General features: G+C 70.9%; 44 protein-coding genes and 1 pseudogene (1 of these 45 running past the window's edge). 19 read left to right on the top strand and 26 right to left on the bottom strand.

Features of this window, described 5'->3' with window-relative positions:
- From ACWGKQ_RS36170 to ACWGKQ_RS36120, 11 genes are all read left to right on the top strand, one after another.
- A protein-coding gene (locus ACWGKQ_RS36170; protein ID WP_453296268.1) for an SDR family NAD(P)-dependent oxidoreductase crosses the window boundary here: on the top strand, positions 1 to 541 show its 3' portion. It extends 227 nt beyond the left edge of the window; 541 of the gene's 768 nt are visible here — the last part of the coding sequence; its start codon lies beyond the left edge, outside the window; its stop codon occupies positions 539 to 541.
- A gap of 42 nt (positions 542 to 583) precedes the next feature.
- On the top strand, positions 584 to 1,375 hold the full coding sequence (locus tag ACWGKQ_RS36165) for a FadR/GntR family transcriptional regulator (RefSeq protein ID WP_453296267.1): 792 nt from the start codon (positions 584 to 586) through the stop codon (positions 1,373 to 1,375).
- A gap of 125 nt (positions 1,376 to 1,500) precedes the next feature.
- Positions 1,501 to 2,301: an enoyl-CoA hydratase/isomerase family protein gene (locus ACWGKQ_RS36160; protein WP_453296266.1), complete on the top strand. Its 801-nt coding sequence runs from the start codon at positions 1,501 to 1,503 to the stop codon at positions 2,299 to 2,301.
- Positions 2,302 to 2,303: 2 nt separating this feature from the next.
- Positions 2,304 to 3,272, top strand: a complete 969-nt coding sequence (locus ACWGKQ_RS36155; RefSeq protein WP_453296265.1) for an acyl-CoA dehydrogenase family protein — start codon at positions 2,304 to 2,306, stop codon at positions 3,270 to 3,272.
- Positions 3,269 to 4,417, top strand: a complete 1,149-nt coding sequence (locus ACWGKQ_RS36150; protein ID WP_453296264.1) for an acyl-CoA dehydrogenase family protein — start codon at positions 3,269 to 3,271, stop codon at positions 4,415 to 4,417. Before ACWGKQ_RS36155 ends, ACWGKQ_RS36150 begins: the two co-directional genes overlap by 4 nt.
- Before the next feature lie 13 nt (positions 4,418 to 4,430).
- Positions 4,431 to 6,014, top strand: coding sequence for a FadD3 family acyl-CoA ligase (locus ACWGKQ_RS36145; protein WP_453296263.1), 1,584 nt, complete (start codon positions 4,431 to 4,433; stop codon positions 6,012 to 6,014).
- A gap of 1 nt (position 6,015) precedes the next feature.
- Entirely contained in the window at positions 6,016 to 7,200 is a 1,185-nt protein-coding gene (locus ACWGKQ_RS36140) for a CaiB/BaiF CoA transferase family protein (protein WP_453296262.1), read from the top strand.
- Positions 7,197 to 7,997, top strand: coding sequence for an enoyl-CoA hydratase/isomerase family protein (locus ACWGKQ_RS36135; RefSeq protein WP_453296261.1), 801 nt, complete (start codon positions 7,197 to 7,199; stop codon positions 7,995 to 7,997). Before ACWGKQ_RS36140 ends, ACWGKQ_RS36135 begins: the two co-directional genes overlap by 4 nt.
- A complete protein-coding gene (locus ACWGKQ_RS36130; RefSeq protein WP_453296260.1) occupies positions 7,994 to 9,130 on the top strand; it encodes a thiolase family protein in 1,137 nt (378 codons plus the stop codon). The genes ACWGKQ_RS36135 and ACWGKQ_RS36130 overlap by 4 nt, the downstream gene beginning before the upstream one ends.
- 16 nt (positions 9,131 to 9,146) lie before the next feature.
- The gene (locus tag ACWGKQ_RS36125) at positions 9,147 to 10,295 is read left to right on the top strand and encodes an acyl-CoA dehydrogenase family protein (protein WP_453296259.1); all 1,149 of its coding nucleotides are present in this window, start codon (positions 9,147 to 9,149) and stop codon (positions 10,293 to 10,295) included.
- A 3-nt stretch (positions 10,296 to 10,298) separates the two neighbouring features.
- Complete coding sequence (locus ACWGKQ_RS36120; protein WP_453296258.1) at positions 10,299 to 11,075, top strand: SDR family NAD(P)-dependent oxidoreductase; 777 nt, start codon at positions 10,299 to 10,301, stop codon at positions 11,073 to 11,075.
- Positions 11,076 to 11,086: 11 nt separating this feature from the next.
- Here ACWGKQ_RS36120 and ACWGKQ_RS36115 read toward each other — a convergent pair whose 3' ends face one another.
- Entirely contained in the window at positions 11,087 to 12,352 is a 1,266-nt protein-coding gene (locus tag ACWGKQ_RS36115; RefSeq protein ID WP_453296257.1) for an amidohydrolase family protein, read from the bottom strand.
- Positions 12,346 to 13,365 carry a CoA transferase gene (locus ACWGKQ_RS36110; RefSeq protein ID WP_453296256.1) on the bottom strand — a complete coding sequence of 340 codons (1,020 nt, stop codon included), beginning with the start codon at positions 13,363 to 13,365 and terminating at the stop codon, positions 12,346 to 12,348. Before ACWGKQ_RS36110 ends, ACWGKQ_RS36115 begins: the two co-directional genes overlap by 7 nt.
- Positions 13,366 to 13,415: 50 nt before the next feature.
- On the opposite strand from ACWGKQ_RS36110, the gene ACWGKQ_RS36105 reads away from it, so the two are divergent.
- Complete coding sequence (locus tag ACWGKQ_RS36105; protein ID WP_453296255.1) at positions 13,416 to 14,369, top strand: enoyl-CoA hydratase/isomerase family protein; 954 nt, start codon at positions 13,416 to 13,418, stop codon at positions 14,367 to 14,369.
- 45 nt (positions 14,370 to 14,414) lie between these two features.
- Here ACWGKQ_RS36105 and ACWGKQ_RS36100 read toward each other — a convergent pair whose 3' ends face one another.
- From ACWGKQ_RS36100 to ACWGKQ_RS36075, 6 genes are all read right to left on the bottom strand, one after another.
- Entirely contained in the window at positions 14,415 to 16,220 is a 1,806-nt protein-coding gene (locus tag ACWGKQ_RS36100) for an RICIN domain-containing protein (RefSeq protein ID WP_453296254.1), read from the bottom strand.
- A gap of 53 nt (positions 16,221 to 16,273) precedes the next feature.
- The gene (locus ACWGKQ_RS36095) at positions 16,274 to 18,433 is read right to left on the bottom strand and encodes a beta-galactosidase (protein ID WP_453296253.1); all 2,160 of its coding nucleotides are present in this window, start codon (positions 18,431 to 18,433) and stop codon (positions 16,274 to 16,276) included.
- Between the two features lie 56 nt (positions 18,434 to 18,489).
- Positions 18,490 to 19,455 (bottom strand): carbohydrate ABC transporter permease, encoded by a 966-nt coding sequence (locus tag ACWGKQ_RS36090; RefSeq protein WP_453296252.1) that lies wholly within the window; start codon positions 19,453 to 19,455, stop codon positions 18,490 to 18,492.
- The gene (locus ACWGKQ_RS36085) at positions 19,452 to 20,390 is read right to left on the bottom strand and encodes a carbohydrate ABC transporter permease (protein WP_453296251.1); all 939 of its coding nucleotides are present in this window, start codon (positions 20,388 to 20,390) and stop codon (positions 19,452 to 19,454) included. The genes ACWGKQ_RS36090 and ACWGKQ_RS36085 overlap by 4 nt, the downstream gene beginning before the upstream one ends.
- Before the next feature lie 85 nt (positions 20,391 to 20,475).
- Positions 20,476 to 21,867: an extracellular solute-binding protein gene (locus tag ACWGKQ_RS36080; protein ID WP_453296250.1), complete on the bottom strand. Its 1,392-nt coding sequence runs from the start codon at positions 21,865 to 21,867 to the stop codon at positions 20,476 to 20,478.
- Positions 21,868 to 22,227: 360 nt separating this feature from the next.
- A complete protein-coding gene (locus tag ACWGKQ_RS36075; protein ID WP_453296249.1) occupies positions 22,228 to 23,367 on the bottom strand; it encodes a LacI family DNA-binding transcriptional regulator in 1,140 nt (379 codons plus the stop codon).
- Between the two features lie 350 nt (positions 23,368 to 23,717).
- Between ACWGKQ_RS36075 and ACWGKQ_RS36070 the strand changes: the two genes are divergently transcribed.
- From ACWGKQ_RS36070 to araD, 4 genes are all read left to right on the top strand, one after another.
- On the top strand, positions 23,718 to 24,968 hold the full coding sequence (locus tag ACWGKQ_RS36070) for an FAD-binding protein (RefSeq protein ID WP_453296248.1): 1,251 nt from the start codon (positions 23,718 to 23,720) through the stop codon (positions 24,966 to 24,968).
- A 193-nt stretch (positions 24,969 to 25,161) separates the two neighbouring features.
- A complete protein-coding gene (araB, locus tag ACWGKQ_RS36065; protein WP_453296284.1) occupies positions 25,162 to 26,841 on the top strand; it encodes a ribulokinase in 1,680 nt (559 codons plus the stop codon).
- A 55-nt stretch (positions 26,842 to 26,896) separates the two neighbouring features.
- A complete protein-coding gene (gene araA, locus ACWGKQ_RS36060) occupies positions 26,897 to 28,414 on the top strand; it encodes an L-arabinose isomerase (protein ID WP_453296247.1) in 1,518 nt (505 codons plus the stop codon).
- 56 nt (positions 28,415 to 28,470) lie between these two features.
- Positions 28,471 to 29,211, top strand: coding sequence for an L-ribulose-5-phosphate 4-epimerase AraD (gene araD, locus ACWGKQ_RS36055; RefSeq protein ID WP_453296246.1), 741 nt, complete (start codon positions 28,471 to 28,473; stop codon positions 29,209 to 29,211).
- 52 nt (positions 29,212 to 29,263) lie between these two features.
- Here araD and ACWGKQ_RS36050 read toward each other — a convergent pair whose 3' ends face one another.
- Entirely contained in the window at positions 29,264 to 30,541 is a 1,278-nt protein-coding gene (locus ACWGKQ_RS36050) for a hypothetical protein (RefSeq protein WP_453296245.1), read from the bottom strand.
- A 672-nt stretch (positions 30,542 to 31,213) separates the two neighbouring features.
- Here ACWGKQ_RS36050 and ACWGKQ_RS36045 point away from each other — a divergent pair.
- Positions 31,214 to 33,391, top strand: coding sequence for an RICIN domain-containing protein (locus tag ACWGKQ_RS36045; RefSeq protein ID WP_453296283.1), 2,178 nt, complete (start codon positions 31,214 to 31,216; stop codon positions 33,389 to 33,391).
- Positions 33,392 to 33,490: 99 nt separating this feature from the next.
- On the top strand, positions 33,491 to 34,534 hold the full coding sequence (locus tag ACWGKQ_RS36040; RefSeq protein WP_453296244.1) for a LacI family DNA-binding transcriptional regulator: 1,044 nt from the start codon (positions 33,491 to 33,493) through the stop codon (positions 34,532 to 34,534).
- On the opposite strand, the gene ACWGKQ_RS36035 is transcribed toward ACWGKQ_RS36040, so the two are convergent.
- The 17 genes and pseudogenes from ACWGKQ_RS36035 to ACWGKQ_RS35955 all read right to left on the bottom strand — a co-directional run bounded on the left by ACWGKQ_RS36035 (position 34,497) and on the right by ACWGKQ_RS35955 (position 55,284).
- Complete coding sequence (locus ACWGKQ_RS36035; protein ID WP_453296243.1) at positions 34,497 to 36,845, bottom strand: glycoside hydrolase family 3 N-terminal domain-containing protein; 2,349 nt, start codon at positions 36,843 to 36,845, stop codon at positions 34,497 to 34,499. The genes ACWGKQ_RS36040 and ACWGKQ_RS36035 overlap by 38 nt on opposite strands.
- Positions 36,846 to 36,930: 85 nt before the next feature.
- The gene (locus tag ACWGKQ_RS36030) at positions 36,931 to 37,761 is read right to left on the bottom strand and encodes a carbohydrate ABC transporter permease (protein WP_453296242.1); all 831 of its coding nucleotides are present in this window, start codon (positions 37,759 to 37,761) and stop codon (positions 36,931 to 36,933) included.
- The gene (locus ACWGKQ_RS36025) at positions 37,758 to 38,609 is read right to left on the bottom strand and encodes a carbohydrate ABC transporter permease (RefSeq protein WP_453296282.1); all 852 of its coding nucleotides are present in this window, start codon (positions 38,607 to 38,609) and stop codon (positions 37,758 to 37,760) included. The genes ACWGKQ_RS36030 and ACWGKQ_RS36025 overlap by 4 nt, the downstream gene beginning before the upstream one ends.
- Before the next feature lie 98 nt (positions 38,610 to 38,707).
- On the bottom strand, positions 38,708 to 39,997 hold the full coding sequence (locus ACWGKQ_RS36020; protein ID WP_453296241.1) for an extracellular solute-binding protein: 1,290 nt from the start codon (positions 39,995 to 39,997) through the stop codon (positions 38,708 to 38,710).
- Between the two features lie 322 nt (positions 39,998 to 40,319).
- Complete coding sequence (locus ACWGKQ_RS36015) at positions 40,320 to 41,456, bottom strand: sugar ABC transporter substrate-binding protein (protein WP_453296240.1); 1,137 nt, start codon at positions 41,454 to 41,456, stop codon at positions 40,320 to 40,322.
- A 175-nt stretch (positions 41,457 to 41,631) separates the two neighbouring features.
- Positions 41,632 to 42,633 (bottom strand): Gfo/Idh/MocA family protein, encoded by a 1,002-nt coding sequence (locus ACWGKQ_RS36010; protein WP_453296239.1) that lies wholly within the window; start codon positions 42,631 to 42,633, stop codon positions 41,632 to 41,634.
- 15 nt (positions 42,634 to 42,648) lie between these two features.
- Positions 42,649 to 43,425: an SDR family oxidoreductase gene (locus tag ACWGKQ_RS36005; protein ID WP_453296238.1), complete on the bottom strand. Its 777-nt coding sequence runs from the start codon at positions 43,423 to 43,425 to the stop codon at positions 42,649 to 42,651.
- Entirely contained in the window at positions 43,422 to 44,381 is a 960-nt protein-coding gene (locus ACWGKQ_RS36000) for an NAD(P)-dependent oxidoreductase (RefSeq protein ID WP_453296237.1), read from the bottom strand. Before ACWGKQ_RS36000 ends, ACWGKQ_RS36005 begins: the two co-directional genes overlap by 4 nt.
- Positions 44,374 to 45,633 carry a Gfo/Idh/MocA family protein gene (locus tag ACWGKQ_RS35995; protein ID WP_453296236.1) on the bottom strand — a complete coding sequence of 420 codons (1,260 nt, stop codon included), beginning with the start codon at positions 45,631 to 45,633 and terminating at the stop codon, positions 44,374 to 44,376. The genes ACWGKQ_RS36000 and ACWGKQ_RS35995 overlap by 8 nt, the downstream gene beginning before the upstream one ends.
- A 25-nt stretch (positions 45,634 to 45,658) precedes the next feature.
- A complete protein-coding gene (locus ACWGKQ_RS35990) occupies positions 45,659 to 46,468 on the bottom strand; it encodes an HpcH/HpaI aldolase family protein (protein ID WP_453296235.1) in 810 nt (269 codons plus the stop codon).
- A complete protein-coding gene (gene iolD / locus ACWGKQ_RS35985; protein WP_453296234.1) occupies positions 46,465 to 48,432 on the bottom strand; it encodes a 3D-(3,5/4)-trihydroxycyclohexane-1,2-dione acylhydrolase (decyclizing) in 1,968 nt (655 codons plus the stop codon). The genes ACWGKQ_RS35990 and iolD overlap by 4 nt, the downstream gene beginning before the upstream one ends.
- 55 nt (positions 48,433 to 48,487) lie before the next feature.
- Entirely contained in the window at positions 48,488 to 49,921 is a 1,434-nt protein-coding gene (locus tag ACWGKQ_RS35980; RefSeq protein WP_453296233.1) for an aldehyde dehydrogenase family protein, read from the bottom strand.
- Positions 49,922 to 49,964: 43 nt separating this feature from the next.
- The gene (locus ACWGKQ_RS35975; RefSeq protein WP_453296232.1) at positions 49,965 to 50,969 is read right to left on the bottom strand and encodes a sugar phosphate isomerase/epimerase family protein; all 1,005 of its coding nucleotides are present in this window, start codon (positions 50,967 to 50,969) and stop codon (positions 49,965 to 49,967) included.
- A 50-nt stretch (positions 50,970 to 51,019) separates the two neighbouring features.
- Positions 51,020 to 52,084 (bottom strand): annotated as a pseudogene (locus ACWGKQ_RS35970) (LacI family DNA-binding transcriptional regulator); the annotation flags it as partial.
- Positions 52,085 to 52,124: 40 nt separating this feature from the next.
- On the bottom strand, positions 52,125 to 53,384 hold the full coding sequence (locus ACWGKQ_RS35965; protein ID WP_453296231.1) for a sugar ABC transporter permease: 1,260 nt from the start codon (positions 53,382 to 53,384) through the stop codon (positions 52,125 to 52,127).
- On the bottom strand, positions 53,381 to 54,163 hold the full coding sequence (locus ACWGKQ_RS35960) for an ATP-binding cassette domain-containing protein (RefSeq protein ID WP_453296230.1): 783 nt from the start codon (positions 54,161 to 54,163) through the stop codon (positions 53,381 to 53,383). Before ACWGKQ_RS35960 ends, ACWGKQ_RS35965 begins: the two co-directional genes overlap by 4 nt.
- Entirely contained in the window at positions 54,160 to 55,284 is a 1,125-nt protein-coding gene (locus tag ACWGKQ_RS35955) for an ABC transporter substrate-binding protein (protein WP_453296229.1), read from the bottom strand. Before ACWGKQ_RS35955 ends, ACWGKQ_RS35960 begins: the two co-directional genes overlap by 4 nt.
- Positions 55,285 to 56,230: 946 nt before the next feature.
- Here ACWGKQ_RS35955 and ACWGKQ_RS35950 point away from each other — a divergent pair.
- Positions 56,231 to 57,631: an alpha/beta hydrolase-fold protein gene (locus ACWGKQ_RS35950; protein ID WP_453296228.1), complete on the top strand. Its 1,401-nt coding sequence runs from the start codon at positions 56,231 to 56,233 to the stop codon at positions 57,629 to 57,631.
- Positions 57,632 to 57,671 lie beyond the last annotated feature (40 nt).

Raw genomic sequence — 57,671 nt, 5'->3', positions numbered from 1 at the left:
CGACGCGGCGGTGTCCCGGGCCGCCGCGCTCGCCGACGGCACCCTGCACATCCTCGTCAACAACGCGGGGATCACCGCGCCCGCCATGTTCGCGAACCTGGAGGAGGACGCCTTCCGGCGGCTCCTGGACATCCACGTCCTGGGCAGCTTCCACTGTGCGCAGGCCGCGCTGCCCTTCCTGCCCGACGACGGACGCGGCCGCATCATCAACGTCACCTCGTCGGCCGGGATCGTCGGCACCCTCGGACAGGTCAACTACTCCGCCGCCAAGGCCGGCATCATCGGCCTCACCAAGTCCCTGGCCCGCGAACTGGCCCGCAGGCGCATCCTGGTGAACGCCCTCGCGCCACTGGCCGCGACCCCGATGACGGAGACCATCCGGACGAACGAGAAGTTCGCCGCCCAGATGCTGGCCCGGATCCCGCTCGGGCGCTGGGCGGAGCCCGAGGAGGTCGCGGGGGCGTTCGTCTTCCTCGCCTCCGACGCGGCCTCCTTCATCACCGGGCAGGTACTGCCGGTCGACGGGGGGATGGTCATGTGACAGCCCCGGACGTCCCTGTGTTGAATGGTTCAGCCTAAACGGATGTACGACGAGAGGCCTGAACCCGTGCCCAGCGCCGAGCCCTCCCCCCGCACCCCGCGCTTCGACACGCTGACCGTGCCGAAGGCGTCGGACGTGCTGGCCGCGGAGGTCCGCGAGCGGATCCTGTCCGGGGAGATCGGGGAGGGCACGGCACTGCCCCCGGAGCGCCAGCTGGTCGAGCAGACCGGGCTGAGCCGGGCCACCGTACGCGAGGCGCTGCGGATCCTGGAGGTCGAACGACTCCTTGAGATCAGGCCGGGGCGCGGCGGCGGGGCCTTCGTGCACCGGCCGGGGCGCGAGTCCCTGGCGAACACCGTGCGGCTGGTGATCCGTGGGCAGCAGATCCGGCTGGCGGCGCTGCACGAGACCCGGGAGGCGATCGAGCCGACCTGCGCCGCGCTGGCCGCGCGGCGGCGCACCGAGCAGGACCTGGCCGAACTGGACGCCGCAAACGCGGAGTTGACGGAGGCCGGTGACGACGCCCAGCGGTTCCTGCGGGCGAACGTGCGCTGGCACAACGCGGTGGCGCGGGCGGGCGACAACGAGCTGCTCATCGGGGTCATGAGCGCGCTCTCGCAGTCGATCCACGCGGCCACCGACCTGGAGCGGTTCACGGCGGCCGACATCCGTGAGGTCACCGCGCGGGCGCACGCCCGGATCACCGACGCGATCCGGGCCGGCGACGAGGCCGCGGCGATGCGGCGGATGTCCCGGCACGTGTGCGGTTTCGCCCGAGCGGCGGCGGAGGTGGACGTGCGCGAGCACGTGGAGCTGGCCGACCCCGAAAACTGACCTACCCCGAAGGCTGACGGACACCGCACCGGTCAGGGGTGCGACCACAGCATGCGAGAATTCCATTCTCATTTTCGCGCAACACCATTGACAGTTACGGCCTGACCTTTAATAGCATCGCTGCCATGAGCGAGGTGAGTCCCGTACTGACCGTGACCGCCGACGGCGACGTCCGCATCGTCACCCTGAACCGTCCGGAACGTCTCAACGGTGTGTCCGAGGAACTCCACCGCAGGCTGTCCGAGGTGTGGCGCGAGCTCGCCGACGACACCAAGGCGCGGGCCGTCGTACTCACCGGCGCGGGCCGGGCGTTCAGCGCGGGCGGCGACTTCGACCATCTGCGCCGCCACCATGACGATCCCGAGCTGCGCGAACGGTCGATCCGGCTCGACCGGACCATCCAGACGGAGCTGATCCGCTTCCCGCTGCCCGTCGTCGCGGCCGTCAACGGCCCTGCGGTGGGGCTGGGTTGCTCACTGGCGCTCGGCTGCGATCTCGTCCTGATGGCCGAGGACGCCTACCTCGCCGACCCGCACGTCTCGGTCGGTCTGGTGGCGGGCGACGGCGGGGTCACCCTGTGGCCGCTGCTGACGAGCCTGCTCCGGGTGAAGGAGTACCTGTTCACCGGGGACCGTATCCCGGCCGCCACCGCGGTCGGACTCGGGCTCGCCAACCGGGTCGTGCCGACCGCCGACCTGATGCCCGAGGCGCTCGCGCTGGCGCACCGGCTCGCCGCGCAGCCCGCGGAGGCGCTGCGCGCGACGAAGGCGGCGCTGGCCGCGGTGGTCGAGCAGGTCTCGCGTGGCGGCATGGAGGCGGCGCTCCTCGCGGAGCGGTCCACGATGACCAGCCCGGACCACATCCGCATCATCGACGACCTCGCCTCCCGGGCCCGCCGCCGCCCGGCCGCACGCGAGGAGGACTGAACGTGGAGTCCGAGGAGTTCACGCTGGTCCGCGACATGGTCCGCGCCTTCGCGACCCGGCACGCCGTCGCCTCGGCCGACGACATCACGCCCAAGTCCCGCGCGACGGCGCAGCAGGCGCTGGACGGACTGGGACTCGCCGAACTCCGCCGCACCACCCCGCCCGCCGCCACCGCCCAGGAGTGCGCCCTGCTCGCCGAGGAGCACGGCCGCCTGCCACTGACCACCTCGCTGCTCGGCACCGTCCTGCTGGCTCCGGAGCTGCTGCGGCTCCTCGGTACGGACGGGCACGGCACGCGGCTCACCGTCGCCCTCGCCCCCGACCTTCGTCTCCCCGGCCCACAGCAACCGGCCGATCTCCGCGCCTGGGACTGCGACGGAGCCGAAGCAGCGCTGTGTGCAGACGCCGAAGGGACCGTGACCCGCACCGAACTCGGCTCGCCGGCACCGACCGCCGACCTGCTGCGCAGTGTGCGGCAGGCCTCCGCCGTGGGCCAGCCCCTCGGCCGGCTCGCCACGCAGGACCGGCAACGCTGGCAGGCGTACGCGCTGGTGGTGGTCGCGAGCGAACTCGTCGGCGCGGCACGCTCGTTCGTCGAGTCGAGCGTGGACTACGCGCGCGAACGCCGGCAGTACGGCCGCCGCATCGGCTCCTTCCAGGCCGTCCAGCATCTGCTGGCCGACGCGACCGTCCTGGTCGAGGCCTGCACCAGCGCCACCCGGTACGCCGCCTGGTGCCTGGACCACGAGCCGCCGGACCGCGCGCTCGCGGCGGCCCGCGCGGCCAAGGCGGAGGTGAACACCTCGGCCGTCGAGGCGGTGTACGCCGGGATGCAGGTGTTCGGCGGTATCGCCCAGACCTGGGAGCACCCGGCCCATCTGTACCTCCGCAGGGTTCTCGTGGGCGCCACCGTGCTGGCGACCACCGCCGACCTGCTGCCCGCCCTGGCCGCACCGGAGGCGACCCGATGACCGACGGCCCCCTCGACTTCGGCGACCCGGCGGATCTGGAGCGGCTGCGGCGGGACTTCCGCGCCTGGCTGGCCGGCCACCCGCTGCCCGAGCGGCGGCCGGACGAGCCGGTCCCCGCGTTCCTGCACCGCTGGCACCGCATCCTGCACTCCGGCGGCTGGGTCGGCCTCGACGTGCCGGAGGAGTACGGCGGCCGTGGCCTGACTCCGCTCCACCAGGTCGCCGTCAGCGACGAGTTGGGGGAACGCGGCGCCCCCGGGGTGCCCCGGATCGGCTATCTCGCCCACGCCCTCCTGGAGTTCGGCGACGAGGAGCAGCGCCGCCGGCTGCTGCCGCGCATGCTCTCCGGCGACGACGTCTGGTGCCAGGGCTTCAGCGAGCCGGGCGCGGGATCGGACCTGGCCGGTATGAGCACCCGCGCACAGCGGCAGCCAGACGGCGGGTACCTCGTCAACGGCCAGAAACTGTGGACGAGTTACGCCCAGTACTCCGACCTCTGCCTGCTCCTGGCCCGCACCGACCGCACCGCGCCCGCGCACACCTCGATCTCGGCGTTCGTCCTGCCTCTGGACCGGCCCGGCGTGACCGTACGTCCGCTGCGCGCGGCCAGCGGCGACGAGGAGTTCTGCGAGCTGTTCCTCGACGACGTACGCATCGAGGAGTCCGAGCGGATCGGCGCGGAGGGTGACGGCTGGCCGTTGGCGATGACCACGGTGTCGTACGAACGCAACGCGCTCGACACCGGGCATCTGTCGAAGTACGGGCTGCTCGTCGACCGCCTGCGCCGCACCGCGCACGAGCGTCGCGAGAGCCTGCCGGACGGCCTCCTCGCGCAGATCGGCCGGTGCGTGGTCGACTACCGGGTCCTCGTCGCCCATGCCCGGCGCCGGACCGCGCAGCGGCTCGCCGGTCAGGTCGCCGGGCCGGAGTCGTCCGTCGACAAGCTGTTGATGACCCGCGCCGAGCAACGGCTTTACGAGACCGCCCTGTTGGTGTTCCCGGACGAACTGCACACGGAGGGCGGCGAGGTCTTCGCCGACTATCTCTACTCCCGGGCCGCGTCCGTCTACGGCGGGACGTCCCAGATCCAGCGCAACATCATCGCCAAGCGGCTGTTGCGCCTGCCGGCCGACGACCGCGCCTGAACGGAGCCCGCCGATGCGACACGACCAGGAGTTCCGCAGCATCCCGAACGTGATCAGGGTCGCCGCGCGGCGGTTCGGCGACGCCCCGGCCCTCGTCGACGGCGCGGTGCGCCTGTCCTTCCGGGAGCTGGAGGAGCGGATGGTCCAGGCGGTGCGCGCGGCGCTCGCGCTCGGCATCGGGCCCGGGGACCGGGTGGGGCTGTGCGCACCGAACTGCGCGGAGTGGATCGTCGCGGCCGTCGGCATCCAGGGCGCGGGAGGTGTGGTCGTCCCCCTGAACACCCGTTTCAAGGCTCAGGAGATCTCCTACATCCTGCGCAAGTCCGGCGCCAGGGCGCTCTTCGCGGCCGCCTCGTTCCTCGGCACCGACTACATCGCCGACCTGCGGCGGGCCGATCCCGAGCTGCCCGCCCTGGCCACCGCCGTAACGCTCCTCGGGCCGTCGGCGGACGCCACCCTGGGCTGGCAGGACTTCCTCGACACGGGAGCCGCGACCGCGCCCTCGGCCGCGCACGCCGCCCTCGACCGGCTCGCCCCGGACGACCTGTCCGACGTGATGTTCACCTCCGGCACCACCGGCCATCCGAAGGGCGTGACGCTCACCCACGGGCAGTCCCTGCGGGCGTACGGCTGGATGTCCACGGAGTACACCTTCGACGCGTCCGACACCTTCCTGGTCATCCCGCCGTTCTTCCACTGCTTCGGCTACAAGGCGGGCTGGCTCGCCTCCCTGATGCACGGAGTGACGGTGATCCCGATGGCCGTCTTCGACGCGGGACGGGCCCTGCGGATCATCGCCGACCAGCGGGTCAGCATCCTCCTCGGCCCGCCCACCATCTTCCACGACCTCCTCGACCACCCCGACCGGCCGTCGTACGACCTGTCGTCGCTGCGGGTGTCCATGACGGGCGGCAGCACGATCCCCGAGGCGCTGATCCGCGCCATGAAGAAGGAGCTGACCTTCGACATCGTGCTGAGCGCCTACGGGTTGACCGAGTCGAGCGCGCTGGTGACCAGTACCCGTGTCGGTGACCCGGAGGAGACGGTGGCCCGCACCACCGGGCGGCCCGTACCCGACGTCGAGGTCCGTATCGCCGACGCCACCGGGCAGGACGTCGGGGCGGGCGGGGACGGGGAGATCCTGGTACGCGGTTACAACGTCACCCGCGGCTACTGGGAGGACCCGGAGGCCACCGCCGCGACGATCGACCCCGCGGGCTGGCTGCACACCGGTGACATCGGCCGTCTCGACGCGGACGGCAACCTGGCCGTGGTCGACCGCAAGAAGGAGATGTTCATCGTCGGCGGCTTCAACGCCTACCCCGCCGAGATCGAGAAGCTGCTGCTCGGCTGCGAGGCGATCGCGCAGGTCGCGGTGGTCGGTGTCCCCGACGAACGGCTCGGCGAGGTCGGCTGCGCGTTCGTCGTGCCGAGGCCCGGCGCGGACCCGACCGAGCGCGAGGTCATCGCCTGGGCCAGGGAGCACATGGCCAACTTCAAGGTCCCCCGCCGGGTCCGCTTCGTGGCCGGACTCCCGCGCAACGCGAGCCAGAAGGTCCTCAAGCACGAGCTGCGTGCCCTTCTCGGAGAGCACTGAGATGGGCGGACCGCTGACCGGCGTCACGGTCGTGACCCTGGAGCAGGCCGTCTCGGCCCCCATGTGCACCCGCACGCTCGGCGACTTCGGTGCCCGGGTCATCAAGGTGGAGAACCCGAAGGGCGGTGACTTCGCCCGCCACTACGACGACGTGGTGGGCGGGCTGGCGGCGCACTTCGTGTGGGCCAACCGGGGCAAGGAGTCGGTGGCCCTGAACCTGAAGTCGCAGGCCGGTCTGGCGGTCCTGCACCGGCTGCTGGAGCGCGCCGACGTGCTCGTCTCCAACCTCACCCCGGGCACCACGGCGAAGCTCGGCCTGTCCCCCGTCGACCTGGAGGTGCGGCACCCCGCGCTGATCGCCGTCGAGATCGACGGGTACGGCCCCGGCGGCCCGCTCTCCCACAAGCGCGCTTACGACATGCTGGTCCAGGCGGAGTCGGGAGCCTGTTCGGTGACCGGTCGCCCCGGCGCCCCGGCGAAACCGGGCCCGCCCGTGGCGGACGTGTGCAGCGGGCTGTACGCGGCGCTGTCGGTACTGGCGCTCCTGTACGGCAGGGGCCGGGGCGGTCCGGCGCCGTCTGTGGCGGTCAGCATGTTCGACACCATGGCCGAGCTGATGGGGTATCCGCTCACATACACCCTGCACTCGGGGATCGAGCAGCAGCCGCTCGGCATGAGCTCGCCCGCCGTCGCGCCCTACGGCGCCTACCTCACCGCCGACCGGCAGACCGTCGTCCTGGGCACCACCAACGACGCCGAATGGCAGCGCCTGGCAAGGGAGTTGATCGCCCGCCCGGACCTGGCGGCCGACGAGCGGTTCCGCACGAACGCCGGCCGGGTCGAGCACCGTGCGCCGCTGGACGCCGCGATCGGTGCCTGGTGCGCGCGGCACGACCTGGCGTACGTCCAGGACCGCGCGGACGCAGCCGGGATCGGCAACGCCCGCTACAACACGCCGAAGGACGTCCTGGCCCACGAGCAGCTGGCCGCCCGCGGCCGCTGGCGGGAGATCGGCACGCCGTCGGGTCCGGTGCCCGCGCTGCTGCCACCGCCCGTCATCGCCGGGTACGACCCCCCGATGGGCGCCGTACCCGCGCTGGGCGAGCACACGGCCGCCGTACTGGCCGAACTGGGCTTCAAGGCGCGGGAGATCGACGTGCTGCGCGCGCAGGGAGCGGTGCGGTGAGCGTGCTGCTGACCGGCGACGCCGGTGGTGTGCGCACGCTGACCCTCAACCGGCCGCACCGCCGCAACGCCATCGACGCCGAGCTGTGGGAGGCGCTGGCGGCGGCCCTGAGGGAGGCCGGCGACGACACCGCCGTACGGGCGCTCGTCCTCACCGGGGCGGGCGGCGCGTTCTGCTCCGGCGCCGACATCTCGCGACCGGTGGTCGACCGGCACCCCCTGCACCGGATGCGAACGCTCACCGAAGTGACCCTGCTGCTGCACGAGTTGCCCTTCCCCACCATCGCCAAGGTGACGGGTGTGGCGGTGGGCGCGGGCTGGAACCTGGCGCTCGGCTGCGACCTGGTGGTGGCCACGCCCGAGGCACGTTTCTCGCAGATCTTCGCGCGCCGCGGCCTGTCGCTCGACTGCGGCGGCTCGTGGCTGCTGCCGAAGCTCGTCGGCCTCCAGCAGGCCAAGCGGCTCGCCCTGCTGGCGGAGACGATCGACGCCGCGGAGGCGCGGGCGCTGAACCTGGTGACCTGGGTCGTGGCCGCCGACAAGGTGGACGCCTTCGTCGACGACCTGACCGCACGGCTGGCGGCCGGCGCGCCGGTCGCGCTCGCGCAGACCAAGGCGCTGCTCGACGAGAACGCCGACCGCACCCTGCGGGACGCACTCGCGAACGAAGCACGGGCGCAGGCGGTCAACTTCGCCACCGCGGACGTCCGGGAGGCGTTCACCGCGTTCGCCGACAAGCGCGAACCGCTGTTCACCGGCCGCTGGGCGGTGCCGAGACGAACGGAGAGCGACACATGACGCGGGAAGCGGTGATCGCGGCGGCGGTCCGTACGGCCGTCGGCAGACGGAACGGCGGCCTGGCCGGCGTCCACCCGGCCGACCTGTCCGGGGCCGTGCTGAACGCGCTGGCCGAACGGACCGGTGTCGATCCGGCGGTCGTCGACGACGTGATCTGGGGCTGTGTGTCCCAGGTCGGCGACCAGTCGAGCAACATCGGCCGCTATGCGGTGCTGACCGCCGGCTGGCCCGAGAGCATCCCGGGGACGACGGTCAACCGGGCCTGCGGATCGAGTCAGCAGGCCCTGGAGTTCGCCGTCCAGGCGGTCCTGTCGGGACAGCAGGACGTGGTGGTGGCGGGTGGCGTCGAGGTGATGAGCCGGGTGCCGCTGGGTTCGGCGAGGGCGTCGGGAATGCCGTACGGCCCCCAAGTCCTCGCCCGATACGAGGACTTCTCCTTCAACCAGGGCATCTCCGCGGAGCGGATCGCGCAGAAGTGGGGCTTCACGCGGGAGCGGCTAGACGGGTACGCGGCGCTCTCGCACGAGCGGGCGGCAGCCGCGCAGGACGGCGGGGCCTTCGACGAGCAGATCGTGTCCGTGAGCGGGGTCGCGGCCGACGAGGGCATCCGACGGGGCACCAACGTGGCGACGTTGGCGCGGCTCAAGCCCTCCTTCCAGGAGGACGGCGTCATCCACGCCGGGAACGCCTCGCAGATCTCCGACGGCGCGGCAGCGCTGCTGATCACCACCCCGGAGCGGGCCCGTGAGCTGGGTCTGATCCCTCTCGTGCGGTACCGGGCGGGCGCGGTCGTCGGCTCCGATCCGGTGCTGATGCTGACCGGGCCGATCCCGGCGACCGAGAAGGTGCTGCGGAAGGCGGGGGTGGCACTGCCGGAGGTCGGGGTCTTCGAGGTGAACGAGGCCTTCGCGCCCGTCCCGCTGGCCTGGCTCGCCGAGACCGGAGCGGACCCGGAGCGCCTCAACCCGCTCGGCGGCGCGATCGCCCTCGGCCATCCGCTCGGCGCCTCGGGTGCGGTGCTGATGACACGCATGATCCACCACATGCGCGCCCACGGGATCCGCTACGGCCTCCAGACCATGTGCGAGGGCGGCGGCACGGCCAACGCCACCCTCGTCGAACTCGCGGAATGACGGGGGGGCTGTCGGCATGCGACGGGATGTCTTCACCGACGACCACGAGGCGTTTCGGGGGCTGGTGCGGGAGGTCGTGGCGAAGGAGGTGGTGCCGCACTACGGCGAGTGGGAGAAGGCGGGGCGGATCCCGCGCGACTTCTTCGCGACGCTCGGCTCACTGGGCATGCTGGGCATGGCGATCCCGGAGCGGTACGGCGGGGGCGGACAGCCCGACTACCGTTACAACGTCGTCCTCCAGGAGGAGGCGGCCACCGCCCTGGTCACCCTGGGCACCGTCCGCACCCAACTGGACGTCGTGCTCCCCTACTTCCTCGCCTACACGAACGAGGAGCAGCGGGAGCGCTGGTTCCCCGGTCTGGCGTCCGGGCGGCTGCTCACCGCGATCGCGATGACCGAACCGGGCACGGGCTCCGACCTCGCAGGCATCCGCACGACCGCCGTGCGCGACGGCGACGCCTACGTCCTCAACGGTGCCAAGACCTTCATCACCGGCGGGCTGCTGGCCGACCTGGTGATCGTGGTGGCGCGTACGACGACCGATCCGGACGATCGCCGGGCGGGGCTCACGCTGCTCGTCGTGGAGGACGGCATGGCCGGGTTCGGGCGTGGCCGAGTCCTTGACAAGATGGGCATCAAGGTGCAGGACACGGTCGAGCTCGCCTTCGCGGACGTACGGGTGCCGGTCGCCAACCGGCTCGGCGAGGAGGGCGCGGCCTTCGGCTATCTGGGCCACAATCTCCCGCAGGAGCGGATGACGGTCGCCGTCGGTTCGGTGGCGCAGGCGCGGGCCGCGCTCGATACGACCGTCGCCTACGTCAAGGAACGCAGGGTGTTCGGCTCGCCGGTCGCCGCCTTCCAGAACACGAAGTTCGAACTCGCCGCCGTCGCCACCGACATCGAGGCAGCCCAGGCCCTGCTGGACCGGGCCGTCCTGGACCTGGTCGACGGCCGGCTCTCCGGCGCCGACGCGGCGAAGGTCAAGCTGTTCTGCACCGAGATGCAGGCACGTGCCGTGGACCGATGTCTTCAACTCTTCGGCGGATACGGCTACATGCTGGAGTATCCGATCGCCCGACTGTACGCGGACGCCCGCATCACGCGGATCTACGCGGGGACGAGCGAGGTCATGAAGGTCATCATCGCCAAGTCACTGGGGTTGTGAGCCATGTCCGTGGAGGACTTCGCCGGCCGGCCCGGCACCGCGTTCGTCGCGGGCGGCACCGGCGGCATCGGCGCGGCGGTCGTTCGGACGCTGGCGGAGCACGGCAGCGATGTCACGTTCACCTACCGGGGCAGTCATGAGGCCGCGGCGGCCCTTGTGGACGACGCGAAGCCGCATGATCGGCAAGTCCGGTCCGTCCAGCTCGACTTGACCGACGAGACGGCGACGGCCCGAGCCGTCACCGAGGCCGCCGAGACGTCCGGCGGGCTGCACACACTCGTGTACGCCGCCGGGCCGCACGTGCCCATGACCCATCTCAGTCGGGTCACCCCCGCCCGCTACCGTGCCCAGCTGGAGGCCGACGCGGTGGCGTTCTTCAACCTCGTCCATCCGACGCTGCCGTTGCTGAGGGCGAGCGGGGGCAGCGTCGTCGCCGTCACCACCGTCGCCACCCGCCGCTTCCCGGTCCGCGACGGGCTGTCCTCGGGGGCCAAGGGCGCGGTCGAGGCCGTCGCCCGTGCCCTGGCCGCCGAGGAGGGCCGGTACGGGGTCCGGGTCAACTGCGTGGCTCCCGGCATGCTCGACGACGGCATCGCCGCCCGGCTGATCGGCAGCGGCGAACTCGACGCGGAAGCCCTCGCGATCACCCGGCGCAACATTCCCCTGCGCCGGTTCGGGCATGGTCAGGACATCGCGGAAGCGGTCTGTTTCCTCGCCTCGGACCGGGCCGCGTTCATCACCGGGCAGGCCCTGGCCGTGGACGGCGGCTACAGCGTCTGAGCCGACGTGCGTCAAGGAGCGATCGCCCGGCCGCCGACGTAGGTAGCCCGGACGAGATCGGCGGACAGCACGTCCAGCGCCTCGTGCAGCGGCACGTGGAGCAGGCACAGGTCGGCCGGGCTTCCGACCGCCAACCGCCGTGGCCGGGCGGGCTGTTCGGGAGCGCCGAGAAAGAGCCCCAGGGCCGCCCGGGCTGTGACGGCCTCCCCGTCCTCCCGTGCGACGGCCGCCCGCATGACCGCCCACGGGTCGGAGGTGCCGTACGGTGCGTCGGTTCCGGCGGCCGACCGGATGCCGGCCTCGGCCAGGCTGCGGCAGCGGTAGAGGTGGGGCCGGTCGTCCGGGGAGACATCGGTGGCGTACTCACGGCCTCGCTCGACGGGGAAGTGCGGCTGCGTCACCACGGTCACGGCGAGCCGCCGCAGCCACGGCAGGACCTCGTCCGGGATCACCGCGCCGTGCTCGATGCGGTCTCCTTCGACCAGTCCGGTCTCCTCCAGGGCGAGCAAGGTCACCAGCAACTGCACCCGGGTGACGCAGTGCACGGCGACCGGGCGGGGCCGCACTCCGGCGACGGTGGCCGCGAGGCCGGTGGGCGTGGGCAGGCTCTGGTCGTCGAGCATGATCTTGACCGGTGCCGTCGCGTCCACTCCCATGATGACCACCCGCTGCGGCAGTACCGCAAGGGTCCGCACGATGCTGGGCGCCGGGCGCGGATCGGCGTTGGTGAAGCCCGTGACACCGCACCGTGCCGCACGGAGTCCCAGCCCGGCCAGGTCCAGCCGGACCGCTGGAACCAGGCGGCGCAGCCGCTCGTCCGACCGCCACAGCCGACCGTCACGGTCCGCGCCGTCGCCAAGGCCGGCCGACCGCAGTGCGGCGCTGTTCAGGAACCACATGGCGCCGCTGCGGTGCTGCACCCGTACCGGCCGGTCGGGCACGATCACGTCCAGGGTCCACCGGTCGAGTTCTCCGGCCACGCTCTCGTGGTAGCCGACGGCCCGCACCCATGCGCCTGGTGGACCCTGGCGCAGCGCCTCGGCGAGTCCGGCGGGTCCGCGTACGTCGCGGGGTCCGACCCGTACGGAGGCGGTCGCCGCCGCCAGCGCGGTGAGGTGGACGTGATGGTCGTGCAGTCCGGGCAGCAACGCCCCGCCGCGCCCGTGCACGTCCGCCGGCCCTGCGAGGCGGGGGCCGAGCTCCGCGATCCGGCCGTCGGGTCCGATCCGTACGTCCACCAGGCCGTGTCCCTCGACCTCCACTGCCCTGATCAGCACCGTGCCGCCCGGCTCGCCGCGAGGGCGCCTGCACAGGCGGCCATGGACACGCCTACCAGCTCGCCGCCGCCGCGCTTCAGGGAACGCACGGCCGCGTGGGCGGCGTACAGTCCGGTGACCGGATCGGCGAGCGCGTCACCGAGGAACACCGGGGCTCCGTGCTCGTCGAGGCCGGTCAGGCCGCCGGCCACGGCCGCGTCGTCGCCGAAGGCGACACGGTCGTCGTCGCGCCCGTACCCGGTGATGCCGACCCACACCCTGCCCGGGCGGGCGGCCAGGAACTCCTCGGCGCGTACGCCCAGTCGCCGCAGGGCGCGCGGCCGGGAGGCCTCGATGACCACGTCGGCCTCGGCGACCGCGGCGGCCAGGGCACCGGACGCGAAGTCCAGCACCAGGCTCTCGTGGCCGTCGTGCAGCCAGTCGTAGAAGGCGGGCTGCCCGAAGCGCGCCCCGTCCGGCCGCTGCGTGCTCTCCACCTTCACGACCCGTGCGCCAGCCAGCCCCAGCAGCCGGGCGCAGAGCGGCCCGGCCCACAGCGCGGACAGGTCGACGACTCGCAGCCCGTCGAGGTCACGCGGCTCGCGTGCGCCGAGGCGTTCCACGCGTACCGGCCCACGATCGCCCATGGCCTCCGCGTGCACCGCGGCCGGGATGCCGAGCGACTGGGCGGCGCGGGCCGCCCGGGTGGCCGACGACCGCAGCACGGCGGTGCGCAGATTGGTGCCGGGCACGCCGTCGAGGAGCGCGAGCAGCGCGGGCAGGGAGGCCTCGTCGTCCGGCCGGGCCAGGTTGATCGCCACCCAGCCGTCCTCGGCGGCCATGAGGTGGCAGGAGCCGCCCGCCGACACTTTCCCGGGGCGTTGGAACGAGGCCGACCTGGCGCGGCGGAACAGGACGTCGGGCAGGTCGACCGGAACGCCCGTGAGCCGGGTGAAGTCGTCCACGACCTCGAACAGCGGCCCGAGACAGGGTTCGACGTCGGCCACCCATTGATCGAGAAGCATGTTCTCCATGAAGCGAACGCCCTTCTCCTCCAGGAGAGGCCAGATTACACTTCCGGATCGTGGAGTCGCCTTTCACCTGCGTCGACCTGGACCGCGCCCCGCCGTCACCGGCCGGGCCGGACCATGTACGGGTCGCCGTCGCGGCCCGGCCAAGTGAGACGAACGAGGAGTTCGACGTCCTGCTCACGGCCGCCCCCGATCCCCCGCGCCCATGGGTGGGCTGTCCCGATCCGTACGCCACCGCACGGCTCCTGCACACCACCGTGACCCGCCATCCGGCAGCCAGCCTGAGCCTCGTGCAGGTACTCCGGATGGGCCGCGCGCTCTCCGGGGCCGACCGTCTCGTTCTCGAATCCCTCGCCTACTCCACGCTCCAGGCGGGCCGGGACTTCCGCAGCTGGCTGGCCTCGGCCCGCCCCCGCGCCTCGCGCCCCGCCGCCGAGCCCGTTCGGGTGCGCCGCGACGGTGCCCGCATGACGCTCACCCTGGACCGCCCATGGGTGCGCAACGCCTTCGACGCGGCCACCCGGGACGCCCTGTGCGAGGCGCTGGAGGTCGCCGTGCTGGACCCGACGGTCACCCGCGTCGACCTGTACGGCAACGGGCCCGCCTTCTGCAGCGGCGGTGACCTCTCGGAGTTCGGCACATCGCGCGACCCGGCCGAAGCGCACCGCGTACGCGTTCACCGCAGCCCCGCCGCACTGCTCCAGCGGTGCGCCCACAAGGTGACAGCGCATGTGCACGGCTCCTGCGTCGGCGCGGGCATCGAGCTGGCCGCCTTCGCGGGATCGGTCACGGCCGCCGCCGGTACGACCTTCCGGCTTCCCGAGATCGGGATGGGACTGATCCCGGGCGCCGGCGGCACTGTCAGCCTTCCGGCCCGCATCGGCCGCGAACGAGCGGCGTACCTGGCCCTGTCGGGTGCCGCGACAGACGTGGAGACGGCACTGAGGTGGGGACTGATCGACGTGAACCTCGCCACCGAGTCCGTCCATCCCCCGAAGGACCGGTGACGAGGTTCGTGCCGACTGTCCTCTCGCGTCGGCGGCGGCTCCTGGCTACCGGACGAGTTCCCAGTCCTGGGAGCCGTCCGTGGTCGCCGTCTGCAGGGTGAGCTGTCCTCCGGCGGTTGCTCCGGTCAGGTACAGGCTCGTGTTCTTGACCGCCTGGAGCTTGTAGAGGCCGTCGCTGGTCTTGACGAGGTTCCAGCTGCCGGTGGAGCTGTTGTCGACCCACTGGCCGATCTTCTGTCCGGCCGTCGCGCTGCCGGTCCAGATCGCCGCCGCGCGGCCACCCGACTTGTTGAGCAGCGTGGTTCCGCCGCCCGGCTCGGTCACCACGTGCCAGAACTGGGTGTCGGGGTTGGCCGCCGAACCCGCGTCCTCCAGCCGGACGTCGGGCACGTCGCCGTTGCCGAGGTTGGCGTCGTTGGTCTTGTTCCCGGTGCCTATGACCTGGTCGGTCTTGCGGTTGAACAGCTGGTAGTAGGCGCCGGCCGAGTTACCGAGGTCCGTCTCGGCGTACGCGATCGTCGAGGTCCCCTGGTTGTTGAGGATCACGAGGCGGCCCGTGTCGTCGACGTACTGGAGGTTGCGGCTGTAGCCGGCCTTCGAGGTGGTCTGGTACTCCTTCCAGGTGCCGTCGCTGCGTCCGGTCTGGTTGACCCAGACGCTTGCGCTGCCTGCCGCGTTGTAGACCAGGCGGCCGCCGGGCAGCCGGATGAGGACCGGGCTGCCGCCGGTCGCCAGGGTGTGGGAGCCGGTGTCGACCGGCAGGGAGTTGACGCCGGTTCCGGTGGCCGACCCCTTGAAGAACTCCAGCGGGTTGCTCGCGATCTGGTAGCGCGTGTTGGCGCCGCCGCCCCAGTACTCGTAGGTGATCATCCATTTGCCGTCGGTGGTGCGGACCACGTTCGTCATGCCGGGCCGGCCGCCGCCGATCTCCGACTTGCCGCTTCCCATGTCCTGGGTCAGCCCTGCGATGTCGACGACCGGGTCGCTCCACTGTGCCGCGTGGCCGTCCCAGGTCCGGTGCACGAGGATCTGACCCTGCGAGTCCGTGGCGGTGTCGTTGGCGGGGTCGAGGGTGGCGACGCCGGTGGTCGGGTCGAAGCCGGTGTAGTCGTTCTCGTCGGAGTAGTAGCAGACGAGCTTGCCCTTGTAGACCATCAGGTACGGCTCCCAGACGGGGTCCACCTGGTGGTTGGTGTTCGCCGAGGAGAAGTTCTGCCCGACCGCACCGGCGCTGCCGCCCTGCCAGCCGCCGGTGGCGACGACGTTCTCGACCTTCCAGGTGGCCCCGTTGTCCACGCTGGAGTACAGGGCGATCGCCACGTCCTTGCGGTCACCGTCGTTGGTGGGCGTCCAGGTCGGGTCGGCCGCCTTGTGCTCCTTGTAGTAGTAGTCGTCGCCCGACACGACGCTCGCCAGCAGCAGGGTGCCCTGCTTCAGGTCGCCCACGTCCTGCGGCAGGACGTACAGGTACGGGTTGGTCCAGTTGCTGGTGTACTTCGCGTACTTGGCGTCGCTGGACAGATAGGCCGGTGCCTTCACCTCGGACAGCGACTGCCAGGTCGTACCGTCGTCGTCGCTCTTGTAGACGGGAAGCGTCTGCCCGTCGGCGCTGCCCGAGGCCGGGACCGTGGACTTCTCGAACGACGCGACCAGCCGGCCGTTCGGCAGTTCCGCCGACTTCGGGTAGATCGCGCAGTTCCCGCGGCCCTTGAGGCACGCCTCGCTGCCGAGCTGGTAGATGGTCCCGCCCGTCGGGGCGTACGCCTGGGCGCCGCCGGACGCCGGGATCGCCAGCAGTGCCGCGGCCGCGACGGCGGCTCCCAGCAGTCTTCTCAGTCTCTTTCTCTGCACAGCCTCTCCTTTGAGGTTGGTGGTCCTCGGGGTGACACCGACGGGCCTTCGTCCTAGACCCTCGCTCCGTCGGAATCGGCGGCGACGAGCACCTTCACGTCCCAGGCGCCCAGCTCAAGCGCTGTGCCCGCGGGGACGGGAGTGCCGTCGAGAACATCGGTCAGCTCGACGGGGGCCGCGACCCGCGCCGGCTCCCAGCTCCAGTTGTGGATCACGTGCACCCTGCGGCCGTCCGAGGCCGTGCCCGTGGTGGCGGTGACGGACGCCGGAAGGTCCTGCCATCCGCTGCGCGCGGTGGGCGCCAGCCAGTCGGCGAGGGCCCGGGCGAGACCGCGCCCCGGAGCGGTGCCGACGCAGGTGATGCGCCCCTCGCCGTGACGGCGGGTGGTGATCGCCGGCCACCTGCCGAAGTGGGGGTGGTCGTAGTGGGCGAGTACCTCGGCATCGTGGACGGTCAGGCCGTCCGCCCAGTGGGTGGCCGTCGCGTCCGCGGGGAGGTCGAGCGGGCCGTCAGGGGTGGCGGTGACGGTGATCCCGGCGGGCAGGTTGCTGAACTCGTCGTACGTAACGCCCGCGCCGGCGGCGAGACCACCGGGGGCCGGCTCCAGCCGGGCCCGCGCCTCGTGGTCGGCGTAGGCCGTCCGCGGGCCGAGGACCAGATGGCCGCCGGCGTGGGCGTAGGCGGCCAGCCAGTCCACGGTGGTGTCGTGGGCGAGGTACAGGGCGGGCACCACCAGGACCGGGTGACGCCGGGCCGCCTCGGCGGGGGCCATGCCCTCCCGGTCGCCGTCCGGGTCGTGGAGCTGCCGGACGTGCACGATGCGGACCTGACGGCCGGCATCGAAGGCACCCCGGTAGAACGGGTCGAAGATGCGGTGGTAGGAGGCCGGGTCCGGGTCGCCGTCGGGGGTCGCCAGGGGCGGGTACTTCTGCATCAGCCACTTGCTCGGCGTCGAGTAGACCATCGTGATGTCGGCGTCCGGCTCCAGCCCCGCGACGAGCGGTCCTGCCTTCTCGAACTCCGCGCCCAACGTGGCGATCTCGGCGTACGTGCGGCCCGGGCGGCCGCTGTGCGGGAGGACGCCGCCCCAGTAGGTCTCGGCACCGAAGCGCAGGGTCTGCCACTGCCAGTACTCGATCATCCGGGCGCCGCGCGCCACATGGGCCCAGGCGGCCTGGCGCCACTGGCCGTCGAATCCGGGGCGGTTGTCCCAGGGGAAGCCGATGGAGTTCGCGTTGGTCTCGGTGACCAGGAACGGCTCCTGGCGTGAGGAGAACATCCAGTCCGCGGTCTGGTACATCGACCAGACTCCGGTGGTCTTCCAGACCTGTTCGTGCTCGTCGGGCGTGGGGTCGGGGAGCAGCAGGCCGTCCTGCATGTCGTAGTACGGGTTGCCGGAGGCGATGTCGAGGCGGTCCGACAGCTGGTCGTCCTCCACACCGCCTCGCGTGTAGGAGATGCAGGTGGTGACGAACTGCTCCGGGCGGGCGTACTCGCGCACGATGTCGGCCTGCCAGCCGATGAACTCGGTGACCTGCCGGGCCTGGAACTCCCGCCAGGCGACGTCGTACTGCGGCTGCTCGTTGCCGTCCGGGGTCCACAGGTCGGCCCACGTGGACAGGCGGTGCGACCAGTAGACCAGGCCCCACTCGCGGTTGAGGGTCTCGACGTCCCGGTACTTGTGGCGCAGGTGGTCGACGAACCGCTCGAACACGCCCCGGTTGTGCAGCAGGTGCAGCCCCGGCTCGTTGTCCACCTGCCATCCGATGACCGCGGGGTGGTCTTGGTACCGCTCGGCGATCTTCCGGATCACCCGCTCGGCGTGGAACCGGAACGCCGGGTGGGTGATGTCCACCTCCTGGCGGGCGCCCCAGCCGATCCGCTCGCCCGTGCGCCGCTCGCCGGTGATCTCCGGGTACTGCCGGGCCAGCCACGGCGGCACGGCATAGGTCGGCGTACCGAGGATCACGGAGATGCCGCGTTCATGGGCTCCGTCGAGCACGGGTTGCAGCCAGTCGAGGTCGAACCGTCCGTTCTCCGGCTCCCAGGTCGACCAGACCGACTCTCCGACGCGGATGACGGTGAAGTGCGCGTCGGCCATCAGGTCGAGATCGGTCTTGAGCTGGTCGTCGGGCTGCGTGCCGCCGTAGGCCGGCGTGTACTCGTGGTAGTAGGCAGCGCCGAACAGGACACGGGCGGGCAGGACCGCCATGAAGGGACCTCCAAGAGGGGGGATGGGAGAAGGAGCAGGGGTGTGGTCGCCGGCGCTTACTGTTTGACACCGCCGGCGGCCAGGCCGCTCTGCCAGTACCGCTGGAGCATCAGGAAGGCCACGACGAGGGGGATGACCGAGATCAACGAGCCGGTCACGACGAGCGCGAGCATGTCGCTGCTGGCGCCGGCCCCGCCGTTCTGGGCCTGGGCCGCCCAGGAGGAGAGCCCGACCGTGACGGGGTACAGCTTCGGGTCGTTGAGCATGATCAGCGGCAGGAAGTAGTTGTTCCAGGTCGCCACCAGCGTGAAGAGGACGACCGTCACCAGACCCGGTGCCAGCAGCCGCAGCGCGATCCGGACGAAGATCCGCAGCTCGCCGGCGCCGTCGATCCGGGCGGCTTCCAGAAGGCTGTCGGGTACGGCGTCCTGGGCGTAGATGCGCATCAGGTAGAGGCCGAACGGGCTGACGAGCGAGGGCAGGACGATCGCCCAGGGGGTGTTGACCAGTCCCACCTTCGCGAAGAGCAGGTAGGTCGGGATCGCCAGTGCCGTGGTCGGGATCATGATGGCGCCGAGGACCAGGTTGAAGGCCGTGCCGTTGCCCCGGAACCGGTACTTGGCGAAGCCGTATCCGGCCGCGGTGGCCAGCAGTGCGGCGCCGAGCGCGCTGCCGACCGAGTACAGGACCGTGTTGAGCAGCCAGTGCAGGAAGACGCCGTCGTCGTAGGTCAGGGTCTGCCTGATGTTCGCCAGCAGTCGCGGGCTGTGCGAGAACCACAGGCCGAAGCTGTTGAACAGGTCCTGGGTGCTCTTGGTCGAGGCGACCGCGAGCCAGAACAGCGGCAGCAGGAAGTAGGCGAGTACGGCCAGCATGACGATCGTCAGCGGGGTGCTGCGGCGCCGGACCGGGGAGCGGCGCCCGCGCGGGACCCTGGCCGTCCGACGGGACGCGGTGGCCCCGGAGGCGGTCGTGGCCGAGGCCGCGGGGGCCCGGGTCGAGGACTGGGAGACGACCGTCACGACGTCCTCCTGCGGTTCGCGGTGATCAGCACGGCGTAGGAGAAGACCACGATGACCAGGCCGAGGAGGAAGGAGACCGCGGCCGCGTAGTTCACCTGCTGTCCGGTGAAGGCGAGGGTGTAGGCGTAGAGGTTGGCGGTGTACGAGCTGTCGATCACGTCGGGGGCGATGGTGTGCAGCAGTTTCGGTTCGTTGAACAGCTGGAAGCTGCCGATCACCGAGAACAGCAGGGTCAGCAGGAGCGCCGGCCGGAGCGCGGGCAGCTTGACCGACCAGGCGATGCGCCAGGCGCCGGCGCCGTCCACGGCGGCCGCCTCGTACAGCTCACCCGGGATGGTCCGCAGGGCGGCATAGAGAATGATCATGTTGTAGCCGACGAACTCCCAGGTCACCACGTTCGCCAGGCTGCCCAGCATCCAGGTGTCGCTGAGGAAGTGCGGGACCGGCACATCGAGTTTCCGGCCCAGTTGTGCGAAGGGGCCGAAGTCGGGTCCGTAGAGGTAGCCCCACATGAGGCTCGCCACGACGCTCGGTACCGCGTACGGGACGAAGATGCCGAGCCGGATGACCTTGGCGAGCCGCAGCAGGCCGCTGTCGAGCGCGAGCGCGAAGAGCAGCGCCAGCAGCAGCATCACGGGGACCTGGACCGCGAAGAACTCCGCGACCCGCAGGAGGCCCTCCCTCAGGAGCGGGTCCTTCAGGGCGGTCACGTAGTTGTCCAGCCCGACGAACGTCGTCCCGCCGATGAGCCGTTCCTGGAACAGGCTGAGATAGGCGGCGTAGCCGAGCGGGGTCAGGAACAGCAGCACGAACAGCACCATGAACGGTGCGATGAACAACGGGCCTGCCGCACCGTGGCGCAGGCCACCAAGCCGGCGGCGCTGCGGCCCTGCTCGGCGCGGGTCCTCGGTGGAGGCCGCGGTCATGGCGGTCATCAACGGGCCTTTCTGGATGTGGGGAGGGCCGGCCGCGGGTCCCGGGGCTCGGGCGGCGAGCGCCGGGGCCGGGACCCGCCGGCGGTCAGGCGGACTTGACGGTGAAGCCCTGGCCCTTGGCGTAGGCGGTGAGCCGCTGCTGCCAGGCGTCGAGGGCGGCGCCGCTGTCGGTCTTGTCGGCGAGGGACTTTCCGACGGTCTCGGTCCAGTCGGTGGCGGCCTGGTCGAGGAACGGCGGCCACTGGAAGTCGTCGCTGACCGTCGCGCTGATGTCGGCGAAGACCTGGTTCACCTTCTGGCCGCCGTAGAAGGACGGCGTGGCGCCGGTGAAGGACGGGTCGGCGAGCAGGGCCTTGGTCGCGGGGAAGAACGACTGCTCGGTGGCGAACATCTTCGCGCTCGCGGAGTCGCTGTTGAGGAACTGGGCGAACTGCGCGGCGGCGACGGGGTTCTTGGTCGAGCGGATGACCGCGCTGGTCGAGCCGCCCCAGTTCCCGGACACGGGGTTCGACGCGTCCCACTGCGGCAGCGGGGCGGCCCGCCACCTGCCCGCCGTGGCCTTGGCGGAACCGGAGAGGAACGCCGGGCCCCACGCGGCGGTGATCCAGGTGGCGTACTTGCCCTTGTTGAGTCCGGCGTACCAGCCGTCCGTGAAGTCCGGGTCGGTGCTGATGACGCCTTCCTTCGCGAGACCGCCCCAGTAGGTGCCGAGCTTCTTGGAGATCGCGTCGTTCACGTCGATGGTGATGTCGCTCTTGCCGGAAAGGGCGTAGGGGTGGGCGCCCGCCTGCCACAGCAGGCCGTGCCAGGCGGCGGCCTCGTTCGCCGCGAGGTTGGTCAGGTAGACGTCCGGGTCGGCCTTGTGCAGCTTGCGCGCGGCGGCGGCGAACTCGTCCCAGGTCGTCGGCGGCTTGATGCCGTGCTTGTGGAAGATGTCCTGCCGGTACAGCATGCCGAGCGGGCCGGTGTCCTGCGGGATCGCCCAGATCTCGCCGCCGGAGCCGCTGACCTGCGCCCAGGTCCAGTCCACGAACTTGCTCTTCAGGCCGGCGGCGCCGTAGGGGCTCAGGTCCAGCAGGCTGTCCGTGATGGTGAACGTGGGGATCGCCTGGTACTCCACCTGTGCGAGGTCCGGGGCGCCCTTCCCGGCCTTGATCGCCGTACGCAGCTTCGTGTAGTGCTCCACGCCCTGACCGGCGTTGACGACCTTGACCTTGATGGCCGGGTACTTCTGCTCGAAGAGGGCGACCTCCTTCTCGATGTTCGGGACCCAGGTCCAGAAGACGAGCTCGGTCGGCGTCTTCATCGCCTTGTCGATGTCGGCCTGGGAGAGCGGCTTGGCGGAGCTGCCGCCGCTGCCCCCGCTGCCGTTGCCGCCGCTGCAGGCGGACAGCGCGACGCTGAAGGTCGCCGCCCCCACGGCGGCGAGGAATCCGCGACGGCTCGGGGAGGAGGACGTGACGATGGATCTGGGCATGGTGAACTCCCGCCGGTAGGGCGAAGGTGAGGGCATGCCTGCGGCGGCATACCGGGCAAGGGAACGCGAGGAGGTGACGACCGGGACTTCGGGTGCGGTGCGTGGAAGGGCACGTCGTCATCGGCTGCTCCCGGCTCGTGGTGCGGATGGCGGACCACGAGGGGGAGGGCGGTCGGAGCAGGCGCCGGTGCAGCGACCCGCTCGGCGAGATGGAGATGGTGCGGTGCCCGAGTCCCCGCGGGCGGCTGAGCCGGCATGGCAGGGAGGGGCAGACCGGGCAGCGGCCTGTGCGGCGGCTGCGTGTGCGTCACAGGTCCGGCCCGGGACCGTGGTCAGGGCCGACGGGGGGGCTGAAGTCGATCAGGAACGGTCGGATGGACCTCCATTCGGCGGCGCGGCCTTCGCGCCACGACGGGGAGGCGTGGCGGGGCGCCGTGCTCCGCCCGGATCCGTACGGGACGGAGCGGGCGCGGTCGACGCGCGCAGGACGAGCTCGACGGGCGGATCGTTGGCCGGGGGCAGGTCGGCTTCGGGCTTCTCGATCGCGTGGACGAGAAGTCTCAGCCCTTCCTGGGCCACGGCGTCGAACGGCTGGCGCACGGTGGTCAGGGGCGGGGTCACGAACGCGGCCACCGGGATGTCGTCGAATCCGACGACGCTGACGTCGTCCGGCACGGTGCGGCCGGCCTCCGTCAGTGCGCGCATGAGGCCGATGGCCATGTCGTCGTTGGCGGCGAACACCGCGGTCACGCCGGGGTCGGCGGCCAGTTCCCGGCCGGCCGCGTAGCCGGATGCCGCGGACCAGTCGCCCTCGACGACCGCCGGCTCGTCGCAGCCTCGGGCCTCCAGTGCCTCACGCCATCCCCGCAGGCGGTCGCGGGCGGCATACCAGCGCTGCGGACCCGCGAGGTGGTGGACGGTCCGGTGTCCGAGGTCGAGGAGGTGCTCGGTGGCGGCCCGGGCCAGCAGGTCGGCGCCGACGCCGGCGGCCACGGTGCCGGGGGCCGTCGTGGCCACGGGCGCACCCAGGACCAGCACCGGTACTCGCACGTCGGCGGGGACCGCTCCCCCGTCCCCCTCCTCGTCGATCGGCTCGGAGATGACGATGCCGTCCACGCCCTGTTTGAGGAGCGAGTCGATGGCTCCGCCGACGCCCCCCGGATCGCCTTCCAGGGTGTTGACCACACGGAGCGCGTAACCGGTGTCCCGGGCGGCCCGCTCGATGCCGATGAGAAGTGACGCGGGTCCGTACAGTGCCGTCCCGAGCGTCACCACGCCGATGGAGCGGGTCCGGCCGGAGGCCAGCGCCCGGGCCGCGTGGTTCAGCCGGTAGCCGAGTTCGTCGGCCGCGTCGAGAACGCGCTTGCGCACCTCTGCCGAGACATACGCCTCGTCGTTGAAGACCCGCGACACCGTCTTCTGCGACACGCCGGCCAGCCGGGCCACATCCACGCTCCGGGGCGCACCGGAAACGCCGGCCCGTCCTGCTGATGGCGTCATGATGTCTCCCGATGGCCGCGTTCCGCGCCGGCTGCTCCGGCGACCTGACTGCGCAGCCATGTCTACGCAGTCAGAAGATGTCCGTCAAGAGTGCGGAACATATTCGTAATATGAAGTCCCCGGGTCCGGCATCGGTCCGGGAGCGCCTTGCCGGCCTCGTGTCCTGCGCAAACGGACGACGTCCGTCCGCACCGCCCGGCGGCGCCGTGCCCTACGATGACCCGCTCTGCGGGGACGTCGGCCCCGCACGCGTCCCCCACGGCCACGGCGCCCTCACCTCTCGGGCTTTCCCCGCAGGCGCGCCATCGCCTGTACGTGCCATCCCATCCCACCGAAGGATCGAGCAGCCGATGAGCGTGCCTGTCACCAACTGGGCCAGGAACATCAGATTCAGCGCCGCCGGATTCCACGAACCGGAGTCGGTCACCGAGTTGCGGCGGATCGTCGCGCAGAGCTCCTCGGTGCGGGTGCTCGGCACCGGGCACTCCTTCAACGCCATCGCGGACACCCGGGGCGACCTCGTCTCCGTGGCCCGCCTGCCGCGCACGGTCGAGCTGGACGAACGGGCCGGCACGGTCACCGTCGGCGCGGGACTGCGGTTCGGGGACATCGTCGCCGAGCTGCACGGTTCGGGGTTCGCGCTGCCCAACCTCGGGTCGCTGCCGCACATCTCGGTCGCGGGGGCGTGCGCCACCGGCACGCACGGCTCGGGCGACCGCAACGGCTGCCTGGCGACGACAGTCCGTGCCGTCGAACTCGTCGCCGCGGACGGCGAGTTGGTGACGATCGGGCGGGACGACCCGGACTTTCCCGGTTCGGTGGTGGCGCTGGGCGCTCTCGGGGTGGTCACCCGGTTGACCCTCGACCTGGTGCCGGCCTTCGAGGTACGCCAGTGGGTCTACGAGGGGCTCCCCGTGGCCACGCTGCGCGAGCGGTTCGACGAGGTGATGTCGGCGGCGTACAGCGTCAGCCTCTTCACGGACTGGCGCACGGACCGGATCGGCCAGGTCTGGCTCAAGCGCGTCACGGCCGAGGAGGCACCGGAGAGCCGGCTGGGCGCGACGCTCGCCGACGGCCCGCGCCACCCGGTGCCGGGGATGCCCGCCGGGCAGTGCACGCGGCAGTCGGGGGCTCCGGGGCCCTGGCACACCCGGCTGCCGCACTTCCGGCTGGACTTCACCCCGAGCAGCGGCGACGAACTCCAGTCGGAGTACTTCGTGGCCCGCGCCGACGCGGTGGCCGCCTTCGACGCCCTGGACGGGATCCGGTCGCGGATCTCCCCGGCCCTCCAGATCGGCGAGATCCGTACGGTCGCGGCCGACCGTCTTTGGCTGAGTCCCGCCTATGAGCGGGACGCCGTGGCCTTCCACTTCACCTGGCACCCCGATCCGGTGGCCGCGGCACAGGCGGTCCGCGCCGTCGAGACGGTTCTGGCCCCGTTCGCGGCCCGCCCGCACTGGGGCAAGGTGTTCGCCGCCGACCCGGAGACGGTCCGCGCGCTGTACCCGCGCCATGACGACTTCCGGAAGCTCCTGGGCGGGCTCGACCCCGCGGGAAAGTTCCGCAACGAGTTCGTCGGGCGCCACTTCCCCGTCGGGTAGAGACGAGAAACGTCTGCGGAACCTCTTGACGGCCGAAATATGACTGCGTAGACATGACTGCGCAGTCGGAGATGACTGCGTAGTCAGCCGCCACGGTGCCGTACTGACCCCTCAGCCCATTGCCTGGTGACGCGTCGCGGGGTTCCTCTCGCCGGCCAGTGTCCGAAATATCAAACGAAAGGGCGCCATCGTGGTGACCGTCGCACACAAGGACCGCCGACCCTCCGATCAGTTCGTCGTGGGTGTGGACTTCGGGACGCTCTCCGGGCGAGCTGTGGTGGTCCGGGTGAGCGACGGCGCGGAGCTGGCGGTCGCCGAGTACGCCTACCCGCACGCGGTCCTCGACCGGGAGCTGGCCGACGGCACCCCGCTGCCTCCCGACTGGGCCCTGCAGGTGCCGGGCGACTACATCGGCGTCCTGCGCCATGCGGTCCCCGAAGCACTGGCCCGTTCCGGGGTGCGGCCCGAGCAGGTGATCGGCCTCGGTACGGACTTCACCGCCTGCACGGTTCTGCCGGTACGCGCCGACGGCACTCCCCTGTGTGAACTGCCCGGGCTCTCCGGCCGCCCGCACGCCTACGTCAAGCTCTGGCGCCACCACGCCGCGCAGGGCCAGGCCGACCGCATCAACGCCCTGGCCGCGGAGCGCGCGGAACCCTGGCTGGCGCGGTACGGCGGCCGGATCTCCTCGGAGTGGGAGTTCGCCAAGGCCCTCCAGCTGCTGGAGGAGGACCCGGAGATCTACCACCTCACCGACCGCTGGGTCGAAGCGGCGGACTGGATCGTGTGGCGGCTGTGCGGGACGTACGTCCGCAACGCCTGCACCGCCGGGTACAAGGGCCAGCTCCAGGACGGCTCCTACCCCTCGGCCGACTACCTCGCCGCCCTGAACCCCGCGTTCGCCGGCTTCGTCACCGACAAGCTGGACCAGCCGATCGCTCAGCTCGGCACCTTGGCCGGAGGGCTCACGGCGGAAGCGGCCGCGTGGACGGGGCTGCCCGAGGGCATCGCGGTCTGCGCCGGCAACGTGGACGCCCATGTGACGACGCCGGCCGCCACCGCGGTCGAGCCCGGCCGGATGGTGGCCATCATGGGCACGTCCACCTGCCATGTGATGAGCTCCGACCGGCAGGGCACGGTGCCGGGCATGTGCGGGGTCGTCGACGGCGGCATCCTGCCCGGTCTGTGGGGTTACGAGGCCGGTCAGAGCGGGGTCGGTGACATCTTCGCCTGGTTCCTGCGCACCGGGTTCCCTGCCGAGTACGCCGAGCGGGCCGAGCGCCTGCAGCGCACCCCGCACGAGTACCTGACCGAACTCGCGGCCAGGCAGAAGGTGGGCGAGCACGGCCTGATCGCCCTGGACTGGCACAGCGGCAACCGCTCCGTCCTGGTCGACCACGACCTCAGCGGCGTCGTGCTGGGTCTCACCCTGTCCACGCGCCCGGAGGACGTCTACCGCGCCCTGCTGGAGGCGACCGCCTTCGGCACCCGGACCATCATCGAGGCCTTCGAGTCGTCCGGGGTGCCGGTGCAGGAACTGATCATCGCCGGCGGTCTGACCAAGAACGCGCTGCTGATGCAGATCTACGCCGATGTCACCCGCCGCCCGCTCGGCGTCATCGACTCCGCGCAGGGTCCCGCTCTCGGCGCGGCCATGCACGCCGCGGTCGCGGCCGGCGCGTATCCCGACATCCGGGCCGCGGCACACGCGATGGGCAGCGCACGTCCCGGCGTGTACCTGCCCGACCCGGACCGGGCCGCGGCCTACGACCTCCTGTACGCCGAATACCGGCTGCTGCACGACCACTTCGGCCGTGGCGCCAACGACGTCATGCACCGGCTGCGCCGCATCCGCGCCGAAGCCTCCGCCTGAACGCGCGGCTCCCGCGGTTCGCGGCCACTGCACTACCCCTTTGAAAGGACACCTCATGGCGAGCGACTCCACGTACCGGCTCCCTGGCGAGATCTGGTTCCTGACCGGCAGCCAGGGCCTGTACGGCGAAGAGACCCTGAATCAGGTCGCCCACCAGTCCCAGCGCATAGCGGAGCTGCTGGACACGAGCACCGAGATCCCCCTGCGGATCGTGTGGAAGCCGGTCCTCACCGACTCCGACTCCATCCGCCGGCTCTGCCAGGAGGCTTCCACCAGCGACGCCTGCGTCGGTGTGATCCTCTGGATGCACACCTTCTCGCCGGCCAAGATGTGGATCGCCGGTCTCAGCGCGCTGGACCGCCCCGCGCTCCATCTGCACACCCAGTACAACCTGTCGCTGCCCTGGTCGAGCATCGACATGGAGTTCATGAACCTCAACCAGGCCGCCCACGGCGACCGCGAGTTCGCGCACATCGGGTCCCGTCTCGGGGTGAACCGCAAGATCGTGGCCGGCCACGCCAGCGACGCCCGCGTCCAGAGCCGCGTGGCCACCTGGTGCCGGGCCGCCGCCGGCCGCCACGCGTCGCGGACCCTCCGGCTGGCCCGCTTCGGCGACAACATGCGCGATGTCGCCGTGACCGAGGGCGACAAGGTCGAGGCCCAGCTGCGGTTCGGGTTCTCCGTGAACACCTACGGCGTGAACGATCTGGTCAAGGTCGTGGACGCCGTCGAGGAGAAGGCGGCGGCCGAGCTCGCCGCGAGCTACGTCGACGAGTACGACGTCCGCCCGATACTCCGTCCGGACGGCGTCCGCCATGACGCGCTGCGGTACGCCGCGCGCCTGGAGCTCGGTCTGCGCACGTTCCTGGACGAGGGCGGCTTCACCGCCTTCACCACCAACTTCGAGGACCTCGGCGGCCTGCGCCAGCTGCCCGGAGTCGCCGTCCAGCGGCTGATGGCCGACGGCTACGGCTTCGGCGGCGAAGGCGACTGGAAGACCTCCGCCCTGCTCCGCACGATGAAGGTCATGGGCTCCGGACGGCCCGGCGGCACCAGCTTCATGGAGGACTACACCTACCACCTCGGCCCGGGCGAGCCGCGCATCCTCGGCGCCCACATGCTGGAGGTCTGCCCATCCATCGCGGCCGACCGCCCCAGCTGCGAGATCCACCCGCTGTCGATCGGCGACCGCGAGGACCCCGTCCGCCTGGTCTTCGACGCCGCCCCCGGCCCCGCCGTGGTCGTCGGCCTCTCCGACCTGGGCGACCGTTTCCGGCTCACCGCGAACACCGTGGACGTGGTGGCCCCCGGCCGGCCCCTGCCCCAGCTTCCGGTGGCCAGGGCCGTGTGGAAGCCGCGCCCGTCACTCGCCGAGTCCGCCGAGAGCTGGCTGCTCGCCGGTGCCCCGCACCACACCGTGCTCAGCTCGGCCGTCGACATCGAGACGCTCACCGATTTCGCCGCCATGACCGGCGTCGAACTGCTGACCATCGACGAGAACACGACCACCGGGCAGTTCGCCAAGGAGATCCGCTGGAACGCCGCCTACCACCGGCTCGACCAGCCGCTGTGAGCACCCCGTCCCCGGCTGGAACCGTCCCGTCACCACAGCAAGAACAAGGAGCACCGATGACCCTCACCGTACGGGACGGCCTGCGCCAGGAGGTGCTGGCGGCGAATCTGGCCATACCCCAGGTCGGTCTCGCCACCCTGACCTGGGGCAACGTCAGCGGAGTCGACCGCGAGGCGGGGGTGTTCGTCATCAAGCCCTCGGGCGTCCCCTACGACGACCTCTCCATCGACAGCCTGGTCACCGTACGACTGGCCGACGGCGCGGTCGTCGACGGCGACCTGCGCCCCTCCACCGACACCGAGACCCACCGCTGCCTGTACCTCGCGTTCCCCTCCGTCGGCGGGGTCACCCACACCCACTCCACCCATGCGGTCGCCTTCGCCCAGGCGCGCCGGGACATTCCCGTCCTGGGCACCACCCACGCCGACACCTTCAACGGGCCCATCCCGTGCACTCCGGACCTCACTGCGGAGCAGTGCGCCACGGACTACGAGTACAACACCGGCCGCGTCATCGTGGATCTGCTGAAGTCGGACGACCGCAAGGCCGCCGAGGTGCCCGCCGCGCTGGTCGCCAACCACGGCCCGTTCACCTGGGGCGCGAGCGCGCGCAAGTCCCTGGAGCACGCGATCATCTGCGAAGCCGTCGCCGACATCGCCATCCACACCCTCGCCCTGATCCCCACCGCCCCGCCGCCCCACCATCTCCTGGAACGCCACTACACCCGCAAGCACGGACCTGACGCCTACTACGGCAACCCGGAGGTGACGCCCCCGGCCCCGGCCCGCTCTCGGTGACGACCATCGTCGGCGCGGGCCCTCAGGCCGGGGACACCGGCAACCTCGCCGCTCAGCTCAGGGACTTGACGAGGCGTTCGATCCGCGCCGCGACCTTCTCGGCGGTGCCCTCGACGTAGAAGCCGTCCCGCGCCTCGTAGGTGAAGTTGTCGTAGTTCCAGCGGTCGGGCATGTTCTTGGCGCCGCCCTCGAACATCGACATGACGAAGGTGCTGCCGAACGGGGACGCCTTGCGGATGGCGTTCGCCGTGCTGGTGGACAGCTCCGGCTCCACGCCGGCGAACACGCCCCTGCCGACCTGGAAGACCCAGACCGGCACCTCGACGGTGTCGGTGGGGGTGTAGGTGGCGGTCTTCACCGGGCCCGTGGGATGGTCGGTCTCCATCTCGGTGGTGGTGACGTCGTCGGTGAGCAGCCGCACCGTGACGTTCTTGCCGCTCTCGTACCTGGTGATGGCCTGGGACACCCGCACGATCTCGTTGCCCAGGCGCTCGCCCTGCGCGGTCAGCAGCGCGAAGCCGGCGTCGTGCAGGTCGACTCCGTAGGTCCAGGCCCCGTCCTTGTCGATCGTGTACCGCTTCGAGCGGTAGGCCGGGAACTGGTCGCCGCAGGCGCCGACGAGCCAGAAGCCGACGGCACCGGGGTACTGGCTCTCCACGTGCGCGGTGGCGGCGCCCGCCAGGTCGGCGGTGATCGGCAGGCTGCCGTCGCTCATGACGGAGTCCTGCATCACGCAGGACTGCACGTTGTAGTTGGTCAGGACGGCGATCGGGTTGCCGTCGAGATCGTTGAACCGGGCGACGTACACGCCGTGGTCCGAGGTGCCCTGCTCGTCGACGCCCAGCCAGTAGCCGTCCGCGGTGGGCACGTTGCGGTTGACGTTGACGTCGGCCGCACCGCGGCCGTAGCCGACCTGGGCGTCCTGAAGGTTCTTGACCGCGTCGGCGACCGCGCTCTTGGTGGCGGTGACGATGTTCTGCACGTACGTCGCGGCCCCCGCCGACGAGCTGCTGTCCGCGACGTGCGGGGCGGAGAAGCAGTGCGTGACGGTGACCATGATGTTCGCCGCCGCGATGCCGGTGGCCGCGGTGATGGCCGCACGCATCAGCCCGATCGCCTCGGCACTGATCGAGGTGAGGTCCAGCACGGCCAGGGCGACACGGCGGGAGCCGGACTCGACCAGCAGGACCCGCACATACAGGTCGTCGTGCACCGAGGTGAAGTTGTCCAGGGGCAGGATCGAGGCACTGGGCGTGAACGCCGCCTTTCCGGCGCCCACCTTCAGTCCGGTCGCCGCCTTCGTGGCGGCGACGAACGAGCGCCGGCTCACGTCCCCGAAATTGCCTGCTTGGTCCCTCTCGTTCTCGTTTCGCTCAGACATCGCAGTCCTCCAAAGGAAATGGGCGGGTCCGTAACCGACTTCTGAGGAAGCATCACAGCGCGTCCAGGAATCGGCAATTCGCAGGACGCAAGCTCAGCTTTCACATCGAGTATCGACGGCTCGATTTCGCGGGGAGACTTCCGGCCAGGCCCGGTCGAAAACGCCGGTCGGACGCACACCGTAGGCCCACCGGATCACATCACACGGAATTCAGTGGAAACTCACAGATTGAATTCACAGTTTCTGACAGCGTCGGACACCTTGACGACCCGAGCTTCAGGAGCGGCACCCCGGCGATCCGTGTCACCGGCGCCGACCGTCCGTTCCCGGTGGGAGTTCGGGCTCGGATCCGGCGCCCGGTGGACTGTTCGGACAGCAGACCGATACCGCGCCGATACGTCACGGACACCCGGTCGCAGCACGCCAGACCACTCACCGACGCTCCCCTGCCGAGTCCGTCGAATGGCCGCGTCAAGCCCCGGTCGACCCCCGTACACGAAACACTTTCGGAAACCTGCTCGTGACACGCCGCTGCCGCGTCCCAATACTGTCCTCACATTTCCGTTCCGCTCATTCCCCCCAGAGGAACCGCTCAAAGGAACCGAGTTGAGACGTCATCTGATGCAAAAGGTGCTCGGGGCAGTAGCAGCCGCGGGCATCGGTGTTGCATTCACCATCGCCGCCGCGACGGGTGCGTCGGCATACCAGCCGAGTCCCGCCAACCTCTATACGGCGACGAATTCCGCTGCCTGCAACAAGAGTCCCTGCGTGCTCTACCCGAAGTCGGCCCAGTTGCCCAGCGGGCGCATCGTGGCGACCTTCGAGGACAGCGAGACCGCTCCGGTGGGGCAGACAATGCCCATCTACAAGAGCGACGACTACGGCACGACCTGGGCGAAGCTCGCCGATGTGAAAGCGCCCGCCTATCTGTCCACCGACTCCGCGTACGCGAAATACACGAGCAACTGGACGAACCCGTACCTCTATGTCCTTCCGCAGAGCGTCGGGAATCTGAGCGCGGGCACGCTTCTGCTCGCGAGCATCGTCTCGGGGGACGACTACTACTACCAGGAGCAGAAAGCGGCGAATTCCAGCTGGACGCCGACCAGTGACGGCGACCGAAAGAACGTGGCGCTGGCCCTGTACTCCAGCACCGATGACGGGGCGACCTGGAGTTTCCAGAACATCATCGCCGCCGGCGGCTGGCAGGGCGGTAGCGCGGGCAGCCTCGGCCGCACCTCGACCGCCAACACCTACAAGCAGGTCGACCCGGTGTGGGAGCCGCATCTGCTGGCCCACAACGGACAGCTGATCGCCTACTACTCCGACGAGAACGACTACACGGGCTACGACACCAGCACCGGAGCACCCACCCTCGACCCCGCCAACGACACGGCGACGGACTCCGGCGGCCAGGTCCTGATGCACCGGACGTGGGACGGCACCAGCACGTCGGCCTGGAGCAGTCCGGTCGTCGACGTGCCCGGCTCGACCGTGGACATGGGCAGCGGCAAGACGGAGATCGGCGGCGGACGCCCCGGTATGACGACCGTCGCGCCCACCACCGACGGCAAGTGGATGATGACGTACGAGTACTGGGGCGGCGGGACGAACGTCCGGTACCGGATCGCGGACGACCCGACGAAGTTCTACGCGGGCACGGACGCGGCGATCACCTCGCTGCCGGTGCCCTCAGGGGGCAGCGCGCTGTCGACGGGCGGCAGTCCGGTACTGCTCCCGATGCCCGACGGCCGGATCGTCTACAACGCGGCCGGCAGCGGAAGCGTGTGGGTGAACGAGTCGGGGCTCAGCACCGGCACCTGGAAGCAGTACCAGACGCCGATCGCCGCCGGGTACAGCCGCGACCTCCAGTACGTCGACGGAACCGGACGCGTGCTGGTCCTCCAGGCGTCCTGGAGCGGCACGAGCGTCGGCCCCGTGAAGTACGCCGAGGTCGATCTCGGCCGGTCCGACGGCGCCTATTACACCCTCGTCAACCGGCTGACCGGCCAGGCGCTCGCCCCCGCCTCCGGCAAGACGCAGGACGCCAACCTCACCGGCAACGTCCCCGACCTGGTCACGAGCGCCGTGAGCGCCTCGGACGACACCCAGCGCTGGCACACCACGGCCAAGGGCTCCAACATCACCCTGCTCAACAAGGCCGGCGGCCGCTCGGTCGCCATCTGGACCGGCAGTGCGACGGCCGGACAGAAGCTGGCCCAGTGGGTCGACGACGGCGCCACCGACAAGCAGTGGACCCTGGTCGCCTCCTCGACCAGCGGCTACTACAAGCTCCGCTCGGTGCTCAACACGGGCCTCTACATGACGGGCGCGACCGCGGGCGGCTCCGTCACCGTGGCCGCGTCCACCACCGACGGCTCGCAGGACTGGCAGCTGGTCCAGGACCCGCTCCCCACGGACTCGACGTTCACGCTGAAGGGCGCGAACTCCGGCCGCTGCCTCGACGTCCCGAACGGCGCGACCGGTGTCCAGGTGCAGATCTACGACTGCTCGGGCAACGCCAACCAGACCATCACCCAGACCGCCGCGGGCGAGCTGCGGATCTCCGGCAAATGCCTCGCCGCGAACGGCGACGGCACCACGGCCGGCACCCAGCTGATCCTGTGGGCCTGCAACGGCAAGAGCAGCCAGAAGTGGTCGTTCCGGCTGGACAAGACCATCGTCAACCGATCCAACGGACTGGTCATCGACGTCACCAACTGGGGCACGGCGAACGGCTCGAAGGTCGAGCTGTGGACCGGCCTCGGCACCGCCACCCAGCAGTGGAGCAGAGGGTAGCAGTCGCATCAGCGGGTGCCGGAGGCTTGTCTGCCGGCACCCGCTGCTGTTGGCTTGCGAAGGAGTGCCAGGTCAGGGGCCAGTGGGAGAACGAGGGCAGTGACCGTTCAGGACAAGGGACAGCTGGACGCCCAGTACGGCGTGCTGACGAGCATCGCCCAGGAAGCGGGCGTGTCGCTCAGCACGGTGTCCAAGGTGGTGCACCGGCGCCGCGACGTGGGCGCGAAGACCCGGACCCGGGTCGAGGAGCTGCTGGAGCGGTACGGGTACGTCCGCCCGTGGGACCAGGAGACCACGGCGTCACAGCAGATCATCGCCGTCTTCCGGGATCTGTCGGGCCCGTACACGCTGGAGGTGGTGCGCGGGATCGTGGACGCCGCCGGCGAGCTGGGCGTCAACGTGGTGACCGGGACGACGAACCGGCGGTCGATCGCCCAGTGGCTGGAGGAGTGCGTGGCGCTCGGCGCCGCCGGGCTGGTCATCGTGATCTCGATGCTGTCCGAGGACGACCAGCGGCGGATCGTCGAGCAGCATCTCCCGGTGGTGCTGGTGGACCCGCTGAGCGCGCCGTCGGCGGACATCCCGAGCATCGGTGTCACCAACTGGAGCGGCGCCCGGGAGGCCGTGCAGCATCTCCTCGGCCTCGGCCACACCCGTATCGGCATGGTCGCGGGCCGCTCCCACTCACTGGCCGGCTCGGCGCGGCTGCACGGCTACCGGGCCGCGCTGGAGGAGGCCGGGATCGACTACGACCCGGCGATCGTGCGCTCCACCGACTTCGACTACGACGAGGCGCTCAGCGCGAGCCGGCACATCCTGCGCGGCGAGCGCCCCCCGACGGCGATCTTCGCGGCCAGCGACGCGCAGGCGCTGGGCGTGCTGGAGGCCGCCCGGCAGCACGGACTGCGTGTGCCGGACGGCCTCGCGGTGATGTCCTTCGACGACACCCTGGTGGCGGCGATGGCGTCCCCGCCGCTGAGCGCGGTGCGCCAGCCGTTCGAGGAGCTGGGGCGGGAGGCGACCCGGGTGCTGCTGGCGGTGGCCGAGGGCCGCCCGCCCGCCTCCCCGCGCATCGAACTCGCCACGGAGCTGGTCCTGCGGACCTCTACGTCAGCGCCACCGGCACCCCGTGATGCCGAATGACCGTCGCGTCACGCTGCTCACCGACCAGTTGGACGCTCAGTTCGTTCGGTGTGGCAAGGCTGGAGGAGCCCGCGTAGAGCACGATCTCGCCCGGCTCGACGATCCGGTGACCGTCCAGGCCGGTGAAGGCCAGCCGGTCGGTGTGCACGTCGAAGCCGACGGTCCTCTCCTCCCCCGGTTCCAGCGGTACCTTGGCGTATGCCAGCAGTGCCCGCACCGGCCGGGTGACCTGGGCGACCGGGTCGGTGAAGTACAGCTGGACCGTCTCGGCACCGGGCACGGCACCGGTGTTCCGCACCCGCACCGAGACCGTGAACCGGCCGTCGGTGGGCACCGTTTCACGATCGGCCGCCAGCGCGTCGATCTCGAACGTCGTGTACGACAGCCCGTGGCCGAACGGGAACGCGGGCGTCGGATCCAGGTTGGACAGCCAGCTCTGCCGGTCGCCCAGTGGCGGGTGGAGGTAGGTGTACGGCTGTCCGGCGGGCGAGGTGGGGATCTGGATCGGCAGCCTGCCGCTGAAGTTCGCGGCGCCGGAGAGGAGTCCGGCGACCGCGCGGCCGCCCTCCTCGCCCGGCAGGAAGACCTGCACCATGGCCGCCGCATCGGCCGCGAACCGCCCCACGGCGTACGGCCGCCCGCTGCTGACCACCAGCACCACCGGCCGGCCCGTCGCGAGCACCGCCTCCACCAGCTCCTCCTGCACCCCCGGCAGCCGCAGATCCTCCACGTCACAGCCCTCGCCGGAGGTACCGATACCGAACATACCGGCCTTGTCGCCGACGACCAGGACGGTCAGGTCGGCCGCGCGGCTCGCCTCCACCGCCGCCGGAACACCAGATCGGTCCTCCTCGCGGATCGGGCAGCCCTGCTCGAACACCCAGTCCACGCCGGGCAGTTCGGCCGCGAGCGCAGCGCGCAGCGACAGCGCCTGCACCCCGTTGCCGAGGTCGTCGCGGTCGGCGAGGACGTGGTTGGGGAAGCTGTAGCAGCCGAACATCGTGCGGACGTCGTCGGCGCACGGGCCGATCAGGGCGATCCGGCCGGCTGAGGGGAGCGGCAGGCCGCCGGAGTTGGCCAGCAGGACCGCGCTCGACTGGGCGACCGCGTGTGCGAGCTGCCGGTTCACCGGCTTGTCCAGCTCCAGTTCACCGGCGCGCAGGGCGGGCGGCTCGGGGTTCCAGTCGGGGTCGAGGAGCCCGAGCGCGACCTTCTGCCGCAGTACCCGGCGTACGGCCCGGTCGACGTCGGCCTCGGTGACCTCGGAGCGCCGTACCGCCTCGACCAGGGCCGGGCCGAAGCCGCGCTGGTCGGGCAGTTCGACGTCCAGTCCCGCCGCCAGGCCCAGCGCTCCGGCGGCCGACAGGTCGGCGGCCACCCGGTGCGCGGTCACCAGGAACGGCAGCGACCAGTAGTCGGAGACGACGGTGCCCTCGAAGCCCCACTGGTCGCGCAGCACGCCGGTCAGCAGCCGGCGGCTCGCGGCGGGGGCCTCGCCGTCGATCTCGGCGTAGGAGTTCATCACCGAGCCCACGCCGGCGGCGACGGCCCTCTCGAAGGGCGGCAGGATGACATCGGCCAGCTCGCGCCGGCCCATGCCCACGGGGGCGTGGTTGCGGCCTCCCATGGAGGACGAGTAGCCGGCGAAGTGCTTGAGGGTGGCGTACACCCCGGCGCTCTGCAGGCCGAGCACGTACGCCTCGCCCATCTCTCCGGCCAGGTACGGGTCCTCGCCGTACGTCTCCTCGCAGCGGCCCCAGCGGTAGTCGCGGATGACGTCGACGACCGGGGCGAGGCCCTGGTGGACACCGGCCTCGGCCATGTCGGCGCCGATGGCGGCGCCCACCCGGCGGATCAGGGCGGGGTCGAAGGTGGCCGCCATTCCGAGCGAGGTGGGGTAGATAGTGGCGCCGTAGGCGGTGAAACCGGTGAGGCACTCGTCGTGGGCCATCGCCGGGATGGCGAAGCGGCTCTGCGCCATGATCTGCCGCTGGCGCTCGGCCAGCAGCCGGGAGTGTTCCAGGGCGGGGCGGGGCAGCGTCCCGTAGGGGCGGGTGAGCTGGCCGAGGCCGTACCGGGCGGTCTCGTCGAGGTCGCCGACCCGGCCGAACAGGTTGGTGCCGGGGGCGACTTCGGGGCCGGCCGGTTCGACGTCCTCCCAGGCGCTGCCGAGCTGGGCGACCTTCTCCTCCAGGGTGAGCCTCGCCAGCAGTGCCTCGACGCGTTCCTCGACCGGGCGCGCGGTGTCGGACCAGGGGCGGTCGTCGTCCGCCGGGGAGAGATCGGCGTGGTCCGGCGTGGTGGTCGTCATTCACGACTCCTCGTGGGGGTTGTTCAGGGCATGCCGAGGGCGGCCAGCGGCTTCGTCGCCCCGGCCGATTCCCTCCAGGCGTCTGCTACTTGGAGAATCCGGCGGTGAGTCCGGCGACCAGCTGGCGCCTGGCGAGGACGAACACGACCAGCATGGGAAGGGTGGAGAGGACGACGGCGGCCATGGTCGCGGGCACGTTGATGCCGAACTCGCCGCGGTAGAGCGTGAGGGCCAGGGGCAGGACGGCCTTGTCGCCGCTCTGCGTGAGGATCAGCGGGAAGAGGAAGCCGTTCCAGACCTGGAGGCCGTCGTAGACGGCGACCGTCACCAGGGCGGGGCGGGCCATCGGGGCGGCGAGCGAGAACAGCATGCGCCAGTCGCCAGCGCCGTCCACGACCATCGCCTCGAACAGCGAACGCGGGACGTCCCGTAGGAAGCTGACCAGGATCATCACGGTGACCGGCAGCGCGAACGCCGCCGAGGGCAGCACGATCGCGAGCAGGCTGTCGTACATGTGCATGCGGATGATCAGCAGGTACACCGGGATGATCACCGCCTGGAGCGGGATCGCCAGGCCCAGGAGGTAGAGGCGGAAGGTCAGGCGGGACCAGGGGTTGGTGTAGCGGACGATCGAGAACGCGGCCATCAGGCCGACGACCATGACGATCGCCACCGTGGCGACGGTGACGATCACGCTGTTGAGCAGGTAGGTCGTGAAATCGCCGTCGAGGACGGTCTGGTAGTTGTCCAGGGTCGGGTGGCCGGGCAGCGCCAAAGGGTTGCCCGTGGTGAAGTCGGCCTGGCCGCGGAGGCTGGTCACGATCACCCAGTACAGGGGTACGAGGACCAGCGCGGTCCACAGCAGGGTGGCGCCGCCGGTGGCGGTACGGCGCAGGGTCGCGACGACGGTGCTCACATGCCCTCCTGCTGGCTGTCCATCCGGGTGAAGCCGGACAGGCGGGTGGTCAGCAGCGACAGCACGAGGCCGAAGACCACCAGAAGCGTGGCCAGCGCGCTGGCCCGGCCCATGTCGTGGACCTGGAAACCCGTGATGTACATGGCCAGCGGCAGCACCCGGGTCGCGGTGCCCGGACCGCCGGTGCCGCCGGACAGAACGTAGATCAAGTCGAAGTAGGTCAGCGAGCCCACCAGCATGAGCGTGCTCGACGTGACGAAGGTGTACTTCAGCTGCGGCAGCGTGATCCGCAGGAGGCGGGTGACGGGGCCGGCGCCGTCGATGGCGGCCGCCTCGTAGAGCGACACCGGGATCTGGCGCACGCCGGCCTGGTAGAGCAGGGCGTGGAACGGCACGAACTGCCAGGCGATCACGAAGATCACCGTGTACAGCGCCAGGTCGGGCGAGCCGAGCAGGGGCTTGGCCAGCCAGTGCAGCCCGGGGGCGGCGCCGATGCCGAAGGACGGGTCGAGCAGGGCCTGCCAGGTCAGACCGATCGCCACGGCGGACAGCAGCAGCGGCAGGAACCACAGCACGGCGAAGAGCGCCCGCAGCCGGCCGCGGGGGGCCTGGAAGAGCCCGAGCGCCAGGGCAAGGGGGGTCTGGACCAGCCAGCTGACCACCATCACCTTGACGGTGAGCCACAGCGCCTGCCAGGTGGCTCCGTCGGTCAGCACCCCGGTCCAGTTGGCGAAGCCGGACCAGCCGATCGAGCCGAGGCCGTCCCACCGGGAGAGGCTCAGCACCAGCACACCGACCAGGGGGACCAGACCGAACAGGCCGAACAGGAGCAGGGCGGGCGCGGCCATCAGCAGACCGCTGTAGCGGCGGCGCCGCCCGCCACGGGCCGTGCCCGGCCGCGCCCTGTGGGACGCGACCGGACGCGACGTACGAACGACGGTGGTCATTACTGCGCCGCCTTGTTCATGTTCGTGCCGAACTGCTCGGGCGTGATCTGCCGCAGGAACGACTTGTCCACGTTGGTCAGCAGCGGGTCGGCCTGGTCGGAGGGCAGCGCCTGGTCCCACGACAGCTGGAAGTTCGGCGAGTTCTGCACCAGGCCGTACACGAAGGTCAGCCACTTCTTGTCGTCGGCCGACTTCACCGCCGCCAGCTTGGAGTCCAGCTTGTTGACCGGGGGCACGCTCCCGGAGGCGAGGTAGGCGTCGATCTGGGAGTCGTTGAGGACGTAGTTCTTGAAGTAGGTGAGGGCCGCGGACTTGTTCTTGCTCTTCGAGTTCAGCGACAGGAAGTTCGACGGGTTGCCGACGATGTCCTTCGGGTCGCCCTTGCCGCCGGACAGGGCCGGGAAGGCGACGTAGCCGAGGTCCTTCTTCACGAAGTCGGGGGCGGCCTTGACCAGGTTCGCGTACTCCCAGGTGCCCATCAGCTCCATGCCGGCCTTGCCGGTGTAGAGCAGGGCCGTGGAGGCGCCCTGGTCGTAGTTGACGGAGGAGGCGTTGTCGCCGAAGGCACCGGCCTTGGCGAGTTCCTGGAGGCGGGTGCCGGCCGCGGTGACCGAGGCGTCCTTCCAGCCGGCCGTGTCCCCCGAGGCGATCCCGTCGAACACGTCCGAGCCGCCCTCGCGGTCCAGCAGGTACTCCATGTACATCAGCGTCGGCCACTTGGAGTTCGCCGCGAGGGATATCGGGGTGACGCCGGCGCCCTTGAGCTTCTTGACGTCCGTCAGCAGGTCGTCGTACGTCTTCGGGGCCTCGACGCCCGCGTCCTTGAGGACCTTCTTGTTGTAGTAGAGGACCACCGGGGCGAGGCCGTTGGCGGGCACGCCGTAGACCTGGCCGTCGAAGGTGGCGCTCTTCAGGACGCTCGGCGTGAACCGCAGCAGGTCCACCTGGGCGTCGGTGACGGCATCGACCTTGCCGGCCTTGACGTAGTCGTCCAGCGCGCCGCCGCCCCAGCTGAAAAAGATGTCGGGGGCCTGGTTCGCGCCGAAGGCCACGCGCAGCTTCTGCTTGTAGTCGTCGTTCGCGAACAGCCGCAGCGTGATCTTCTGGTCCGGGTGGTCCTTGTTGTAGGCGTCCACCGACTCCTTCAGGATCGTCTGGTCGTTGAGCGCCCACATCGTCAGGCCCTTCGACGACGAGCCCCCGGACGATCCGGCAGGCCCCGAGGTCCCGCACGCGGCAAGGCTCAGGGCCGCCGTCAGGGTGACCGCGACACCGATACCGCGCCGCATTCTCGGAGTGCTCGCGCACCTCGTTCCGGGTCCAGGGAATCTGCGCATGATGTGCCTCTCGTCTCTCGCCGTGCCGTACTCATGTGCCAGGCAGCCGAGCGGCCGGTACGAAACCCTTTCGCACGCCGTCACCGCGGACTGCCTGCCTGCTGGACCGGGACACTGGCACGGAATTCACAGCCGGGACAAGAAGGGGAAATTCCTTGGTTACGAAACATTTTCGTGCAGAGGTACGGGGGCAGAAGCTCCCTCCGGCCAGGCACGACGGTCGAAGTTCGGTCGGCCGGGTGGGCAGCCCGGCGGGCGCCGTGCGGAGGGGCCGCTACTTCAGGCCGATCGCGGCGCAGTCCGCCTCGTACTGCGCGGTGCAGATCTCCTTGACGGTGTAGACACCGTCCTCGACCACCGTGGCCTTGATGTTGTCCTTCGTGAGGGCGACCACCGGCACGAGCATCGTGGGGATCTTCTTCTCGGTCGGGCTGTCGACCGCGTCCTGGGTCAGCGCGTCGAACTGGATGTCGCGGCCCTGGACCTTGTACACCGCCATCTCCGCGGCGCGGGTGGCCTCCTCGATGAACGGCTTGTACACGGTCATGTACTGCTCGCCCGAGACGACCCGCTGCACCGCGTCCAGGTTCGCGTCCTGCCCGGTCACCGGCGGGATCCTGGTCGCGCCCGCTTCCTTCAGCGCGTCGATGACGGCGCCCGCCAGGCTGTCGTTGGCCGCGTAGACGGCGGCGATGTTGTTCAGGCCGACGGCCTGGATCGCCTTCTTCATGTTCGCCTTGGCGACCGTCGGCGACCATTTGTCGGTGTTGTACTCCTCGGCTATGTGGACCTTGTCCTTGAGTTCGCCGAGGGCGCCGTCCTTGTACTTCGCGAAGTTCGTGTCCGCGGGGTCGCCGTTCATCATGACGATCCTGCTGGTGGCGGCCTTGCTGCCGAGCGCCTCGATGATGGCGCGGCCCTGGACCTCGCCGACGAGTTCGTTGTCGTGGGAGACGTAGGCGTCGATCGGGCCCTGCGCGAGGCGGTCGTAGGCGATGACGGGGATGCCGGCGTCCTTCGCCCTCTGGACGTCGGCGGCGATGGCCTGGGCGTCCAGCGCGTCCACCAGGATGATGTCGACCTTCTTGGACACCATCATCTGGAACTGCTGACTCTGCTTGTCCTGGCTCGCCTCGGCGTTGGCGTAGTCGACCTTGCCCTTGCCGTGGGTGAGGGCGGCGACCTCCTTCTTGATGACGGGGTAGTCGAAGGCCTCGAAGCGTGCGGTGTCCTTGTCGGGCAGGAGCAGCCCCACCGTGATGTCGTCGCCCTTCGTCGGGGAGGCCGAGCTGCCGCCTCCGTCGACGCCGTCGATCACGCCGCACGCGGTGAGCGCGAGCGCGGACGTGGAGGCGGTCAGGGCTATCGCGAGGCGACGCGCGGAGGTGTGGCAGAGGGTAGGAGCGCTCACGTCAGGAGCCTTCCGGGTGAGTGAGGAGAGCAGGGTGACGAGGGGGGTGGGAGGTGCCTGCAGGCAGGAGGCATGGCCCGTCGGCCGGACGGGTGAGGACCCCGATGTGGACGAGTCCGAGCGGTCCTGCCGCCTTGATGTGCGGCCCGCTCAGCCGTCAGAGACTTGCCGGAGGTTAGCGGCGTACTTCCTCGATACGGACCGGGCGGTGCTCGCGGAGCGAGGCCGTGGCGGCTTCGGCGACCCAGCTGGATTCGACCGCGTCCGTGAGGGTGCAGGGGGACGGGCGGTCGCCGCGGACGACCTCGGTGAAGGCGGCGAGTTCGGCGCGGAAGGCGTCGGCGAAGCGGTCCATGAAGAAGGTGTGCGGGACGCCGGCGGGGAAGGTGGTGCCGGGCTCGACGGAGCGGAGCGGCAGCTTGTCCTCCAGTCCGGCGGCGACGCTGTCGCGGGAACCGTGGAGTTCCAGGCGGACGTCGTAACCCCGGGCGTTGTAACGGGTGTTGGAGACGACGGCGAGGGTGCCGTCGTCCATGGTGAGGACGGTGGCCGCCGTGTCGACGTCGCCGAGGTCGCGGATCCACTGCTCGCCTCGGTTCCCGCCGGTGGCGTAGACCTCGACCACCTCGCGGCCGGTCACCCAGCGGACGGCGTCGAAGTCGTGGACGCTGCAGTCACGGAAGATGCCGCCGGAGACGGCCGCGTAGTCGGGTGGCGGCGGGGCCGGGTCGAGGGTGGTGGAACGGATGGTGTGCAGCCAGCCGAGGGCACCGCTGTGCAGGGCCTCGCGGGCGGCGACGAACCCGGCGTCGAAGCGACGCGGGTAGCCGATCTGGACCGGGACGCCCCGGTCGGCGAGGTGCCGGGCCGTCCGGGCGGCCTCGGCGGTGTCCGCGGCGACCGGCTTCTCGCAGAAGACGGGCAGTCCCGCCTCGACCGCGGCCTCCAGCAGGGCGGGGTGGGCGTCGGTGGCGGCGGCGATGACGACGCCGTCCAGGCCCGCGGCCAGCAGTTCGGGCACGGAGTCGACGGCGTGGGCTTCGAGTTTCCCGGCGATGTCGGCGGCACGGCCGGGAACGGCGTCCGTGACCACGAGGGTGTCCACCGCCGGCAGGCCGCTGAGCGTGTGGGCGTGGAGCGCGCCGATCCGCCCCAGCCCGATGAGTCCGATTTTCATGCCTCATACGTCCTTTCAGTCGATGGCGCCGATCACGTTCTGGTCCCAGTCGATCACGGACCCGGTGACCACCCCGCTACGCTCAGAGAGCAGGAAGACCACGAAGTCGGCGATTTCGTCCGCCCGGCCTAGACGCCCCATGGGCAGGCTCTTGCCGGCCTGCACCCGCCAGTCGTCCCCGGCACCGTGGAAGGCGCGCTGGGTGGCGTCCTCGCCTTCGGTGTCCGTCCACCCGATGTTCAGCCCGTTGATGCGGATGCGGTCGAAGCGGTGGGCGTGCGCGGCGTTGCGGGTGAGCCCGGCCAGGCCCGCCTTGGCGGTCGAGTACGGCGTCAGGAAGGGCTGGCCGCAGTGCTCCGAGGTGGAGATGATGTTGACGATCGTCCCGGGGGCGTGCCGGGAGAGCATGTCGGCGACGGCGCCCTGCATCAGGAAGAACGGCGCGCGCAGGTTGACGGCGATGTGCGCGTCGAACAGCTCCGGCGTGGTGTCGAGCAGCGAACCGCGTGAGGTCAGGCCCGCAGAGTTGACCAGGCAGTCCACCCGCCCGAACCGGCTGACCGTGGCGGCCACCGACGCCTTGGCCTGCGCCACGTCGGCGACGTCGGTCTCGACGAAGGCGGCCTGCACTCCCATGGCGCCGAGTTCCGCGGCCAGCGCCTCGCCGGGCTCGGCACGGCGGCCGGTGAAGACAACCGCCGCCCCCTCGCGGGCCGCGGCTCGGACGACGGCGGCGCCGACTCCCTGGCTGCCCCCGCTGACCAGCACGACCTTGTCGTCCAGCAGTGTCATCTCGATCTCTCCTCGGAACGACCGGTGGGCATCCACTCGGGGTTGGCAAGCGCGGCCGGACGACGTCCGGCCAGCACGTCGGCGACGCCTCGGGCCGCGTCGGCGTAGGTCGCGGCTTCGGCGCGGATGCTCATGCCCATCAGGTGCGGGGTGAGCAGTACGTCGGGGTGGTCGAAGAGCGGATGGTGGGCGGGCGGCTCTGGATCGTAGACGTCCAGGCCGACACCGGACAGCCGACCCGCGACGAGCGCGTCCCGTACGGCGTCGAGATCCACCAGCCCGCCGCGACCGCAGTTCACCAGCACCGCCCCCGGCGTGATCGCCGTCAGGAACCGGCGGTCCACCAGGTGGCGGGTGGTGTCCGAGAGCGGCACGTGCAGGGTGATGACGTCGCTGTGCGCGGCCAGTTCGCTCAGATCGGGGCAGGTGACCGCGTCCGGCGGCGTGGCGAACGGGTCGTGGGCGAGCACCCGCATCCCGAAGGCCTCCGCGAGAGCGCCGACCCGGCGCCCGATGCGGCCGAAGCCGACGATGCCGATGGTCGCGCCGCACAGGTCGCCGACGGGGATCTCGGCGCGCCGTGCCCACTGTCCTTCCCGCACCAGCCGGTTCAGCGGTCCGAAGCGTTTGACCAGGTGCAGGGCCATGCCCAGGACGCCCTCGGCGACGGCACGGGAGCCGCTGTCCGGGGTGATCACCACCGCGATGCCGCGCGCGGTCGCCTCGGCCACGTCCACCAGGTCCACGCCGACCCCGGTGCGGGCCAGCACCCGGCAGTGGGGCATCCGGTCCAGTGTGTCCCGGTCGACCACGGCGTCGGCACGGACGATCGCGCCGACGGCCGCGGCCAGGTCGTCCGGCCCCGGGTGGGGCACGAAGGCGGCCTGCCCCCGCAGTGGCCCCTGCACCAGCGCGGGGTCGACACTGCCGAGCGCGACGACGGTGGGATCAGGCATGGGTCGCCTCGGCGTGCGTCTTGCGTCCGTAGGCGGCGTCGGGGACGGTGCTGACGGAGTGCCAGCGTCCGTCCTCGGCCGAGGCGGCGACGGCGGCGAGGACCTCGGCGTCCTGGTGGGCGTCGTAGATGGTCGCGTTGCGCTGTTCGCCGCGGGCCAGCGCGGTGAGGAACTTCTTGGCCTCGATCACCTTGAGGTCGTCGAATCCCATGCTGTTGGCCGGTCCGGGCTGGAACCGCGCGTAGTCGCCCATGGAGCCGTTGGCGAGGACCCTGGTGTAGCCGACGTTGGGTCCGCCGCGCCCGAGGCACAGTTGCAACTCGTTGAGCTGCTCGAAGTTCCAGGACGCGGAGCCCTCGGTGCCGTAGACCTCGATGGCGAGTCCGCACTGCGGGCCGACGATGACCCGGGACGCTTCCAGGGTGCCGACCGTGCCGGTGGTGTGCGGGCCGTCGGCGAAGCGGACCAGCGCGGCGACGTGGTCGTCGTTCTCGACCGGCGCCATCTCGCCGTCCTCGATGACCGCGAAGTGCGTACCGGAGCCCATGGGCAGGACGGGCCGCTCGGTGTACACGGTGGAGAGCAGCGAGCTGGCCTCGCGGATCGGTCCGACGACGTACTGGACGAGGTCGACGACATGGCTGAGCAGGTCGCCGAGTGCGCCGCTGCCGGCGAACTCGCGGCGGAAGCGCCAGGAGAGCGCGCCCTTGGGCTCGGCCGCGTAACCGCAGTAGAAGACGGAGCGGACGTTGGTGATCCGGCCGAGCGTGCCGTCCGCGACCAGTTCGCGGATGCGCTCGACCGCCGGTGCGCCACGGTAGTTGTAGCCGACCGAGGTCTCGACACCGGCCGCCCGCGCGGCGGCGGCGACCGCGGCGGTCTCGGCGACGCCGCGTCCGACCGGCTTCTCGATCCAGAACGGCTTGCCCGCCTCGGCGGCGGCGACCGCGATCTCGCGGTGCACGTGGTTGGGCCCGCAGATGGAGACCACGTCGACCTCGGGGTCGGCGAGGACCTCGCGGTAGTCGGCGGAGGCTCGGGCGTAGCCGAGCACGTCGCGGGCGTAGGCGGCGCGGTCGGGTGCGGTGTCGGCGGCGTGCACGAGTCTCGGGCGCAGGCCGAGTTCGGGGTAGACGACGGGTATGGCCTGGTAGGCGCGGGTGTGCAGCCTGCCCATCCAGCCGACGCTGATCAGGCCCACACCGAGCGTTGCCGCGTCCTCGGAGCCGTCGGATTCGTTGCCGTTGATCATGGTTGTGCTCCAGGGGGGTTCAGGGTCAGGACGCGGTGCGTGCCTGGTTCAGGTGGGCGGTGACGGCTGCGGCGAGCAACGTGGAGTCGGAGCCGATGGCGACGAAGGTCCAGCCTTCGGCGATCCGGGCGGCCGCCGCGGCCCCGTCGTTCACCAGCAGGCCGCACGCCTTGCCGTGTGCCGCGGCGGCGGCGCGGACCTTGTCCAGTGCGGCTGTGTAGACGGGCGCGGTGAACTGTCCGGGGACGCCGAGGTCGTGGCTGAGGTCGCGGGGGCCGACGAAGAGCACGTCGGCGCCGTCCAGTGCGGCGATCTTGTCGACGTCGTCCAGGGCGGCGGCCGACTCGATCTGCACCACGCCGAGGGGCCGGTCCGCCTCGCGGTCCAGTGCCGCGGGATCGAGTCCGAAGCGGCAGGCCCGGTTGTAGGTGGCCACGCCCCGGTCGCCGGCCGGCGGATAGCGCAGGTGCCGCAGCGCGGCGGCGACCTCGTGCGCGCTGTCCAGGCGGGGCAGCATCACGCCGGCCGCGCCCAGGTCGAGCACCCGCCCGATGCGGATGCGTGCCGCGGACTCGACGCGGACGACGGTCGGCACCCCGTATGCGGCGGCGGCCGGGACGAGGGCTCGTACCTGTTCCTCGCCGCCCGCGCCGTGCTCCAGGTCGAGCAGCAGCCAGTCGACTCCGGCGGCGGCGCAGACCTCGCCGACGACGGGGGCGGCGGCGCCGATGAAAGTACCCACGGTCGGGTCCCCGGCGGCCAGCCGTCGGCGCAGGCGGCCGTGGTCCAGTGGCGAACGGTCCAGCGGCGAGCGGTCCAGTGGCGAGGAGGTCATCCGAACCACCTCTGGTCGGCGAGTCCGGCCTCGTACTCGGCCCGCAGTGCGGCCACGGTCGGCTGCTCGGCGACCTCGGCGGGGGCTACGTCCCACCAGACACCTGCGCCGGGAAGGTCGGCGTGCGGGACGACGGGGACGACGATGACCACCGGGCCCTGGTGCCCCCGGGTGGAGTCGAGGGCTTCGGCGACCTGGTCGGCGGTGGTGGCCCGGACGGCGTGCGCGCCCAGCCCGGCCGCGACGCTCACCAGGTCGACGTCGAGGTAGTCGCTCTCCAGCCGGGCGGGCTTGCCGTCGGTGAGGTCCAGGGCACCGCTGCGGTAGCGGAACTCGTTGCCGAACTCGGCGCCGGTGCGGCCCATCTGGAGGCGGTGGATGACCTGGTAGCCGTGGTTCTCGGCGATAACGATGGTGACGGCGGCGCGTTCCTGTGCGGCGGTGACCAGTTCGGTGGGCGCCATCAGGAAGGTGCCGTCACCGATGAAGGTGGTGACGCGGGCCTCCGGCCGGGGTTCGGCGAGCCGGACGCCGATCGCGGCGGGCAGCTCGTAGCCCATGCAGGAGAAGCCGAACTCCAGGTGGCAGTGGCGTCCTTCGGTGGCGTCCCAGACCTTCTGCAGGTCGCCGGGCGGTCCTCCGGCGGCGGCGATGACGGTGTCGCCGGGCCGGGCGTGCTCCTGGAGCAGTCCGATGAGCTGGCCCTGGGTCAGCACCGCGTCCGTGTCGGTGACCACGTCGGAGTCGGCGGGCACCGCGCTCTTGTCGAACGGCAGGCCCGGGTCGATGGCCTGGGCGCGTACCGGGACCCACCGGGCGTGCGCGGCTTTGACACTCTCCCGCCAGGCGGCGGGGGCGGTGATCCGCCGGGCCTCGACCTCGTCGGCGAGCGCGGTCAGCGCCCGCTTGGCGTCGGCCACGATGCCGACGGCGCCCAGCCGGCCCGCGTCCTGGATGTCCAGGTTGATGCTGGCGAAGCGTACGTCGGGGTGCTGGAAGAGCGAGTGCGAGGCGGTGGCGAAGTCGGTCAGCCGGGAGCCCACGGTGAGGACGAGGTCGGCTTCCCGTGCCAGCTCGTTGACCGCCGGGGTGCCTTCCAGCCCGATGCCGCCGAGCTGCCACCAGGCACGCCGCTGCACCGCGCCCTTGCCGCCGAAGGTCTCGACGACCGGGACGCCCGCGAGTTCGGCCAGCCGCTCCAACTCGGGTGTGGCGCCGGAGTAGATGACGCCGCCGCCCGCGATGATCAGCGGTCGCCGGGCCTCGGCGAGCAGCTGCGCGACCTGTGCCACCTCGTCGGGGTCGGCGGCCGGGCGGCGGATCCGCCAGACCGTGTCGCGGAAGAGGGCGGTGGGGAAGTCGTACGCGTGCGACTGCACGTCCTGCGGGAGGGAGAGGACGACGGCGCCGGTGTGGGCGGGGTCGGTCAGCACCCGCATCGCCGCCGGAAGGGCCGTCAGCAACTGCTCGGGCCGGGTGATGCGGTCGAAGAAGCGGGCCACAGGGCGGAACGCGTCGTTGACGGAGACATCGGCCTCGCTGGGGTGCTGGAGCTGCTGGAGCACCGGGCCCTGCCGGCGTGTCGCGTAGCTGTCGCCGGGCAGCAGCAGCACCGGCAGCCGGTTGACGGTGGCCAGGCCGGCGCCGGTGACCATGTTCAGCGCGCCGGGACCGATCGAGGCGGTGACGGCGAGGGTGGCGTGGCGCCGGGCGTGCTTGGCGTAGCCGGTGGCCAGGTGGACGAGGGCCTGTTCGTTGCGGCCCTGGACGAACGGCATCCGGTCCGAGAACTGGTCGAGCGCCTGCCCGAGCCCCGCGACGTTGCCGTGGCCGAAGATGCCGCAGGTGGCCGGGATGAGCCGCCGCCGTTCACCGTCGGCGTCGCTGTACTGGTGGGAGAGATAGGAGACGACGGCCTGGGCCACGGTCAGCCGGGTCGTGGGCTCGGGGCGGGACGCACTCACGAGGAGCTTCCTTCCTTCTGTACGACGCTGTACGAGGGACACGAACAGGGGGTGTTCACCAGGGGCGGCCGTGCAGGACGACGGTCTTGGCCTCGGTCATCTCCTCGACCGCGGCGCGCGGGCCCTCCTTGCCGATGCCGCTGCCCTTGAGCCCGCCGTAGGGCATCAGGTCGGCGCGCCACAGGGGGGTCCAGTTGATGTGCACGGTGCCCGCGTCGATCTCCCGGATGGCCCGGACGGCGCCGCTGACGTCGCTGGTGAAGATGCCCGCGCCCAGTCCGTACGCGGTGCCGTTGGCCTGGGCGATCGCCGACTGCCAGTCCTCGGCGGTACTGACGGCGACGGCGGGGCCGAACAGTTCGTCCTGGCTGAACGGCGAGCCGGGTGCCACGTCCGCGACCACCGCGGGCGTGATGACCGCGCCGTCCCGCTCACCGCCGGTCAGCAGCCGGGCGCCGCCCGAGACGGCGTCGGCGATGGACGCGCTGACGCGTTCCGCCTCCTGCTGAGTGATCAGCGTGCCGATCCCGGTGTCCGCCGACGCGGGGTCGCCGGTGCGGATGGCTTCGACCTTGGGCACCAGCGCGTCCAGGAAGTCGCCGCTGATCGCGGGGTGGGTGATGACGCGTTGCACGGAGATGCAGACCTGGCCGGCGTTGATGTAGCCGCCGAGGGCGACGGCGCTCGCCGCGGCCTCGATGTCGGCGTCCGGGAGTATCACCACCGGGCAGGAGGCGCCCAGTTCAAGGGACAGTTTCTTCACGCCCGCCCTGCGGGTGATGTGCTCGCCGGTCGAGGTCGAGCCGGTGAAGGAGACCTTGCGCACCCGGGGGTCCGAGACCAGTGCGTCGCCGAGCACCCCGCCCGGCCCCGTCAGTACGGAGAGGACGCCGTCCGGCAGGCCCGCGTCGACGAAGCACGCGGCGAGCGCGAGCGCGGTCAGCGGTGTCGTACGGGCGGGCTTGAGCACGACCGCGTTGCCGGCGGCGAGCGCGGGTGCGAGCTTGTGAAGTACCAGGAGCGCGGGGTAGTTGAACGGGGTGATGGCGACGACCACTCCGCAGGGCTGGCGGACGGTGAACCCGATCTTGTCGTGGCCGGTGCCCCGGTTGGCGTCCAGCGGCAGCGTGTCGCCGTAGAGGTGGGCGCCCTCGAAGGCGGCCAGCCGGATGATGTCGCCGGAGCGGCCCGCCTCGCCGGTCGCCTCGGTGATCGTCTTTCCGGTCTCGGCACTGATCAGTCGTGCTGTCTCCGCGGCCCGCCGGTCGGCGAGTTTGGCCGCGTCGAAGAGAATCCGCATCCGCTCGTGGGCGGGTGTCGCGCGCCAGACGGCCGCGCCCGCCTCGGCCGCCGCCAGCGCGGCCTCCACGTCCTTCACTCCGGCCACGGGTACGACCCCCACGGCCGCGCCGTCGAACGGCGAGGTCACTTCCTCGGCCGCGCCCGAGAGCGCGGGCGTCCAGGTACCGCCGATCAGCATGTCCACCATGACAACTACCAATCCACAGGGGTTACTTACGAGAGATGAGGGCTCAGCGGTTGGTGCTGAACGCGGCGTCGAACTGCCGGTCGGAGGCTTCCGCGGCGACCGAGCGGACGAAGCGCAGCGCCTCCGGCGCGGCGGTCTCCCGGTCCAGGCCGACGTCCTCCCACTCGACGGAGAGCGGGCCGTCGTAGCCGAGGCGGTTGAGTGCGCGCATGATCTCCTCCCAGTCGATGCCGCCGCGTCCGACGGTGCGGAAGTCCCAGCCGCGCCGGGGGTCGCCGAAGGGGAGGTGGGAGGCGATGATGCCGTTGCGGCCGTTGAGGCGGCGGGTGGCGTCCTTGCAGTGGACGTGGGTCACGCGGTCGCCGTGGCCCTCCAGGAAGGCGACCGGGTCGACCTGCTGCCAGTGCAGATGGCTGGGGTCGAAGTTGATGCCGAACGCCGGGTGTTGCATGGCGGCGAGGGTGCGCTCGGTGGTCCAGTAGTCGTAGGCGATCTCCGCGGGGTGGATCTCCAGGCCGAAGACGACGCCCTCGGCCTGGAAGACGTCCAGGATCGGGGTCCAGCGCGCCACGAAGTCGTCGAAGCCCGCGTCGATGGTCTGAGCCGAGACGGGCGGGAAGCCTGCCAGCATGTACCAGATGCTGGAGCCGGTGAAGCCGTTCACCCGGGTGACGCCCAGTGCGGCGGCGGCCCGCGCGGTGTCGGCCATCTCGGCCGCGGCCCTGGCCCGCACCCCCTCGGGTTCGCCGTCGCCCCACACGTGGGGCGGCAGCACGTCACGGTGCCGGTGGTCGAGGGGGACGTCGCAGACGGCCTGGCCGGTCAGATGGTTGGAGATCGCCCAGACCCCGAGGCCGTGGCGCTCCAGGAGGGCGCGCTGCCGCTTGACGTACCCGGGGTCGGTGACGGCTTGGCGAACGTCGAAGTGGTCGCCCCAGCAGGCCAGTTCGAGGCCGTCGTAGCCCCATTCGTCTGCCTTCCGGGCGAGTTCCTCGATCGGCATGTCGGCCCATTGGCCGGTGAAGAGCGTGACGGGGCGTCGGCTCATGGTGGAGGCTCCGATTCAGGCGTTTCCGGTGCGCAGCCGCAGCTGCGCCGGACGATCAGGTCGAGTGGCACCCGCGTCGCGGTGGGGTGCTCGGTCTTCGGTGCACCGCCGGACTTGCGGACCTCAAGGGCGTCCAGCAGCATCCGCGCGCTGATTTCGCCGAGTTCGCGGTCGTGCCGGCGCAGGGCGGTCATCGGCGGGTCGAGCAGGTCGCTGGAGACCGGGTCGTCGAAGGAGACCAGGGCGATCTCGGTGCCGACCCGGTACCGGTCGGCGCGCAGCTGACGGAGTGCGCCGAGGGCGAGGGTGTCGCCTGCCGCGATGACGGCGGTCGGCGGATCGTCCGCCCGCATGAGCTCGGCCACCGCCTGTTGCGCGCTGGCCTCGGTCCACTCGTGGTCGCCGTAGGCCAGGTACTCCGGGGGCACCGGCAGCCGCCGCCCGCCCATTTCGTTGCGGAAGGCCTCCAGCCGTTCCGTGGCGGGTGCGTTCTCCAGGCGCAGGATCCGGTCGGTCGGACCGGGCGGCACGCCCAGGAAGGCGATCTTGGTGTGGCCGTGGACGACCGCCAGGTGTTCCACGAGGGTGGCCATGCCCCCGACGTTGTCCGGGCTGACGTAGCCCAGGCCGGTGTCCCGGATGACGTGGTCGAAGAAGACGACCGGTCCCCGGTCCGGAACGTAGCCGCCGCTGGTGGCGACCAGCAGTCCGTCGACCTGGCGGTCCTGGAGGGTGCGCAGGGCGGCGGTCTCGTGCTGGGCGTCGCGCTCGGTGTTCATCACGACGACCTGGTAGCCGGCGGCTTCCAGCACGTTCTGGGCCGACTTGAGCACCGCGGCGTAGAAGGCGATGGCGATGTCGGGGACGACGACGCCGACGAGCATGGAGGACTGGGTGCGCAGGGACCGCGCCGAGATGTTGCGCCGGAAGCCCAGCGCGGTCGCCGCCTCGACGACCTTCCGCTGCGTGTCGGCCGGGATGCGGGGGTTGCCGTCCAGCGCCCGGCTGACCGTGGACACGGACACTCCGGCCATCGCGGCGACGTCGGTCAGGGTGGGACGGCGTCGGCGGGACGGATCGACCGGACCGGGTGTCTGGTCCTGGCTGGAAGGCATCGGGGCTCCTTACAAGGGCGGTCTCTGCGGCGAGCCGACGCTATTTGGTCGCTCGGGCGAAGACACTGCCACGCGTCAGGATCGAATCCACAGTCGCCGCGAGGACGAGGATGGATCCCTCGGCGACGTACTTGACCACGGTCTCCGCACCGATCAGGTCGAGGCCGTTGGAGATGGAACCGATCACCAGCGCGCCGAGCAGGGCGTCCCAGACACTGCCGCGGCCGCCGAACAGACTCGTCCCGCCGATCACCGCCGCGGCGATGGACTCCAGCAGCACCGTGCCGGTGCCGGAGGAGGCCGACACCCCGAGCAGGCGTGAGGCGGCGAGGATGCCGCCGAGCGCGGCCAGCGCACCCGCCAGGCTGAAGGCGATCATCTTGGCCCGGGCCACCGGGATGCCGGCCCGACGGGCGGCGTCCGGGTTGGCGCCGACGGCGTAGAGGTGCAGGCCGAAGCGGGTCTGTGTGGTGACGTAGCTGAACACGGCGAGCAGCGCGAACAGGATCACCACGGGGAGGGGCACCCCGAGATAGCTGTTGAGCACGGCCACGGCGGTGACACTGGCGGCGCCGACCAGGATGCCGGGGACGACCACCTCACGCACCACGCTGATGTCGATGCCCCGGCGCCGGGACTCCCCCACAGCCAGCAGGCGCAGCAGGACGAAGGCGATGATGCCTACGGCCGTGAGTGTCCACCCCAGGGCGGGTGACAGGAAGGTGCTGGACAGCGTGGCGATGCCGGTGCCGAAGAGGCTGACCTGCCCGGTGCCGCCGGGCAGCAGGACCAGGATCGCGCCGAGCAGCATGAGCTGGGCGCCCAGGGTGACGACGAAGGACGGCACCCCGAACTGGGTGACCACGGCTCCCTGGATCAGGCCGATCGCCGCTCCGGCCGCGATCCCGGCCAGCAGGCCGAGCCAGGCGGGCCAGTCGTGGTTGACCACGAGGATCGCGGTGAGTGCCGCCGCCGCTCCGCTGTTGGCGGCGACCGAGAGGTCGATCTCGGCGAGCAGCAGGACGAAGACGATGCCCAGGGCGATCGTCGCGGTGACGACGATCTGCACCAGCAGGTTGGTGATGTTGCGGTTGCCCATGAACGCGCTGTCCTGGGCGGTGAAGAAGGCCCAGATCACGGCCAGCATGAGGACGACGGGGACGAAGCGGTACCGTCCGGCGATGGCGTCGAGCGCCTGCCGGCGGCGGGACTGGCGGCCCTCGACGCGCGCGACGGGCGGCGGGGAGGAAGAAGAGGAAGTGGCGGCGACGGCCGCGGGCGACTGGTTCGATGTGGTCATTGGGCCGAGATTCCTGTGATGGCGGCGACGAGCTGGTCCGAGTTGGTGGTCCGTTCGCTGTTGTCGAACTCGGCGACCTTGTTGCCCAGGCGCAGGACGACGATGCGGTCGGCGATCTCCAGGACGTCACGCAGGGCGTGCGAGATCAGCACGATCGCGCAACCGTGCTCGGCGCGCAGTCGGCGGATCAGGTTGAGTACGCCGGTGCTCTGCTCGACGCCGAGCGCCGCTGTCGGTTCGTCCATCAGGACGAGCCGCGGGTCGGAGAGGGTGGAGCGGCAGACGGCGATGGACTGCCGCTGGCCGCCCGAGAGACGGCCGACCGGAGTGCGCAGGGAGGGGATCTTCGCTCCCAGGCGGCGGATGGTCTCCTGCGCCCGGTGTTCCATGTCCGCGCGGCGCAGGCGCGCGCCGCGCAGCAGGGGGCCGGTCTCCTCCCGGCCGAGGAAGAGGTTCTGGACGGTGTCGAGGTTGTCGCAGAGAGCGAGGTCCTGGTAGACGGTCTCGATGCCGAGCGCCGTGGAATCGACCGGGCGGCGCAGTTCGACCGGCTTGCCGTCGAAACGGATCTCGCCACCGTCGGCGGGCTGAAGCCCGGAGATGATCTTCATCAGGGTCGACTTGCCCGCTCCGTTGTCGCCGACCACGGCCACGATCTCGCCGTGGCCGACGGTGAGGTCGATGCCCTCCAGGGCGTGCACGCCACCGAAGAGCTTGACCACCTGGCGGAGTTCGAGGAGCGGGGCCGCCGTGGTCACGGCGGCCGTTTCCTTGCTCATCCCATTTCCTTCTTGCAGGTCGCCGTGGCGGCGGTGGGACCCGTGCAGATCTGCTTCCAGGTCCAGACGCCGTCCTTGACGAGCGTGGCGACCGTGTCGGCGTGCAGGTCCTGTACGGGGAGGAAGGCCGCCGGGACACCGGGCTTCATGAAGCCGTTGTCCACGTAGCCGTCGACCTCGCTCTTGTCGATCTTGCCGTTCTTGAGCAGCTGCACCGTCAGTTCGGCGGCCTTGGCGGCCTGCAGCTTGAACGGCTTGTAGACGGTGCCGTACTGGTAGCCGAGCAGGATGTACTGGACCGCCTGGAGGTCGGCGTCCTGGCCGCCGATCACCGGTACCTTGCCGGTCAGCGACTGGGCCTTGAGCGCGGCGATGGAACCGCCGGCGGTGCCGTCGTTCATCACGACGACGGCGTCGATCTTGTTGTTGGTCTTGGTCAGGCACTGCTCCATCTCGGACTGCGCCTTGGCCGGGTCCCAGTTGGGCGTGTAGGTCTCGCAGGCGACCTTGACCTTGCCGGCCTTCACCAGCGGCTCGATGTACTGGTCCTGGCCCTTCTTGTACTGGGTCGTGCCGTAGTCGCCCTGGTTGCCGTAGATGCGGGCGATGACCTTGGGCTTGGCGGTGGTGCCGCCGGCGAGCACCTTGGCGGCGTCCTGGCCCTGGTTCTGGCCGACCGACAGCGAGTTGAAGACGACCTGCGCCGCCGCCGGGCCGCCACGGGCGTCGTGGTCGTAGAGCAGCACGGGGACCTTGGCGACGGACGCCTTCTGGAGCGCGCCGCCCGCGATGTAGGGGTCGGCGGCGACCAGCACGATCGCGGACGCGCCGCCCGAGATGGCGGTCTCGACCTGCTGGACCTGCTTCTGCGGGTCGTTCTCGGCGTTCTGGATGACGACCTTTGCGTCCGGCATGGCCTTCTTCATCGCGGCCTTGAAGTCGGGGCCGTCCTGAGTGGTGAAGCGCACGGTCGTGGTGTTGGGCAGCAGCATGTAGACGGTCTTGCCGCCACTCGCGGTGCCACTGCCCCCGCCGGAACCGCAGGCGGCGACCAGCAGGGCCGCCGCCGGAAGGGCGGCCAGGCGTACGGCAAGTCTTCGTGAACAGGGCAAACGGCGCATGGATGGCACTCCTTCGTGAATCCGGCCCTCAGAGTGCGCAAACCTTTGCACCGAGGTTTCTGCCGGGTCAACACTTTGAGCCAAAGAAGATGGCGACATCGAGATATCGTTTGCACAACGGTGCGCGGCCTGGACACGGGGTGTGGCGCAAGAAGCGCACGTCCGCTGACACTTACCGACGAGTCGCACCCTCGGCCGCTCCCGCAGCGGAGGCCGTGGGGCGGATGTCTCGGTTCGGACACACGGCTGGGGCGCGCCCGGGCCGCCGGGTCGTGAGGGCGGTCATCGCCGGGCGGATCGCGACCTTGGACCGGGAGAGGATGTCAGGCAAGAGGATTCATCCCCCTGCCGATGAACCCCGTGCACCGCGAGATGGCCTGATCCTCTCCTCGGCCGCCGACGGCACCGGATCAGAAGTCGGAGTTCCAGACCCGTGCATACTGAAACAAGAGGTGTCTCGCGCCGTATCGATTGCATCGCCGAAGACCCCCGCAGGCATGTCCGAAGAACTTAGAGCGGCGGTACCGAACCGATGCCGAATATCGGTGATTCATGCCACGGCGGTGTTCACCGGTCCTTGGCGCGGAACGGGTCCGTCACCTCGTACGGCACGGCGGTGCGCTAGGGCGGCGCCGACGGAACCCTGAGGGATGGAACACACCGCACCCTTTGGGTTCGGTGGCAGCGGTGAACCAGATGGTGCGGCCAATGCCGAGGGATGCCTAGTACACCTCGTGAAAGCTGAGTTTGCACGCCACGAAGCGACGGCATGACCAGGAAATATCTGCGTAACCTGTGAAAAATGCGGGGCACCGGAGCTGTGTGGCCGAAATTTACACAGCGTTTTCCGAGCAGGACTTCTTAGCGTTGCGGACGTTGTCCGGGCGGTCTGCGCGGGCCGATGAATTGTGGCGATCAGTCGCCACTGACAAAGGAGTCTGCTTTGGTGGAGAGGCGTACGTTCATCGCGGGAGCCGCAGCGGCCGGGGCCGTGGCGATTGTGGGCGGGGCGACTCTCGGCGCCGCGGCCGAACCGAACGAGACGGCTTCCACGGCCGGCCACGTCCGAGCGGCGACCGCGATCACGAAGGTGTTCGGAGACGGTCAGAAGCTCATCGCCGTGGCCGTCGAGTACGACCGTGACATCGACGGCTCCACCCTCTCGACGTCCACGTTCGCCGTCACCGGCCGGACGGTCACCAAGGTCTACGCGAACCGGGCGGCCGAACTGGCCGAGCGGGGAAGGGACGGCCGGTTCGTCATCGTCGAACTCTCGCCCGACGACGAAGCGGCGGCGCTGTGGGTGACGCAGCAGGGCGGTGGCGGCACCGGGGGCGGCACGTCGACGGGCTCCCCCAGTCCCAGCCCGAGCGACTCGAGCGGCACCGGCGGCGCCCCGGGGGGCGGCGGACCGAAGGTCGGCGACACCACGCCGGGCGGCACGATCGTGGCGGCCTCGGCCTCGATCGTCCAGAAGGACACCGTCACCACGACGCACGGCGCCGGCCTCCCGGCCACCGGCACCACGGTGACGACCAGCGCCGTGACGAACCTGATCGTGGACGACTTCCAGCAGTTCACCTTCGACGACCCCGCCACCGGCCAGACCCTGAAGTACAACCTCTTCATCCCGAAGGGGTACAACCCCCGCAAGCGCTACCCGCTCGTGCTGTTCATGCACGACGCGAGCGTCGTCAACGTCGCCACCGAGGGTCCGCTGGTCCAGGGCCTGGGAGCGGTGTGCTGGGCCAGTGCCGAGGACCAGGCCAGGCACGAGAGTTTCGTCCTCGCCCCCGAGTACGGCGCCGTGGTCATCGACGACGACTACGAACCCTCGACGCTGTTCGACGCCACGGCCAACCTCGTCCAGGCCGTGACCGAGCAGTACTCCATCGACGAGAACCGCCGCTACACGACCGGCCAGTCGATGGGCGCGATGATGTCGCTGGGTCTGAACATCAGGTACCCGGACCTGTTCGCGGCCGCGTTCATCGTCGCCGGCCAGTGGCCCGCCGAACAGGTCGCACCGCTGGCCGACAAGAAGCTGTGGATCATCGTCTCCCAGGACGACGACAAGGCCTACCCCGGTGAGAACGCCATCACCGCCGCCATCGAGGACGCGGGCACCCAGGTCGCCACCGCGGTGTGGGACGGCCAGTCCACCGCCCCCCAGTTCGCCGCGGACGTCCGCAACCTGAAGGCCCAGAAGGCGCCGGTCAACTACGCCTCCTTCCTCACCGGCACGACCGTCACGGCCGACTCCGGCACCAGCGCCCACATGGGTACCTGGCGCATCGCGTACACCATCCCGGGCGTCCGGGACTGGATCATGCGGCAGTCCAAGTAGGACACCGCCGCAAGGGGCGGGTCCGGTGCCGACACGGCCC

Source organism: Streptomyces sp. NPDC054770 (assembly GCF_053611985.1).
Note: the sequence above shows the minus strand (reverse complement) of the source record. Positions and strands in the feature narration are given on the sequence as shown.

Coding starts and splice junctions, on each gene's coding strand:
- ACWGKQ_RS36165 (WP_453296267.1), top strand. CDS start 584: ATGTACGACGAGAGGCCTGAACCCGTGCCCAGCGCCGAGCCCTCCCCC.
- ACWGKQ_RS36160 (WP_453296266.1), top strand. CDS start 1,501: ATGAGCGAGGTGAGTCCCGTACTGACCGTGACCGCCGACGGCGACGTC.
- ACWGKQ_RS36150 (WP_453296264.1), top strand. CDS start 3,269: ATGACCGACGGCCCCCTCGACTTCGGCGACCCGGCGGATCTGGAGCGG.
- ACWGKQ_RS36145 (WP_453296263.1), top strand. CDS start 4,431: ATGCGACACGACCAGGAGTTCCGCAGCATCCCGAACGTGATCAGGGTC.
- ACWGKQ_RS36140 (WP_453296262.1), top strand. CDS start 6,016: ATGGGCGGACCGCTGACCGGCGTCACGGTCGTGACCCTGGAGCAGGCC.
- ACWGKQ_RS36130 (WP_453296260.1), top strand. CDS start 7,994: ATGACGCGGGAAGCGGTGATCGCGGCGGCGGTCCGTACGGCCGTCGGC.
- ACWGKQ_RS36125 (WP_453296259.1), top strand. CDS start 9,147: ATGCGACGGGATGTCTTCACCGACGACCACGAGGCGTTTCGGGGGCTG.
- ACWGKQ_RS36120 (WP_453296258.1), top strand. CDS start 10,299: ATGTCCGTGGAGGACTTCGCCGGCCGGCCCGGCACCGCGTTCGTCGCG.
- ACWGKQ_RS36110 (WP_453296256.1), bottom strand. CDS start 13,365: ATGGAGAACATGCTTCTCGATCAATGGGTGGCCGACGTCGAACCCTGT.
- ACWGKQ_RS36095 (WP_453296253.1), bottom strand. CDS start 18,433: ATGGCGGTCCTGCCCGCCCGTGTCCTGTTCGGCGCTGCCTACTACCAC.
- ACWGKQ_RS36085 (WP_453296251.1), bottom strand. CDS start 20,390: ATGACCGCCATGACCGCGGCCTCCACCGAGGACCCGCGCCGAGCAGGG.
- ACWGKQ_RS36080 (WP_453296250.1), bottom strand. CDS start 21,867: ATGCCCAGATCCATCGTCACGTCCTCCTCCCCGAGCCGTCGCGGATTC.
- ACWGKQ_RS36075 (WP_453296249.1), bottom strand. CDS start 23,367: ATGACGCCATCAGCAGGACGGGCCGGCGTTTCCGGTGCGCCCCGGAGC.
- ACWGKQ_RS36070 (WP_453296248.1), top strand. CDS start 23,718: ATGAGCGTGCCTGTCACCAACTGGGCCAGGAACATCAGATTCAGCGCC.
- araA (WP_453296247.1), top strand. CDS start 26,897: ATGGCGAGCGACTCCACGTACCGGCTCCCTGGCGAGATCTGGTTCCTG.
- araD (WP_453296246.1), top strand. CDS start 28,471: ATGACCCTCACCGTACGGGACGGCCTGCGCCAGGAGGTGCTGGCGGCG.
- ACWGKQ_RS36045 (WP_453296283.1), top strand. CDS start 31,214: ATGCAAAAGGTGCTCGGGGCAGTAGCAGCCGCGGGCATCGGTGTTGCA.
- ACWGKQ_RS36035 (WP_453296243.1), bottom strand. CDS start 36,845: ATGACGACCACCACGCCGGACCACGCCGATCTCTCCCCGGCGGACGAC.
- ACWGKQ_RS36025 (WP_453296282.1), bottom strand. CDS start 38,609: ATGGCCGCGCCCGCCCTGCTCCTGTTCGGCCTGTTCGGTCTGGTCCCC.
- ACWGKQ_RS36020 (WP_453296241.1), bottom strand. CDS start 39,997: ATGCGGCGCGGTATCGGTGTCGCGGTCACCCTGACGGCGGCCCTGAGC.
- ACWGKQ_RS36010 (WP_453296239.1), bottom strand. CDS start 42,633: ATGAAAATCGGACTCATCGGGCTGGGGCGGATCGGCGCGCTCCACGCC.
- ACWGKQ_RS36005 (WP_453296238.1), bottom strand. CDS start 43,425: ATGACACTGCTGGACGACAAGGTCGTGCTGGTCAGCGGGGGCAGCCAG.
- ACWGKQ_RS36000 (WP_453296237.1), bottom strand. CDS start 44,381: ATGCCTGATCCCACCGTCGTCGCGCTCGGCAGTGTCGACCCCGCGCTG.
- ACWGKQ_RS35995 (WP_453296236.1), bottom strand. CDS start 45,633: ATGATCAACGGCAACGAATCCGACGGCTCCGAGGACGCGGCAACGCTC.
- ACWGKQ_RS35990 (WP_453296235.1), bottom strand. CDS start 46,468: ATGACCTCCTCGCCACTGGACCGCTCGCCGCTGGACCGTTCGCCACTG.
- ACWGKQ_RS35980 (WP_453296233.1), bottom strand. CDS start 49,921: ATGGTGGACATGCTGATCGGCGGTACCTGGACGCCCGCGCTCTCGGGC.
- ACWGKQ_RS35975 (WP_453296232.1), bottom strand. CDS start 50,969: ATGAGCCGACGCCCCGTCACGCTCTTCACCGGCCAATGGGCCGACATG.
- ACWGKQ_RS35965 (WP_453296231.1), bottom strand. CDS start 53,384: ATGACCACATCGAACCAGTCGCCCGCGGCCGTCGCCGCCACTTCCTCT.
- ACWGKQ_RS35960 (WP_453296230.1), bottom strand. CDS start 54,163: ATGAGCAAGGAAACGGCCGCCGTGACCACGGCGGCCCCGCTCCTCGAA.
- ACWGKQ_RS35955 (WP_453296229.1), bottom strand. CDS start 55,284: ATGCGCCGTTTGCCCTGTTCACGAAGACTTGCCGTACGCCTGGCCGCC.